This window comes from Mycolicibacterium sichuanense (assembly GCF_033741125.1).
Taxonomy (GTDB): Bacteria; Actinomycetota; Actinomycetes; order Mycobacteriales; family Mycobacteriaceae; genus Mycobacterium.
The window spans coordinates 1,374,930-1,419,161 of the sequence record NZ_JAWQPU010000001.1; the positions used below are offsets into that span (position 1 = coordinate 1,374,930).

Below are 44,232 nucleotides of genomic sequence, written 5' to 3' on the forward strand. Positions count from 1 at the left end.
CCAAACCTGGTGTGGCTGGCGTACACCCGCACGTTGTCCAGACTGCGCTTGTACTGCTCGCCGCCCACCGCGATCGGGTCGATGCGGCCGAAGACGCGGTGGACGACGTCGGGCCAGCGCACCTCGTCCAGCGTCGAGTCGATGCCGTAGCGCGAGCTCTGCCGGATGGTCGCGGCCACTTCGGCGGCGTAGACGAACATCTTGGTCGGGATGCAGCCGACGTTGAGGCAGGTGCCGCCGAACGTGCCCTGCTCGCAGATCGCGATCCGCATCCGGCCGTATCGGGCGTCGACGCCCGGGTCGGGAATGCTGTTACCCGAACCCGTCCCGATGATCGCCAGATCGAAGTGTTCCACGCGGCTAGCTCCGTCCGGGAGTCGTTGTGCTGCTTTGGGATCGAGAACTCAGATAGTGGTCCAGCCAGCGCCCCAGCTCGCGGTAGGCGGCCGCCCGCGGTTCGGCGAGTGAGAGGAACACGTCGTGCTTGGCGTCGGGGATCGGGGCGATGGTCTGGTGGTTGCCCACACAACCGGCCCAGCGGGCGATCTGCTTGACGTCGAGTACGGCGTCACCGCGCTGGATGGCCTCGGGATCACGCGAGCGGGGACCGCTCTCGGGAACGCTGCGGTCCGAGCGCAGCAGCAGGTTCGGCACACCGACGTCCAGCCCCCGGTGCAGCTTGGCCTGACCCCGCCGCACCGCGTTGATCCAACCCACGGTGATTGGGAATCCGCCGACCGGTTTCATCTCCAGGTCGTAGTCGAACTCGCCGGCGTAGTCCCGATGCAGGGTGGTGCCGTAACCACCCGGGGTGGGCTTGCGGATCACCTGCAGCTTGCGCAACCGCGCGAGCGCGACCAACGCCGCCGAGGTCGGCGCGGTGCGCAGGATCGCCGGACCGTGCAGATCGAAGAACGGGCTGTTGAGCACCAGCCCGCCGATGCGCGCCCCGTGCCCGCGCTCGCGCAGCCGATCCAGCCACAGCGACGCGATGAGTCCGCCGGCGGAGTGGCCGTAGACGCAGACCCGGACGGGTCCGTGCCGGCCCGCATCGGTGGAGATGACGTCGATGGCGCGGTTCAGCTCGGCGTCGTAGCGCTGCAGGCTGGTGGTGAAGTGCGGCGTCTGACCCTCTCGGCGGGAACGCCCGCACTTGTGCAGATCCAAGGCGTAGAACGTGAATCCGCGCTCGGCGAAGTGGTCGGCCAGCTCGGTGTTGAAGAAGTAGTCGGTGTAGCCGTGCAACGCCAACACGGCCTGCTCGCTCTCGGCCGCGTCGCCGCGGCGCACCAGCGTGGCCACCAGCTCGCCCTCGCCGTCCGGATCGGGGCCCAGCGGAAGGGTTTGCTGCCAGTAGCCGGGCAGCACGTCGGGTTCCCATGCGGGCTCCCGGCCAGGTTCCTCCGGTGTCACGGACCCACTGTATGCGGAGGGCATGCGGCCGGCTCGTGTGACCGGATGCACGCGGCTGGGTGTCGGCCCGTCGATTGGGCGCCTGGTCCAGGGGATAACCTGGTGGCACGGCAAGCCTGCAGCAGCGGGCGCGACCACGGAGGGTCAGAGAACTGGTGGCTGAGGTAGCTAAGACCGACGTCGTACTGGTGGGCGCGGGCATCATGAGCGCAACGCTGGGCACCCTGCTGAGGTTGATGGAGCCCAATTGGTCCATCACCCTCATCGAGCGACTCGACGGCGCCGCGGCCGAGAGCAGCGATCCGTGGAACAACGCCGGAACGGGCCACTCCGCACTGTGCGAGCTGAACTACACGCCGCAGCGCTCCGATGGCACCGTCGACATCGCCAAGGCCGTGACGGTCAACGAGCAGTTCCAGGTGTCGCGCCAGTTCTGGGCGCACGCCGTCGAGAACGGGGTGCTGCCCGACGTCCGCAGCTTCCTCAACCCCATCCCGCACGTGAGCTTCGTGCACGGCGCCAAGAACCTCGACTACCTCAAGCGCCGGCGCGAGACCCTGGTGCAGAACCCGCTGTTCGCCTCCATGGAGTACATCGACGACCAGGACGAGTTCGCTCGCCGGTTGCCGCTGATGGCCGCCAAGCGCGACTTCGCCGAGCCGGTGGCGCTGAACTGGACCCAGGACGGCACCGACGTCGACTTCGGGTCGCTGTCGCGGCAGCTGATCGGCTTCGGCACGCAGCGTGGGATGACCACGCTGTTCGGTCACGAGGTGCGCGACCTGAACAAGGAGTCCGACGGCACCTGGACGCTCAAGGTGACCAACCGCCGCACGGGCGCGAAGCGCAAGATCAACGCCAAGTTCGTCTTCGTCGGTGCGGGTGGCGGTGCGCTGCCGCTGCTGCAGAAGTCGGGCATCGAGGAGGCCAAGGGCTTCGGTGGCTTCCCCGTCGGCGGGCAGTGGCTGCGTTCGGGCAATCACGAGTTGGCTGCCGCACATCAGGCCAAGGTCTACGGCGCTCCGCCGCTAGGCGCGCCGCCAATGTCGGTGCCGCACTTGGACACCCGCGTCATCAACGGGCGGTCGTGGCTGTTGTTCGGTCCCTTCGCGGGTTGGTCGCCGAAGTTCCTCAAGCAGGGCAAGGTGACCGACCTGCCCCTGTCGGTCAAGCCCAACAACCTGGCGTCGATGCTGGGCGTGGGGCTCACCGAGATGAGCCTGGTCAAGTACCTCGTCGGTCAGCTCCTGCTCAGTGAGGCCGACCGGGTCGAGGCGTTGCGCGAATTCGCGCCGAGCGCAGCCGATTCCGACTGGGAGCTCGACATCGCCGGTCAGCGCGTGCAGGTCATCCGTCGCAAGGGCGCCGGTGGCGTGCTGGAGTTCGGGACGACGGTGCTCTCGGCCGCCGACGGCAGCATCGCCGGCCTGCTCGGCGCCTCGCCAGGTGCCTCGACGGCCGTGCCCGCGATGCTCGACGTCATGCAGCGGTGCTTCCCCGACCAGTTCCCGGGCTGGCAGCCCAAGCTCAAGGAGATGATCCCCTCGTTCGGCACCCAGTTGTCGAAGGAGCCCAAGCTCTTCGAGGAAGTCTGGGCTTGGGGCACGAAGGTGCTCAAGCTCGACCAGAAGGCCACCGACGTCCCCGCGGTTCCCGTATGACGGTGACGACGTGACGATCTCGCCGCGCCGCAGCTGGGCCAAGGATTTGGACGCCGCAACGCTGTATGAGTTGCTCAAGCTTCGGGTCGAGGTCTTCGTCGTCGAGCAGGCCACGCCGTATCCAGAGTTGGACGGCCGCGACCTGCTTGCCGAGACGCGGCACTTCTGGCTCGAGGACGCCGACGGTCGCGTCATCTCGACGCTGCGCCTGATGGAGGAACATCCCGCCGGCGAGAAGGTCTTTCGCATCGGACGCGTCTGCACCAAGCGCAGCGAGCGAGGGCACGGTCATACCGCCCGCCTCATGCAGGCTGCGCTGGCCGAGGTCGGCGACGACCCGTGCCGCATCGATGCGCAGACCTACCTCGAGGAGATGTACGCCAAGCACGGATTCGTGCGCGATGGCGAGGAATTCCTCGACGACGGCATTCCGCACATCCCGATGCTGCGGCGCAGCGGTCTCCACGGCGCGGGCTGAGCCCGATGCCACAGGGTCAACCGGTTGCCGTCCCCGTCGACGGACTGACTACGAGGGCGCGTCGCAACGCCCCGCTGCTCGCCGTGCACACCGGCCCTGGCAAGGGCAAGTCCACGGCCGCCTTCGGCATGGCGCTGCGGGCCTGGAACCAGGGTTTCGACGTGGCGGTCTTCCAGTTCGTCAAGAGTGCGAAGTGGAAGGTGGGGGAGGAGAACGCCTTTCGCGAGCTCGGCCGGTTGCATGACGAACACGGCATCGGGGGCCCCGTGCAGTGGCACAAGATGGGCTCGGGCTGGTCGTGGTCGCGCAAGCCGGGATCCGAGGTCGATCACGCGGCGGACGCCGCCGATGGCTGGGCTGAGATCTCCCGCCGGTTGGCCGAGCAGCGCCACGCCTTCTACGTGCTCGACGAGTTCACCTATCCGCTCAAGTGGGGTTGGGTCGACGTCGACGAAGTCGTCGAGACCCTGCTCTCCCGGCCGGGCACGCAGCACGTCGTGATCACCGGCCGTGACGCGCCCCCACGGTTGCTCGACGCCGCCGACCTAGTGACGGAGATGACCAAGGTGAAGCATCCGATGGACGCGGGTCGCAAGGGTCAGCGCGGAATCGAGTGGTGAGCACTCCCGGAGTCGTGATCGCCGCACCGACCTCCGGCAGCGGCAAGACGACCGTGGCGACCGGTCTGATGGGCGCCCTGCGGCGGACGGGCCGGGTCGTCGCGCCGTTCAAGGTCGGACCCGACTTCATCGACCCCGGCTACCACGCGCTGGCCTCGGGTCGGCCCGGGCGCAACCTGGATCCCGTCCTGGTCGGTGAACACCTGATCGGCCCCCTCTATCGACACGGCAGCGATGGCGCCGACATCGCGGTGGTGGAGGGCGTGATGGGCCTGTTCGACGGGCGCATCGACGCGCACGCCACCATCCCCGCCCGCGGCTCGACCGCGCATGTCGCGGGCCTGCTGGGGGCGCCGGTCGTGCTGGTCGTCGACGCGCGCGGCCAGAGTCAGAGCATCGGGGCCCTGCTGCACGGGTTTTCGACGTTCGATCGGTCGGTGCGCGTGACCGGCGTCATCCTCAACCGGGTCGGTTCGGCCCGGCACGAGGAGGTGCTCCGGCAGGCGTGCGACCACGCCGGGATTACGGTGCTCGGCGTGATTCCGCGGGCCGACGAATTGTCGGTGCCCTCACGCCATCTCGGGCTGGTGACCGCGACCGAGCACGGTCAGCTCGCCGTCGAGGCCGTCGACGCGATGGCCACCCTCGTCGCCCGGCACGTCGACGTGGCCGCCGTCGGCGCCATGGCCGCCTCCCACGTCGACGTGGAAGCCTGGACGCCGCGGCTCGCCGAACCGGTTTCGGGCGCGGTGACGGTCGCGCTGGCGGCGGGCCGGGCGTTCACGTTCGGCTACCCCGAGCACGCCGAGTTGCTTGCCGCCGCCGGCGCCGACGTCGTCGCGTTCGACCCGCTGACCGAGTCGCTGCCCGCCGCGACCGATGCCCTGGTGATACCCGGCGGGTTTCCCGAGCAGTTCACCGCGGAGTTGTCGGCCAACGCGGTCGTGCGCGGCCAGATCGCCGATCTGGCCGGCCGCGGGGCGCCGATCCACGCCGAATGCGCTGGGCTGACATACCTGGTCGACGATCTCGACGGCGCGCCGATGTGCGGTGTACTGGCTGGCTCGGCACGGTTCACCGAGCGGCTGACGCTGGGCTACCGGGATGCCGTGGCACTGGCCGACTCGCCGGTGCACGAAGCGGGGGCGCGGGTCGTAGGGCACGAATTCCATCGCACGGCAGTCGATTTCGCCGGAACGCCGCAGTCCGCCTGGGGCTTCCGCGACGGTGCGGGACGCGCCGTGACCGACGGTGTGGTCCGCGACGGTGTGCACGCGGCCTACCTCCACGCCCACGCGGCGGCGCACCCGGGGGCGGCGACGCGGTTCGTGGCGGCGGCGGCGGGTCGCCTCAGCGGTGGCTCCGCGGCGACCTCTAAGCTCGCCGGGTGGCGCGTAGGCGAGGAGCGGGAACTTCCGCGCACGCAAGGAGCAGGACATGACCTCTGACAACGCCTACCTGGTCGGCCTGCGCCTCGACGGTAGGAAGGTCGTCGTGGTCGGTGGAGGCAGTGTCGCGCAGCGGCGAATCCCGCTGCTGCTGGCCAACGGCGCCGACGTCCACGTGATCACGGTCGCGGCGACGCCAGCGGTGGAGGCGATGGACGAGATCACCCTCGAGCTGCGCGCGTTCCGCGACGGCGATCTCGACGGGGCCTGGTATGCAATCGCGGCCACCGACGATCCCGCGGTCAACGCCGCCGTGGTCGCCGAGGCCGAGAGCGCCCGCATCTTCTGCGTGCGGGCCGACGTCGCCCGCGACGGCACCGCGGTCACACCGGCCTCGTTCGAGTACGACGGTCTCAGCGTCGGGGTGCTCGCCGGCGGGGAGCACCGTCGCTCGGCGGCGATCAGGTCGGCGATCCGCGAGTCGATGCAGCAGGGCGTGATCGCCGCCGCTGGCGACGTTCGGGAACCGGGAGTCCAGCACGCTGGAGTCGCACTCGTCGGGGGCGGACCCGGTGACCCCGAGCTGATCACCGTCCGTGGCCGTAGGCTGCTCGCCCGCGCCGACGTCGTCGTCGCCGACCGTCTGGCCCCCCAGGAGCTGCTCGCCGAACTGCCGCCCCACGTCGAGGTCATCGACGCGGCCAAGATCCCCTACGGCCGGTCGATGGCGCAGGACGCTATCAACGAGGTGCTGATCGACCGCGCCACCGCGGGCAAGTTCGTCGTCCGGCTCAAGGGCGGGGATCCCTATGTGTTCGCCCGTGGCCACGAAGAGCTGCTGGCGTGCGTGGACGCCGGCATCCCGGTCACGGTGGTACCCGGTGTGACCAGCGCCATAGCGGTTCCTGCCCTTGCGGGCGTACCCGTCACCCACCGGGGCGTGACGCACGAGTTCGTGGTGGTCAGCGGTCATGTCAAGCCGGGGCACCCCGAATCGTTAGTGAATTGGGATGCGCTGGCGGCGCTGACCGGCACGATCGTGTTGCTGATGGCCGTCGAGCGGATCGAGCTGTTCGCGAAGGTTTTGTTGGAAGGCGGTCGACCAGCGGAAACGCCGGTCCTGGTGGTGCAGCACGGCACGACGGCCGCGCAGCGAACACTGCGCACCACGCTTGCCGAGGCGGCAGAACACATCCGTGCGGACGGCATTCGACCTCCCGCAATCATCGTGATCGGGGCGGTGGCGGCCTTCGCCAATTAAAGGGTTCCTAAGATTACTGTAAGGTAACCCGTCATGACGGCTCTCAACGACGCGGAGCGCGCCGCCATCGAACGTGATGCGGAAGGCGCCGGTGAGCGAGCGCTCCCCATGCCCATCACCCAGACCCAGATCGTGCGCAGCAGTTGGTACCCGGCGTGGTTGCCCTCGCGCCGTTTCATCGCGGCGGTCATCGCGATCGGCGGCATGCAGCTGCTGGCCACGATGGACAGCACCGTCGCGATCGTCGCGCTGCCGAAGATCCAGGACGAGCTCAACCTGTCCGACGCGGGCCGCAGCTGGGTCATCACGGCCTACGTCCTGACCTTCGGCGGCCTCATGCTGCTGGGCGGACGCCTCGGCGACACCATCGGCCGCAAGCGAACCTTCATCGTCGGCGTCGCGCTGTTCACCATCGCCTCGATCCTGTGCGGCGTGGCTTGGGACGAGACGACCCTGGTCATCGCCAGGCTGGCGCAGGGCGTCGGGTCCGCCATCGCCTCACCGACCGGGTTGGCGCTGATCGCCACCACGTTCCCAAAGGGCCCCGCCCGGAATACGGCCACGGCCGTGTTCGCCGCGATGACCGGCGTCGGATCGGTGATGGGTCTCGTCGTCGGCGGGTTCCTCACGGAGTTCTCCTGGCGCTGGGCGTTCCTGGTCAACGTGCCCGTCGGCCTGCTGATGATCTACCTCGCCCGCCGGACGCTGCGCGAGACGCACAAGGAGCGGATGAAGCTCGACGCCGCGGGTGCGATCCTGGCGACGCTGGCCTGCACCGCCGCCGTCTTCGGGTTCTCGATGGGGCCGGAGAAGGGGTGGACCTCGGCGTTGACCGTCACGTCCTGCGCGGCGGCGTTCGTCTTCTTCGGGGCGTTCCTCTACGTCGAGCGCACTGCGGTCAACCCCGTCGTGCCGTTCAGCCTGTTTCGCGAGCGCAACCGGGTCGCCACCTTCGCGGCGGTGTTCCTCGGCGGCGGCATCATGTTCACGCTGACCGTGCTGATCGGTTTGTACGTGCAGGACATCATGGGCTACAGCGCCCTGCACGCCGGCATCGGCTTCATCCCGTTCGTCATCGCACTCGGCGTCGGACTGGGCCTGTCGTCATATCTGGTGTCGATCTTCCCGCCCCGCCTGCTGGTGATCGGCGGCGGTGTCACGGTGCTCGCCGCGATGCTCTACGGCTCGACGCTCAACGGCGACATCCCGTACTTCCCGAATCTCGTCATCCCGATCACGGTGGGCGGCTTCGGCATCGGCATGATCGTCGTGCCACTGACCGTGTCGGCCATTGCGGGCGTCGGTTTCGACGAGATCGGCCCGGTCTCCGCGATCGCGCTGATGCTGCAGAACCTCGGCGGCCCCGTCGTGCTCGCGATCATCCAGGCCGTCATCACCTCGCGCACCCTGTACCTCGGCGGCACGACGGGTCCGGTGAAGAACATGAATGCCGCGCAGCTGCACGCGCTCGACCAGGGCTACACCTACGGGTTGCTGTGGGTCGCGGCGGTGGCCGTGATCGTCGGCGTGGTGGCCTTGTTCATCGGTTACACCGCGGAGCAGGTCGCTCAGGCGCAGGAAGTCAAGGAAGCGATCGACGCGGGCGAGATCTGATCGCCTACAGCTTCACCCAGGACGACACCGCGGCGGCGCTGAACATCAGCGCCGCCGCGGTCGTCGTGACGAACGCATCGATCAGAGCGGAATCCAGATCGGGCCGAGCCAGAAACCCCACCCGTTCTGCCCGCCATCCCATACGACGGGTGCGTCGGGCTGCCACGGCGGTGGTGGCGGTGGTGGCGGAGCCCAGGGCGGTGGCGCGATCGGCTGTTGCCATGCCGGTGGCGGAGGAACGGGCCCCGGCTGCCACCCCGCGGGTGGCGGGGGTCCGCCGGGCCCGCCCGGTCCGCCCGGCTGCCATCCGGGTCCGTCTGGGTGCCATCCGGGTCCATCTGGGTGGTTCCACCCAGGTCCGCCAGGGCCACCCGGTCCGCCAGGGTCACCGGGTCCGCCGGGTGGTCCGCCAGGCCCTTGGTCGCCGGGCCCACCGGGGCAACCCTGGCCGGGCGGGCAGGGCGGCGGCGCGGCGTGCGCCAACGCCGGGACCAACCCAAGGGCCGATCCGAACAGCGAAGCCGAGATGGCCGCACTGGCCGCCACCCTGCTCCATGGATTGAGCGTCGTCATGGCCAATCTTCCCTTCTCGTCGTTGCTATCACGCAACTTCTATCGCAACCCCGGCGCTCCGGGTTACCCCAGGCGCTGCCTTCCGACACGACTCCCAGTCGATCGCCACAAAATACACAGCGCACTCACCTGCATTTATTCGTGATTCAGGCACGTCGGCCTCGGTGCCCTGCCGTGCGCGACGCGGTGATGTCAGCACACTTCGGCTGGCAGTAGCTCATGGCTGTTCGGTTTGCCGCCTGAGCGACGGAGATGCCCGCCGCCCAGCGAGACGTCGGGATCAGTGTCCGCCGGCGCGGATGCCGCGACTGGCCACCGCGAGCGCCTCGACCACGGCCAGAACCTCCCCGCCCGGCGCGGGGCCGGTGACCGCCAGTGTGCGACGGCCCAACCAGTTCGGGTCGTCGACGCGTACGACCGCCACGCCGTCGGGCACCGACGGCGCAGCCAGTTCGGGGACCAGGCAGACGCCCAGCCCCGCGGCTACCATCCCAAGGCGGGCCGGCCACCCTCGCGTCCGGTGGGCCACGATGGGGTCGGCCAACGTCGGCCAGGCATGGAATTGCGGCTCGCCGAGGCCACCCTCGCCGACCACCCAGGGCTCACCGGCCAGGTCCCCGACCGTGACGGGGGACGTCGCCGCGGCGAGTCGATGGTCGGCGGGAACGGCGACGCACAGGTCCCCGTCGAACACCTGATGCACGCCGAGTCCGTCGAGGTCGTAGTCGGACAGGCCGGCGCCGACCCCGATCACCGCGACGGCGAGCCGGCCCGACCGCAGGTCGCGAAGCAGCGACGGCGTGGACGCCTCACCGAGTCGCACCGTGAGTCCGGGATGCTCGACGGCGAGCAATGCGATCGCCCTTGGCGCGAGAACCGCTGCCGCCGTGGGGAACACTCCGATCCGCACCTGGCCGGCCAGGCGGTCGCCGAGGCCGTCGAGATCGCGGCGCAGGGAGTCGACGTCGGCGAGGATGCGCCCGGCTTGGGCGACGACGGCGCAGCCCGCGGAGGTGAGGCTGGCCCCGCGCGCGTTGCGGACGAACAGGGCCATGCCGGCCGCGGCCTCCATGGCGGAGACCTGGCGCGATACGGCGGGTTGCGAATATCCCAGCGACCGCGCCGCCGCCGTGAACGACCCCAGGAGCGCAATCTCCCGGCAGACCCGCAACCCGGTGAGCGTCATCGCGTCCATCCGCGGCGCCGTAGACATGTCCAGAGCGTATGGCTGCGATCCAAGACCGTCATCTCCGACATGGATTGCCACAGCCCGGTGCGGCTGTTTACCCAGAGGAACCATCGGACGGCGAAGGAGACGAGGGATGTCGAAGACCTGGTTCATTGCCGGAGCATCGCGGGGAATGGGGCGCGAACTCGTGGAGCAACTCCTGGCCCGCGGGGATCACGTGGCGGCCACCGCTCGCAACACCGACCAGCTCCGCGATCTGGCCGGCCGTTACGGCGAACGGCTCTGGGTGCGAGCCCTCGACGTCACCGAAACCGCAGCGGTGCGCTCGGTGGTCGACGCCGCCTTCGCGTCGCATTCCCGCATCGACGTCGTGGTCTCCAATGCCGGCTTCGGCGTGTTCGGCGTCGCCGAGGACGTCACCGATCAGCAGATCACCGAGATGATCGACACCAACCTGACGGGCTCCGTCCAGCTCGCCAGGGCAGCCATCCCGCACCTGCGCGCGCAGGGTGGCGGCCACCTCGTCCAGATGTCGAGCATGGGGGGTCATCTCGCGTTCCCCGCGTTCTCCCTCTATCACCTCACCAAGTGGGGGATCGAGGGCTTCTACGAGGCGCTGGCGCAGGAAGTCGCCCCGTTCGGCATCCGGACCACGCTCGTCGAGCCCGGCGTCGTGCGCACCGGTTTCTTCGACGCCGCCGCCAGGGTCCCGCTCAGTGAGCCCTACCGTGGCGGTCCCGCCGATCGCGCGCCGCTGTCCGTCGACGACATGGTGGACAGCCAGGAGAAGACGGTCGCAGCCATCGTCCGGGCGGTCGACTCCGCCGATCCGCCCCGGCGGCTGGTGCTGGGTTCGGACGCCTGGGGACTGGTCACCGAGGCGTTGCAGGGCAGGCTGGCCGAGCTGACGGCGCAGCGCGAGAACGCCGCGACCGCCGACATCGGCTAGCCCGCTGGGGTCGATTCGGGTTTCGCCACTCGCGGTGCTGGGTACGGTGATCGGCAAATGCCCGGTACTCCAGGTTCCACCGAGCACCCGACAGCGCCGCTGGCGTCGTCCGTCCTCGGCATCGCAATCGTCGCCATCACCGGCATGCAACTCATGTCGACCCTCGACGGCACCATCGTCATCGTTGCGCTGCCCCGCATGCAGGCCGATCTCGATCTCTCCGACGCCGGCAAGAGCTGGGTCATCACCGCCTACGTACTGACCTTCGGAGGCCTGCTGCTGCTCGGCGGACGGGTCGGTGACGCGATCGGGCAGAAGCGCGCGTTCCTGTCCGGGGTCGGGGTCTTCACCATTGCCTCGCTGGTCTGCGGACTGGCCAACGACGAATACACGCTGATCGCCGCCAGGGCGCTGCAGGGCATCGGCGCCGCCGTCTCCGCGCCCACCGGCCTCGCGCTGATCGCCACCACCTACGCCGTCGGCCAAGCCAGGAACCAGGCCATGGCGGTGTCGGCGGGCATGCAGGCCATCGGGTCGGTGCTAGGCCTGGTGCTGGGCGGGCTGCTCACCGTCATCTCGTGGCGGCTGGCGTTCCTGATGAACGTCCCCATCGGCATCGTGATCGTCGTCATCGCGTGGCTGCGCATCGGGGAGACCCATCACGAACGTCTCAAGCTCGACGTCACGGGCGCACTGCTGGCCACGCTGGGCTGTACGTCGGCGGTCCTGGTGTTCACCCAGGGCCCGCCGCGCGGCTGGGTCGACCCGTGGGTGATCGGTGCGGCCGTCGCGTCGGTGGCCTTCTTCGTGTCGTTCCTGTTCGCCGAGCGCAGTGCCGAGAATCCCCTGGTGCCCTTCTCGATCTTCAACGAGCGCAACCGCGTGATGACGCTGTTGGCCTGGTTCCTCGGCGGCGGAGTGCTGCTCACCGTGACCGTGATGGTTGGCCTGCTGGCCCAGGACGTACTGGGGTATTCGGCGCTGCGCGCCGGGATCTGCTTCCTGCCGTTCGCGGTGGCCGTTGGCGTGGGCAACGTGCTTGCCACCAAGCTCGCACCGCTGATCGCGCCGCGCTGGCTGATCATCGGCGGCGGCCTGTTCGTGCTGGCGGCGATGCTCTACGGGTCCACGCTGGACCGCAGCATCCCGTACTTCCCGGATCTGTTCCTGCCGATCGTCATCGGGGGCTTCGGCATCGGCATCATCTCGGTGGTGCTGCCGCTCTGTGCGGTCGCCGGCGTCGGACCCCGCGAGATCGGCCCCGTATCGGCCATCACGCTGATGGTGCAGAACCTCGGTGGCCCGCTGGTCCTGGTCGTGATCATGGCCGTGCAGACCTCTCGCACCCTCTACCTGGGCGGCACCACCGGGCCGGTGAAGAACATGACGCCGGCCCAGCTCGACGCGCTCGGCTACGGCTACACCTACTCGCTGCTCTGGGTCGCCGGCGTCTCGATCCTGGTCGGCATCGCCGCGTTCTGGATCGGTTTCTCGGCCCGCGACATCGCCCGGGCGCAGCACACCAAGGAAGCGGTCGAGGCTGGCGAACTGTAGCGCCCGGTTGTCGGCGGCCGCCGCTAGCGTGACCACATGGCAGCCACGCTCACCCGTCAGCAGATCTCCGACGCCGTAGATCCGCTTGGCTGGCGACTGGTCCTCGGCGTCGCCGTCACCCACGTCGCGGTCCCGTCGCTGGCCGCCGCGGCCGACGCCGCATCGATCGCGGTCGCGGCCGCGGGCACCGATGGCGACGGCCACCTGAGCGCCGACCTGCACGCCGAGCGCGTGGTGCTGCGGCTGCACACCTCGACCGCCGGTGCCGTCACCGAGGCCGATCTGCGCATCGCGCGGCGGGTGACCGACGCCCTGACGGCTCGCGGGCTGCGGACGACCCCGGGCATCGGGGGCGTGGCACCGCAGCTGGTCGAGATCGCCATCGACGCCATGGACATCGCTCTTATCAGGCCGTTCTGGCAGGCCGTCACCGGCTACGTCGACGAGCCAGGGCCGTCCGACCTGCCCGCCGGCGCCCTGCTCGACCCGCTCCGGCGCGGCCCAGCCATCTGGTTCCAGCAGATGGACGCGCCCCGGCCTCAGCGCAACCGCATCCACCTCGACGTCGACGTCCCGCCCGAATGCGCGCGCTCACGCATCGCCGCGGCGTTGGCGGCCGGGGGCACGCTGCGCGCCGACGACGCCGCCCCCGCATTCTGGGTGCTGGCCGATCCCGAGGGCAACGAGGTGTGCGTCTGCACGTGGGAGGGTCGCGACTGATTAAGGTTGTCGCCTGTGATCACCCGCATGTCCGAACTCTTCCTGCGCACCCTGCGCGACGACCCAGCCGACGCCGAGGTTCCCAGCCACAAGCTGCTGATCAGGGCTGGTTACGTCCGCCCGATCGGTCCCGGTCTGTACAGCTGGTTGCCGCTGGGCCTGCGGGTCTTCCGCAAGATCGAGCAGATCATCCGGGAAGAGATGAATGCCATTGGCGGACAAGAGATCCTGCTTCCCGCGCTGCTGCCTCGGGCGCCGTACGAGACCACCAACCGGTGGACCGAGTATGGCGACACGCTGTTTCGGCTCAAGGACCGGCGCGGCAACGACTACCTCCTCGGGCCGACCCACGAGGAGATCTTCACCATGACCGTGAAGGGGGAGTATTCCTCCTACAAGGACTTCCCGCTGCGGCTGTACCAGATCCAGACCAAGTACCGCGACGAGGCGCGCCCCCGCGCCGGCATCCTGCGCGGGCGCGAATTCGTGATGAAGGACTCCTACAGCTTCGACGTCGACGACGACGGCCTCAAGCAGGCCTACCACGCCCATCGTGAGGCCTACCAGCGCATCTTCGCCCGCCTGGGGGTGCGCTACGTCATCGTCTCGGCGGTATCCGGCGCCATGGGCGGCAGCGCGTCCGAGGAGTTCCTCGCCGAGAGCGAGGTCGGCGAGGATACGTTCGTCCGGTGCCTGCAGTCCGGTTACGCGGCCAACGTCGAGGCCGTCGTCACCGCACAGCCCGAGGCGATTCCCTTCGACGGACTGCCTCCTGCCGTCGTGCACGACACCGGTGACACCCCGACGATCGCCACCCTCGTCGACTGGGCCAACGGCGCCGGTCTGCCCGAGTTCGCCGACCGTCCCGTCACCGCCGCGGACACGCTGAAGAACATCCTGCTCAAGGTGCGTGAGCCGGGAGGGGAGTGGGAGCTGCTGGCCGTCGGCGTGCCCGGTGACCGCGAAGTCGACGACAAGCGGCTCGGTGCGGCTCTCGAACCGGCCGAGTACGCCCTGCTCGACGATGCCGACTTCGCCAGGAATCCCTTCCTGGCAAAGGGGTACATCGGTCCGAAGGGCTTGCTGGCCAACGGCGTTCGCTATCTCGTCGACCCGCGAGTGGTCGACGGGACCGCGTGGATCACGGGGGCTGACGAGAAGGGCAAGCACGTCGTCGGGCTGGTCGCCGGCCGGGACTTCGTCCCCGACGGAACGATCGAGGCCGCCGAGGTGCGCGACGGCGACCCGTCGCCCGATGGTGCGGGTCCGCTGGTGTCGGCCCGTGGCATCGAGATCGGCCACATCTTCCAGCTCGGGCGCAAGTACGCCGAGGCGTTCAAGGCCGACGTGCTCGGCGAGGACGGCAAGCCGGTGCGGCTGACCATGGGCTCCTATGGCGTCGGCGTGTCCAGGATGGTCGCCGTGATCGCCGAGCAGAACCACGACGAGATCGGCCTGCGCTGGCCGGCCGCGGTCTCGCCGTTCGACGTGCACGTCGTCATCGCCAACAAGGATGACGAAGCCCGCACCGGCGCAACGGAATTGGCTGGCGAGCTGGACCGCCTCGGGATCGAGCCGGTGCTCGACGACCGCAAGATGTCGCCGGGGGTGAAGTTCAAGGACGCCGAACTGCTCGGCGTGCCCTGGCTCGTCGTGGTCGGCAGGGGCTGGGCCAACGGCGTCGTCGAGCTGCGCAACCGGTTCACCGGCGAGGTCGAGGAGATTGCGGTCGACGGCGCGGCGGCCACGATCGCCGCCAGGCTCGCCGGTTAGCTATTCCGAGCCGCCGGGGAATGCCACGGTGCTCGGCACGACGCCGAGCACCGAGCGCCACTTGGCGGCGGTCACCGCGGCCCGGGTCATCGCGGTGACGGCGAGCTGGCGGTCGTCGCTCGCCTTGGCCTGTTCGAGGACCGCCCGCCACGCGACCGCGCAGTCCTCCTCCATCCGCACGGCGAGCTTCTCCGCGGCGGTGGGAGTGGCGACGTCGAAGGGCATCCGATAGCCGACCGCGGGGACCGGCGCCGGCGCCTTGCGGGCCGCCAGCCGCGCGATGCCTTCCTCGCGCAGCTCACGATGTCCGGCCAGGGATTCGGACACCAGGTCGTTGAGGTCGGGTGTCGAGTGCGCCGACACCAATCCGTAGCCGTAGACGGCGGCATGCTCGGCGGCCACCGCGTCGAACAGAGCGGCGTCGGCGGGATCGGATGGCCGCTGTGGGTTCACCGACGTCGTGGGGTCCGGTGAGGTCATGCCGTCGGTCCCAGGTTCGCCAGGGCGACGGTGTAGGCGGCCGTGCACGCCGCGGCGATCGAGCCGAGGAGCCCGGCACGGTATCCCGACTGCTGGGTCGCCAGCAGCGAGGCACCGTCGGCGGACCGCCGCAGCGCGGCGGCGACGTCGGCGGCGGTGGTTGGTTTCGGCGGAGGTGCCGAGGTCGTGGGGGTCGCGCTCGTCGGGGATGAGCTCGTCGAGGTGACCGGGGTCTGACCGGAGATCCTGGTTATCTCGTCGGTGAGGGCGCTGGCGTGCGCGGCGCGCTGCTGGGCGATCGCGGTCAGGGCGGCCGACACCGTCGGTGCTGCCGTGGCGGCGGCCTTGCTCGCGAGACCGGCGTCGTCGTTGGCGCGTTGCAGTTGAGCCACCAGTGCGTCGACCTGTTCGACCGGGGGCGTCGAACCGCAGGCGGTGGTGACGGTGCCCCCGAGCAGCGCCATCGCTGCCGCGCCGACCAGAACGCGCCGTCGGCTGACGGTGGCTGGGGCGGTCGGCACAACGACATCCTGCCATCCCGCCCGCACGATGCCGCCGCGCCTCGATCCGGTCCGCGCTGCCGGACGTTTGCCCGTTGCCCCTCTGCGGCTGGCGTATCGTTGACACTCGGTTGCGCCCCACCCAGGGCGGAACCATGTCCGTACAACTCAAGACGAGGAGCTCACCGTGGCACCGGAGAATCCGCTACGGTCTGCGCGGTTGCCGTCTCCCCAGCAGGCGATCGAGCTGCTCGAAGGCGAGTTCGCGCGCGCCGGCTACGAGGTCGAGGACGTCACCATCGACGCCGCCTCGCGTCCGCCGCGCATCGTGGTCATCGCCGACGGCGACGAAGGACTCGACCTCGAAGCGCTGGCGTCCCTGTCCCGGTTGGCATCCGAGCTGCTGGACCAGCTCGACGATTCGGTCGACGAGGCCCCGTATCTGCTCGAGGTCACCTCGCGCGGGGTGGACCGGCCGCTGACCGCCGAGCGTCACTACCGACGCGCCAGGGGGCGCAAGGTCGAGGTGACGCTGCACGACGGCTCCCAGCTGTGCGGACGCGTCGGCGAACTCGTCGGCCGTACGCTCCAACTCGTGGTCGCCGATCGCCGCAAGGCGCCGACCATTCACGAACTCTCCATCGACGACGTTGCCAAAGCCGTTGTCCAGGTGGAGTTCTCACCACCGAATCCACTCGAACTCGAGTTGGCCGGGGTGTCTGGCAAGGAGGGTGAAGAGTGAACATCGACATGGGTGCGTTGCATGCCATCGAAGTGGACCGGGGAATCTCGGTCGACGAACTGCTGGAGACCATCAAGTCGGCGTTGCTGACCGCCTACCGTCACACCCAGGGCCACGAGGCCGACGCGCGCATCGACATCGACCGCAAGAGCGGCATCGTCAGGGTGCTGGCCCGCGAGACCGACGCCGACGGCAACGTGATCAGCGAATGGGACGACACGCCAGAGGGTTTCGGGCGGGTCGCCGCGACCACGGCGCGCCAGGTGATGCTGCAGCGCTTCCGCGATGCGGAGAACGAGCGGATGTACGGCGAGTTCGCGGCGCGTGAGGGTGACATCGTCGGCGGCGTCGTCCAGCGCGACGCCAGGGAGAACACCCGCGGCAACGTCGTGGTACGACTCGGCACCGAGGCCAAGGGCTCCGAGGGAGTGATCCGCCCGGCGGAGCAGGTTCCTGGCGAGTCCTACCAACACGGAGACCGGTTGCGCTGCTACGTGATCGGGGTCACTCGCGGTGCGCGGGAGCCGAAGATCGAGCTTTCCAGGACGCACCCCAATCTGGTGCGCAAGCTGTTCTCGCTGGAGGTGCCCGAGATCGCCGACAACTCCGTGGAGATCGTCGCGGTGGCCCGCGAGGCCGGGCACCGCTCGAAGATCGCCGTGCGGTCGCGGGTGTCGGGGTTGAACGCCAAGGGTGCCTGCATCGGCCCGATGGGGCAGCGGGTCCGCAACGTGATGAGCGAGCTGTCCGGTGAGAAGATCGACATCATCGACTTCGACGAGGATCCCGCCAGGTTCGTCGCCAACGCGCTCTCCCCGGCCAAGGTGGTATCGGTGACCGTCATCGACGAGGCGGCCAGGGCGGCCCGCGTCGTCGTGCCGGACTTTCAGCTGTCGCTGGCCATCGGCAAGGAGGGGCAGAACGCCCGGCTCGCCGCCCGCCTCACGGGTTGGCGCATCGACATCCGCAGCGACGCCGATCCCGTCCCGGACGCCGAGGCGCCCCGGGAGGCCTCTCGCTAGGGGTAGCGGACACGCGTTTCTTTCTGCGGTGATCGTGACGGTAGACTGAACCGTGATCCAGCGCGAGAGTTCGGCTTCCCGCGTGCGTCAGCACAGAAGTCCCAAGGGACCGGTGCGGACGTGTGTCGGATGCCGAAGGCGTGGGCTGGCCGTCGAGTTGCTTCGAGTGGCCGCGGTGCACGGTGATGATGGCGGAGACGTCGTCGTCGTCGACACAGCGGGTAACCTTCCTGGACGGGGTGCGTGGCTGCATTCCGACCAGGAGTGTCTACACGTGGCGATCAGGCGGCGGGCACTCGCTCGAGCGTTGCGCATCACCGGTTCGCCGGACACCTCCGCGGTGGTCGAGTACTTCACAGCTGGTGAAGCCTCGGTCCGCCCGGCAACAGAACAGGTAGCGAAGAACATGAGCACACCGTGAAGTCCCGATGACCATGCGTCATAGCTAAACCCGAGGCGCGGCCCACTGCTGTCGCCTCCTAGACAGGAGATTTAGTGGCAGGCAAGGCCCGCGTGCACGAGTTGGCTAAGGAACTCGGTGTCACCAGCAAGGAAGTACTCGCTCGGCTGAGCGAGCAAGGCGAATTCGTCAAATCAGCATCGTCGACCGTCGAGGCACCCGTCGCGCGCCGGCTCCGGGAAGCGCTGGGTGGCGGATCGAAGCCCGCACCCGCGAAGTCGCCCGCACCGTCTCCGGCGGCAGCTGCCGGCAATGGCTCCGGTGGTGGCTCCGGTGGTGGCTCCGGTGGTGGCTCCGCCAACGGCGGCACCAGCACGGCGCCCAAGCCGGGTGGCCCTCGGCCGTCCGCGCCGAAGCCGGCCCCCGCGCCCGAACCGCCGCCGGTGGTCGTGCCAGAAGTGGCCGCGCCAGCGCCGGTCCAGCCCGAGGTCCAGGCAGCTCCGCCCAGCACGGCGGCTCCCGCCGCGCCGGCTGCGCCAGCCAACCCGGCCAGCCCCGCCGGACCCACCCCGGGTCCGCGTCCGGGCCCGCCGAAGCCCGCCGCGCGCGCACCGCGCGTCGGCAACAACCCGTTCTCCACCCAGCAGCCGGTCGAACGGCCCGCTCCGCGTCCGCCGCAGGGTGCCGGCGGTCCGCCCCGTCCGGGCGGCCCCCCGCGTCCCGGTGGTGGACCTCGTCCCGGCGCGACGCCGGGCAACATGCCTCCCCGTCCGCCAGGTGCGCGGCCTGGTGCGGTCGGTCGTCCCGGTGGACCGCGTCCCGGCCCCGGTGGTCGGCCCGGCGGCGGTGGCCGTCCGGGTGGTCCCGGTGGCGCCGGCGGCGGCGGTAACTACCGTGGCGGCGGCGCCGGCGGTGCAGGTGCCCCGGGTGGTGCCCCCGCAGGTGGCTTCCGTGGACGCCCAGGTGGCGGCGGTGGCGGCGGCGGCCGTCCCGGTCAGCGCGGTGGCGCGGCGGGTGCGTTCGGTCGTCCCGGCGGCGCGGTCCGCAGGGGCCGCAAGTCGAAGCGGGCAAAACGCGCCGAGTACGAGAACATGCAGGCGCCGGTCGTCGGTGGCGTGCGGTTGCCGCACGGCAACGGCGAGACCATCCGGCTGGCCCGCGGCGCGTCGCTCGTCGACTTCGCCGACAAGATCAACGCCAACCCGGCCTCGCTGGTGCAGGCGCTGTTCAACCTCGGTGAGATGGTCACGGCCACCCAGTCGGTGGACGACTCGACGCTGGAGCTGCTCGGCAGCGAGATGAACTACGTCGTGCAGGTCGTGTCCCCGGAGGACGAGGACCGCGAACTGCTCGAGTCGTTCGACCTCACCTACGGCGAGGACGAGGGCGGCGAGGAGGACCTCGAGTTCCGGCCGCCGGTCGTCACCGTCATGGGTCACGTCGATCACGGCAAGACCCGCCTGCTGGACACCATCCGCAACGCCACCGTCCGCGAGGGCGAGGCCGGCGGCATCACCCAGCACATCGGTGCCTACCAGGTCGCCGTCGAGCACGACGGCAACGAGCGTCCGATCACCTTCATCGACACCCCCGGTCACGAGGCGTTCACCGCCATGCGTGCCCGCGGTGCGAAGGCCACCGACATCGCCATCCTGGTGGTGGCTGCCGACGACGGCGTCATGCCCCAGACGGTGGAGGCCATCAACCACGCGCAGGCGGCCGACGTGCCGATCGTCGTGGCGGTCAACAAGATCGACAAGGAGGGCGCCGACCCGGGCAAGATCCGGGCGCAGCTCACCGAGTACAACCTGGTGGCCGAGGACTTCGGTGGCGACACCATGTTCGTCGACATCTCCGCCAAGCAGGGCACCAACATCGACGCGTTGCTCGAAGCGGTGCTGTTGACCGCGGATGCCACGCTCGACCTGCGGGCCAACCCGGACATGGAGGCCCAGGGCGTGGCGATCGAGGCGCACCTGGACCGCGGTCGCGGCCCGGTGGCCACGGTGCTCATCCAGCGCGGCACGCTGCGCGTCGGCGATTCGATCGTGGCGGGCGACGCCTACGGTCGCGTCCGCCGCATGGTCGACGAGCACGGCGAGGACGTCGAAGAGGCGCTCCCGTCGCGTCCGGTCCAGGTCATCGGCTTCACGTCGGTGCCGGGTGCCGGTGACAACCTCCTGGTAGTCGACGAGGACCGGATCGCCCGTCAGATCGCCGACCGGCGCAGTGCGCGCAAGCGCAACGCGCTGGCCGCGCGGAGCCGCAAGCGCATCAGCCTGGACGATCTGGATGCCGCGCTGAAGGAGACCAGCCAGCTGAACCTGATCCTCAAGGGCGACAATTCCGGCACCGTGGAGGCGCTGGAGGAGGCCCTGCTGGGGATCGACATCGGCGACGAGGTCGAGCTGCGCGTCATCGACCGCGGTGTCGGTGGCGTCACCGAGACCAACGTCAACCTGGCATCGGCCTCGAACGCGATCATCATCGGCTTCAACGTCCGAGCGGAGGGCAAGGCCACCGAGCTGGCCAACCGCGAAGGCGTCGACATCCGGTACTACTCGGTGATCTACCAGGCCATCGACGAGATTCAGGCCGCGCTCAAGGGCATGCTCAAGCCGGTCTACGAGGAGAAGGAGCTCGGCCGCGCCGAGATCCGGGCGATCTTCCGGTCGTCGAAGGTCGGCAACATCGCCGGCTGCCTCGTCACCTCGGGCATCATCCGCCGCAACGCCAAGGCGCGCCTCATCCGCGACAACGTCGTGGTGGCCGAGACGGTCACCATCTCGTCGCTCAAGCGGGAGAAGGACGACGTGACCGAGGTCCGCGACGGTTATGAGTGCGGTCTGACGCTGACGTACAACGACATCAAGGAAGGCGATGTCATCGAGGCGTACGAGCTCGTGGAGAAGGCCCGCGCGTAATGGTCGACGTTGGACGTGCTCGCAAGCTCTCCAAGCGCATCGCCACCGTGGTGGCCTCGGCGATCGAGTTCGAGATCAAGGATCCCCCGTTGGCCTTCGTGACCGTCACGGACACGAAGGTGACGGGTGACCTGCACGACGCCACGATCTTCTACACGGTCCGCGGCGAGACGCTGCAGGACGAACCGGACTACGCCGGTGCGGCGGCCGCCCTGGAACGCGCGAAGGGAACATTGCGCACCAGGGTGGGCGCGGCCACCGGTGTGCGGTTCACGCCCACGTTGACGTTCGTCCTGGACAAGGTGCCCGACACCGCTGCCCACATGGAGGATCTGTTGGCGCGCGCCAGGCAGGCGGATGCCGACCTGGCGCGGATTCGGCAGGGTGCCACGCCGGCTGGCGAGGCGGACCCGTACCGTGTCTCTGGGGCGGAGGAAACCGGCGGGGAGCCAGACGACGAGCTCGACCGTGAGGACACCTATGACCGCGATCGACCCGAAGACTGAGGTATCTGGGTCATCGATGCGCGTCGATGGTCGAGGAGCTGCACAGCTGCTCGACGCGGCGGATTCGGTCAGCGTGGTGTGCCACGTCTTCCCCGATGCGGACACCATCGGCGCGGGGCTGGCATTGGCGCTCGTCCTCGAGGCGGCCGGCAAGCGAGTCGAGGTCGGCTTCGCGACGCCGTCGGTGCTGCCCGAATCGCTGCAGTCGCTGCCCGGTGGTCACCTCCTGGTCGACCCCGAGGACATGCGTGACGACAGCGACCTGGTCGTGACGGTCGACATTCCCAGCCTCGACCGGCTGGGAACGCTGCGGGCGCTGGCCGACGCGGGCCACGAGGTGCTCGTCATCGACCATCACGCGTCGAATCAGCTGTTCGGCACCGCCAACTACGTCGACCCATCGGCGGACTCGACGACGATGCTCGTCGCCGAGTTGCTAGACACCTGGGGCAAGCCGCTGGACGAGCCGGTGGCGCACTGCCTGTACGCGGGTCTGACCACGGACACCGGTTCGTTCCGCTGGGCCAGTGCCCGTGCGCACCGGTTGGCGGCGCGACTCCTCGAACTCGGGGTCGACAACGCATCGATCAGTCGCACGCTGCTGGACACTCACCCGTTCTCCTGGCTCTCGATGCTGTCGCGCGTGCTGTCTTCGGCGCAGCTGCTGCCCGCCGCCGTCGACGGCCGTGGTCTGGTGTACGCCGTCGTGACACATCGGGAATGGTGCGACGCGCGGCCCGAGGAAGTCGAGAGCATCGTCGACATCGTGCGCACCACCGCCCAGGCCGAGGTGTCCGCGGTGTTCAAGGAGATCGAGCCGCAACGGTGGTCGGTGTCGATGCGCGCGAAGTCGCAGGTCGATCTGGCCACCGTCGCCAGCGCCTTCGGTGGTGGCGGGCACCGGCTGGCGGCCGGTTACTCCGCGATCGGGCCGGCGGACGTCGTGGTGAAGGCGTTGACGGATGTACTCGGCTGATACCCCGGTCGTGACGGCCCCCGCCGCCGAGCACCTTGGCTGAAGCGGCCCAACCGGTTGCGGCGACGGGCCGCCGCATCGCGGGCCTGGCCCTGCCGGCACTGGGTGTGCTCGCCGCCGAACCGATCTATCTGCTGTTCGACCTCGCCGTCGTCGGACGTCTCGGCGCGCTGGCCCTGGCCAGTCTGGCGATCGGTGGGCTGATCCTGTCGCTGGTGTCCTCGCAGCTGACGTTCCTGTCCTACGGGACGACGGCGCGGGCCGCGCGGTTCTTCGGGCCCGGCGACCGGGCCGCCGCGGTCGGTGAGGGCGTGCAGGCCACCTGGCTCGCCGTCGGGCTGGGGACGCTGGTCGTGCTGATCGTCGAGGCCGCCGCGGTGCCGATCCTGGTGGTGATCGCCGATGGCGGTGAACTCGCCGATACCGCACTGCCGTGGCTGCGCCTGGCGATCCTCGGTGCACCTGCGATCCTGATCTCGTTGGCGGGCAACGGCTGGATGCGTGGCGTCCAGGACACCGCGCGACCGCTGCGGTACGTCGTCGCCGGCTTCGCGCTGTCCGCGGTGCTGTGTCCCACGCTGGTGTTCGGCTGGCTGGGCCTGCCCCGGCTGGGGTTGAGCGGATCGGCGGTGGCCAACCTGACCGGGCAGTGGATCGCGGCGTTGCTGTTCTGCCAGGCGCTGCTGGCCGAGCGCGTGTCGCTGCGGCTGAACCTGGCGGTGCTGCGCGCGCAGGTCGTGATGGGCCGCGACCTCGTCGTGCGCACGCTGGCGTTCCAGCTGTGCTTCGTCTCGGCCGCCGCGGTCGCCGCCCGATTCGGCGCGGCCGCGGTCGCCGCCCATCAGGTAGTGCTGCAGCTGTGGAGTTTCCTTGCACTGGTGCTGGATTCGCTGGCGATCGCGGCGCAGTCGCTCGTCGGCGCAGCCCTTGGCGCCGGCCAGCTGGCGCATGCCAGATCGGTCGCGTGGCGGGTGACGATCTTCTCGACCGTCGCGGCGGCGGTGCTCGCCGCGGTCTTCGCGGCCGGGTCGTCGGCGTTCCCGCGGCTGTTCACCTCGGACCACTCGGTGCTCGACGTCATCGGGGTGCCGTGGTGGTTCCTGGTGGCACAGTTGCCGATTGCCGGGGTGGTGTTCGCCCTCGACGGGGTGCTGCTCGGCGCGGGAGACGCGAAGTTCATGCGCAACGCGACGCTGGCGAGTGCCCTCGTCGGGTTCCTGCCGCTGATCTGGTTGTCGTTGATCCTGCGCTGGGGCCTGCTCGGCATCTGGGCCGGTCTGACCACGTTCATGGTGCTGCGGCTGGCGTTCGTGGGGTGGCGGGCGCTATCCGGCCGCTGGCTGATCCCCGGGACGAGTTGAAGCTCAGCCGCCGCGAGCCGAGATGAGCTGTGCCAAGTTCGCCAGGCCCTGTTCCTGGGCCTGCTGCAGGGCGGCCGGCAGGGGAGCGCGGATCTCGGCCATCACCTCGTGGTCGAGGAGCTCCTGGAGGCCCTGCTGCCGCGGGCTGCGGCCAGCTTGATTGTCGAGCTCGCGCAGGCCCGCGGGCGTCGAGTAGTCGTACAGTTCGCGCTCGACGTCGCGGGCCGGGTCGGCGTCGATGCCGCCGGGCTTCCAGTGCGAGTACACCCCGAACTTTGCGTCCGGGGTGCGCACCGCGACGATGTGGCTGGGCGCCGACGTGGGCACCTCACCGAGGCCGGTGGTCGGTCTGAGCATGGCCGGCATGCCCCGTGAGGACATCATCGTCGCCATCTCCTCGACGGAGATGTCGTCGGTGACGTGCGCGATCCAGGGGCGGCCGGGTGCCGTCGCGTGCTCGGCGATCGCGGCGAGGTCGGCGCGGCCCTGCAGGTGCGCGAACCGGGCGTCGCTGCGCCAGCCGTTGCCACCGGTTCCGATCGTCAGCAGCAGCGGGGCGAGGTCCGCGCTCGAGGTCAGCTGGGTGCGGACCGATCCGGGGTCGGGGGTGAGCCGACCCGACGGGTCCCGGACGTAGAGCGGTACCCGGATCGCCTCCTCGTAGATGGCGGCCCCCTTGCCGCGCATCCCGTGTGAACCGCCGTACTCGCCGTGGTCGGAGGTGAAGACGACGACGGTGTTGCGGTCGATCTCGGGACGCGACGCCAAGGTGTCCAGCACCCTGCCGATCTGGGTGTCGACCTGCTGCTGCAGCCACAGGTACACGTCGAGACCGCGAGCCCAGGGCTCTTCGACGTCCGGGCCGGTGAACGGCAGCCGGCCGGCCATCAGGGGTGCGATGAAGTCCACGTAGTCGATCTGCAGCTGCGGCTTGCCGCGGCGCGCCAGCTCCTCGGGTGTCTCGAAGTTGGCCGGCTTGGCGTCGAACACGCGCGGAACATCCTGCGGCAGAGGAACTTTGGGCCACCACATGATGTCGTGGGGATTGACCAGTGACACCGTCGTGCACCACGGACCGTCGGCGGCGTGCCCGTCGAACCACTCGACGAACTGGTCGGTGATCCCGGGATCCTTCTGCAGCCCCTGGTTGGGTGCGCCGTTGGGGGAGGGGTACGTGCCACCTCCGAACCCGTGGGCATCGAGGCCGTCGGGCGTCGTGTCGGCGGCGGCGCCGAGATGCCACTTGCCCCACCACCAGGTGCGGTAGCCCCGTTCGCGCAGCATCGTGCCCCACGTTGGAAACTGCGGGGCGAGGCTGGATTCGGTGGGCCCCTCGCCGGTGTAGAGGCACCCGGTCTGGTGGGAGTAGAGCCCCGTCGTCATCACTCCCCGCGACGGCGTGCACGCGTTCGACGCGGTGTAGTGCCCGCCGAAGGAGACGCTGGCGGCCCGCAGGCGGGCGAGGTTTGGCAGCAGCGCGTCCAGCTCGTGGGTTGCGGGGAACCACTGCGGGGCGCGCATCTGGTCGACGACGACCACCAGGATGTTGGGCCGGCCACCTGCCAGCAAGATCCCGCGTCTGGTCGTCGGCACCCCGTCATGTTAGTTGCCCTAGCCGACGGCGCCGTCAGGTCAGCGGCCGACCGCCGTGACGAGCAGGACCCCGCCCAGCAGCGTCGCGACGAGGAGCACCACCAATCCCGTGATGGGCCAACCGAACATCGTCCTGCGCGCCAGGGCCGACACCAGTACACCCACCCCTGCGACGAGGACCGCGGCGACGATGCCGCCCCACGCGACGGCGTAGGCCAGCCCGATCAGCGCGACGCTGCACCGATCCGACGAGCACGAATCGGTACCCATCGCCGCGAACATGGAAACGACGAAGGCCGCCGCACACGACAGCAGCAGCACGACGCTCAAGACGGGTGTCAGCACCAGGTCCAGCGTGCTGAATGGGCGCGGTGCGGCAACGGGCACGTCGCGCTCGGGCGGCGGAATGCTCATCGTTTCAACGGATCTGCGCGCGGCCGCGTTCGATCACCGTTGACCTGCTTGCCGCGACGTCGTCCCCCGAGGTGGCCTGCATCCAGCGTCGTGCCGACGCCGCCTCCAGCCACAGCCCGGCGCCGGTCTGCTGCTCGTCGATGCGGTGATAGGAGTCGAGTAGGGCGCGCACGGCCCTCTGGTCGTTGCCGACGATGGTCGCGGCGACGCGCCGGGCCGTCGCCAGCAGTTGGTCGTGGGGGACCACCTCGGTGACCAACCCGGCCCGCAGGGCGTCCTCGGCCGACAGGTAGTCCCCGGTCAGACTCATGCGCCGGGCCAGCCCCACGCCGACCTTCTGCGGCAGCCGCACGCTGAGCCCCCAGGTGGGCAACAGACCGACGCGGGCGTGAGTGTCGGCGAAGCGCGCGTTCTCGGAGGCGATCAGGATGTCGCAGTACAGCGCCAACTCGAGGCCACCGGTGACCGCGGCGCCGTTGATGGCGCCAATCACCGGTTTGGTCATGGCCGGCCACTTGGGCGAGATGTCGGGCAGTTCGGTGGTGTCTCCGAGTTCCTTGAGGTCCAGACCGGCGCAGAACACGGGATCGGCACCGGTGAGGATGACGACGTCGACGCCGTCATCGGTCTCCGTGTCGTGCAGGGCGGCGAAGAACCGTTGCCGTAGAGCGCTGGACAGTGCATTGCGGGCCTGCGGGCGGTTCAGGGTCAGCGTGCGGATGCGATCGGTGGTGTCGACCGCCAGGACGTCTGCTTCGGTGCTCGGCATCGCAACACCGTATCCACCTATGGTGAAGGCATGTGCCGGAACATCACCGAGTTGCGCGGCCTCGAACCCGCGGCGACCGACGAGGAGATCGAAGCCGCCGCGCGGCAATACGTGCGCAAGGTCAGCGGCGTCACCCGCCCGACCGCGGCCAACGCCGAGGCCTTCGAGGCCGCGGTCGCCGAGGTCACCGAAACCACCACGCGCCTGCTGAGGGCGCTCCCGCCGCGGCGGCAGCCGCCGAAGACGGTGCCGCCGCTGCGCCGCCCGGAGGTTCGGGCCAGGCTCTCGGCGACGTGAGCACCGCCCTCAAGGAGTGGAGCGCAGCGGTCCACGCCATGCTCGACGGTCGCCAGACCGTACTGCTGCGCAAGGGGGGCATCCACGAGAAGCGCTTCGACCTCGCCGCCGGTGAGTTCGTGTTCTTTCCAACCGTGGCGCACGGGCACGCCGAACGCGTCCGGCCCGAGCACCGCGACGTGCTCGCTGCCGCGGCACTCGACAGCACCGACGAGCGCATCGTCGTGCGTGCCGGGGCCAGGGTCGTCGCCGCGGTGGCGGTCAACCGCCCCGAGGGGCTCGCGGAGCTGGCCGACACGCACATTTGGACTGCCGAATCGGTGCGCACCGAGCGGCTGGACTTTCGACCGCGACACCAGCTGACGGTGCTGGTGGTGCAGGCCCGGCCGTTGGTCGAACCGATGGTGCTGCAACGAACTTCGGCGTTCGCGGGATGCAAGAGCTGGGTCGAGCTGCCGCTCTCGCCGGCCTGGGCCGACCCGGTGCACGATGATGCCGCCATCGCCGAGATCGCCAGGCGGGTGGCGGCCTCAGTCGGCTGACGGTGGTTGGGGCCCGGCCGGCAGCACCAGCCGGGACACGCCACCCGCGCCGTGGTGCACGGTGTGCCGGGCGGGCCTGGTGGTCGCGCCGGAGACCGGAGGCTCGTCGGTACCCAGATTGCGGGCGAACCGAGGATGCGACCCTCCGGCCACCAGCACCCGTAGCCGGTTGCCGGCACGGAACCGGTGGGCGACGGCGTCGAGTTCGAGCCGGACCACCCCGTGATCGGTGGTCAGCCGCACGAAGCCATCGCTGACGTTGGTCGAGTGGCCGTCCGGGGTGACCTCGCCGAGCCGGACGAACACGTCGTTGTTCGGGTTGTCGCAGGCGTGGCTGAGCTCCGCCACCGGGTTGCCGACGACGTAGAGGTCGGCCGGCAGCGGGTCGCTGGTGTAGTCGACGACGTCGGCGCGCAGGGCCAGGCGGGTGTCGTCGCGGTATCCGCCCTCGGGGGACAGCAGCCGGCCACCGATGGTGGGAGTGGGGTCGGTCGGGTCGAAGGTGAAGTGTGACGGCGCCCCATCGGCGCCGGGCTCGGTCTGCGAAAGCCGGTGTGCCGGTTGCAGATACCACACCAGCCGGGGCATCGTCGGGGGCCAGTCGCCGAGTTCGAGCCAGTCGCCGTGGTTGACGTAGGCGCGCACCGGGCTGCGGGGCGCGGCAGGTCGGCCGCCGAGATGGGTGTCGAGCCACGCCAGCGACTCGCGGAGCACGGCGGGCGCCCCCTTGGTCATGACCTCGGTGTGCGTCCACGGGCCGACGGTCAGGGCGGTGGTCACGCCGCGGCCGCGCAGGTGCTGGAACTGGGCGAGGGTCTGCTCGAGGAACAGGTCCTGCCACCCGCTGACGAGCAGTACCGGGACGTCGACCCGATCGAGCGCCTCGGTGAGCCTGAGCGGCGTCCAGAACGGGTCGGTGACGTCGGGGTGCTCGACCCATGACTCCCACCAGGGTGCTCCGGCGCCGAGCAATGCCCGGCCCGCCGCGCCCATCGGGATCTGGTTGGCGGTCTGGGCCACCCGCCGGCGGGCGCGGCCCTGTCGAAGCTGGCCGAGCAGTCGGTTGCCGTCCTCCTGACGGGCGACCATCTGGCTCCAGCCCAGGAAGTCGTTGAGGCTGAACGACCCGGTGCCCCAGGACGAGGCACTGAAGTCGTGGGGGCCGACGGTGATGATCGCCGCCGTCAGCTCGGGCGGCGGGTCCATCAGCATGGCCCACTGCGTGAACCCGAGATAGGACAGCCCGATCGTGGCGAACGAGCCGGTGAACCACGGCTGGTCCCGCAACCAGGCAGCGGTGTCGGCGCCGTCGGCCACCTCGTGGATCATCGGCGTGAACTCACCGCCGGATCCGAATGTGCCTCGCACGCTTTGGATCACGACGTGATAGCCCCGCGCCGCGTAGACGCTGCCGAATAGGCTGGAGAAGGGAAAGCCGCGGCCGTAGGGCGAGCGCACCAGCAGGGTGCCCGCCGGCGCGGTGGTGGCGGGCACGTAGTGGTCGGCCACCAGGTCGACGCCGTCGCGCATGCGGACGGGCAGCCCGCGGCGCACGGTGTAGTCCGTCGTCGGGGCCGGCAACTTCAAGATCCGGCTCAGGGCATGGGACGCGACGCGCTTGGCGCTCATGGAGGAAGCCACGCCCTGCACGTTACGCACACGCGGCGCGGGGGAGCGGCGTCAGAACTTGTAGTACGGCACCAGCTGCTGAGCGCGCTGGAGGTTGGTCTGCATGCAGTCGACGTCGTCGGCGCTGTAGACCGGGGCGTAGAACAGCGATTGCTGCAGCACGCCGTAGCTGGTGTCGAACGCGATCATGCAGCTGAACCAGAACCGGTTGTTGCGGTCCGACGGCTTGAGGATCCAGTACTGCGCGGCCCGATGGCCGGCGATGTCCATCTCGACGGCGTCGGCGGGCAGGGTCTGCTCGTAGGTTCGCCAGACGATCGCCTCGACGGCCATCTGATAGTTGCCGGCGTCGAAGTGGCACCGCAGGCCGTCCTCCGGCTCGGGCGGGGTGAAGCCGAGTCCGATGCCGTCGATGACGTCGATGGGGATGTCCTGGCACGGGTCGAACGGTCGCGGATCGGTGGTTTCGATCACTGGCCACTTGATGCTGCTGGACACCCCGGACAGAGGTGCGGACGTGGATCTCAGCTCCACCGACCCTGCCTCGGGAGCGGCCGCCGGCCCGGTCTGCCAGACGATGGCGACCGCCGTGATCAGGGCACACATGGCTGACAGCAGGCGCATCTTGCCGAACATGGCACCCCTCTTGCGCTCGTTGTCCATTGCCGGGAGTGTACAAGTGCCCGCCCGCCGTCCGGACCGAAAAGCAGAACATGTTCTAGTTGCCGGGCGCTGGGTCGATCGGGACGCACGTAGGCTGGTCGGTTGTGTCGTCGTCGAATGATTCCGGGCCGCCTCGAGACCACCGGCACCCCACGCTCTGGGCGATCAGTGACCTGCACATCGGTCATACCGGCAACAAGCCCGTCACCGAGTCGCTGCATCCGTCCTCGCCGGACGACTGGCTGATCGTCGCTGGCGACGTCGCCGAACGGACCGACGAGATCCGGTGGTCGCTGGATCTGCTGCGCAAGCGGTTCGCCAAGGTGATCTGGGTGCCCGGCAACCACGAGTTGTGGACCACCTCGAAGGACCCGATGCAGATCTTCGGGCAGGCCCGCTACGAGTACCTCGTCGACATGTGCGACGAGATGGGCATCGTCACCCCCGAGCATCCATTCCCGGTGTGGAACGACGAGGGCGGCCCCGCCACGATCGTCCCGATGTTCCTGCTCTACGACTACACCTTCCTGCCCGAGGGCACCGCGACCAAGGCCGAGGGTCTGGCCCTCGCTCGCGAGCGCAACGTCGTCGGCACCGACGAGTTCCTGCTGTCCGCCGAGCCGTACGCCACCCGTGATGCGTGGTCGCGCGACCGCGTCAAGCAGACCCGCGACAAGCTCGAGGATCTGGACTGGTTGACCCCGTCGATCCTGGTCAACCACTTCCCGCTGGTGCGCGAGCCCTGCGAGGCCATGTTCTACCCCGAGTTCGCCATGTGGTGCGGCACCACCGCCACCAAGGACTGGCACACCCGCTACAACGCGCTGTGCTCGGTCTACGGTCACCTGCACATCCCGCGCACCACGTGGTACGACGGCGTGCGCTTCGAGGAAGTGTCCGTCGGATATCCCCGAGAGTGGCGGCGCCGCAGGCCATATCGGTGGATGCGCCAGATCCTGCCCGATCCGAAGTACCCCCCGGGCTATCTCAACGACTTCGGCGGTCACTTCGAGATCACCCCGGAGATGCGGGTCAATGCCGAGAAGATGCAGGAGCGGATCAGGAGCAGGCGAGGATGACGGGACGGTTGCTGTCCGGGGTGCTGCCCGACGTCGTGGCCTCGGCCGAGCTGTACGGTGACGCTCCCGACCTGACCCCGCTGCCGGAGGAGGAGCCCTTCATCGCCCGCGCGGTGGCCAAGCGCCGCAACGAGTTCGTCTCCGCACGGTATTGCGCGCGCCTGGCGCTCGGCGAGCTCGGTCTGCCGCCGGCCCCGATCCTCAAGGGCGACAAGGGTGAACCGTGTTGGCCCGACGGGGTGGTCGGCAGCCTGGCACACTGTGACGGCTTCCGCGGCGCGGTCGTCGGCCGGGCGGACCAGGTGCGCTCGGTCGGCATCGATGCCGAACCCCACGCCGTGCTGCCCAGCGGCGTGCTCCCAGCCATCAGCCTGCCCATCGAACGGCACCAGATCGCGGCGCTTCCCGGCGGTGCCCACTGGGACCGAATTCTGTTCTGCGCCAAGGAAGCCACCTACAAGGCGTGGTTCCCGCTGACTCACCGGTGGCTTGGCTTCGAGGATGCCCACATCACCTTCACCGTGGACGGTTCCGGCACCACGGGCGGCTTCCGCTCGCAGATCCTGATCGATCCCGCCGCCGAATCCGGCCCGCCGCTGACGGCGCTGTCGGGTCGGTGGTCGGTCGCCAAGGACCTGGTGCTCGTGGCGATCGTGCTGTGACCCGCGAACCGGTCCAGCCCGGCCTGGTCATCGTGGACAAGGCTCCGGGGATGACGAGCCACGACGTCGTCGGCCGCTGCCGCAGGCTGTTCGGCACCCGAAAGGTGGGCCACGCGGGCACGCTGGACCCGATGGCCACCGGCGTGCTGGTGGTCGGCATCGAACGGGCCACCAAGATCCTCGGCCTGCTGACCGCGACCGAGAAGTCCTATTCGGCCACCATCCGGCTGGGCCGGACCACGTCTACCGAGGACGCCGAAGGCGAAGTGCTGCATACGACTTCGGCCAGTCACGTCACCGACGACGACGTCGAGCGCGCGGTGGCCGCGCTGCGCGGCGAGATCGACCAGATCCCGTCGGCCGTCAGCGCCATCAAGGTCGGCGGTCAGCGGGCCTACAGGCTGGCACGCGAGGGCAAGACCGTCGAGCTGGCCGCGCGACGGGTGCGCATCGAGCGCTTCGACGTGCTGGCGGTGCGACGCGCACCCGACGGTCTCGTCGACGTCGACGTCGAGGTGGACTGCTCGTCGGGCACCTACGTCCGAGCGCTGGCGCGCGACGTCGGAGCGGCCCTCGGCGTCGGGGGACACCTCACCGCACTGCGGCGCACCAGGGTCGGCCGCTACGGGCTGACCGAGGCGCACACCCTGGACCAGCTGGCCGACGCACCGCGGCTGAGCCTCACCCTCGACGAGGCCTGTCTGCTGGGCTTCCCGCGGCGTGAACTCACCGACTCCGAGGTGGAATCGGCCGCGAACGGTCGGGCCCTGGCGCCCTGCGGAATCGACGGGGTCTACGCCGCCACCGCATCGGACGGCCGGGTGATCGCGTTGCTGGCCGACGATGGCGCGCGGACCAGATCGATCGTCGTGATCCGCCCGTCGACGCTGTCCTAGCTGGCGGTTAGACCACCCAAATCGCTTCTGCCGCAGGGTGTCCCAGGTCGACGGTGCTCTCGCGCCGGTTGGCGGGCGCTCCCGCGGTCTCGACGGCGACGGAGATCATGCCGGCAAAGTCGCGCCGGGCCACCACCCGCACGCGCGAGTCCAGGCTGATTCCCACGCTGTCGAAGTACCGCAGCATCTCCGGGTCGGCGTCGGAGATGCGCGCCACGGTTCCGGCGTCACCGTTCTCGCACGCCGAGAGCTGGCGCGCCGGCGGCGTGGGCACCCGGCCGTCCGCGGCGGGGATCGGATCACCGTGCGGGTCGCGGGTCGGGTAGCCGAGCTTGGCGTCGATGCGGTCGAGCATGCGGTCGGACACGGCGTGCTCGAGGACCTCGGCCTCGTCGTGCACCTCGTCCCAGCCGTAACCGAGCTCGCGTACCAGGAACGTCTCCATCAGCCGGTGCCGGCGGACCATTGCCAGCGCCGCGGTGCGGCCCGCCGCCGTCAACGTCACCGCGCCGTACTTCTCGTGGTCGACGAGGCCTTGGTCGGCCAGCTTGCGAATCGATTCCGACGCCGTGCTGGCGGACACGCCGATGCGTTCGGCCAGCATCTTCGTGCTCACCTTGTCCACCGACCACTCCTGGGCGGTCCAGATGACCTTCAGGTAGTCCTGTGCGACGGCTGACAGGTCGCGCGGGCCGTCGTCGACGTTCATGAGGTCGAAGTTTAGGCAATCGCCCCGGCAACCGGGGAGCTAGCGCTACCCACGGTCGCGGCGCGTCGTAGGCTGGTCTCGTGCAGCGCTGGCGGGGCCAAGACGAGATCCCCACGGACTGGGGCAGATGCGTCCTCACCATCGGTGTGTTCGACGGCGTCCACCGCGGGCACGCCGAGCTGATCAACCACGCGGTCAAGGCGGGCCGGTCGCGGGACGTGCCGACCGTGCTGATGACGTTCGACCCCCACCCGATGGAGGTCGTCTTCCCGGGCAATCACCCCGCCCAGCTGACCACCCTGACCCGGCGCGCCGAACTCGTCGAGGAGATGGGCGTCGACGTCTTCCTCGTCATGCCGTTCACCTCGGACTTCATGAAGCTCACCCCGGAGCGCTACATCCACGAACTGCTCGTCGAGCGGCTGCACGTGGTCGAAGTCGTGGTGGGCGAGAACTTCACCTTCGGCAAGAAGGCGGGCGGAAACGTCACCATGCTGCGCAAGGCCGGTGAGCGCGCCGGCTTCGCCGTCGAGAGCATGTCGCTGGTCTCCGAACACCACCAGGGCGAGCGCAGTGACGAGACGGTCACGTTCTCGTCCACCTACATCAGGTCGTGCGTCGACGCCGGGGACGTCGTCGCCGCGGCCGAGGCGCTCGGACGGCCGCACCGCGTCGAGGGCGTCGTGGTGCGCGGTGACGGCCGCGGCCGTGGCCTTGGCTTCCCGACGGCCAACGTCGCGCCGCCGATGTACTCGGCCATCCCGGCCGACGGAGTCTATGCCGCCTGGTTCACCGTGCTCGGCCACGGACCGGTGATGGGCACGGTCATCCCGGGGGAGCGGTATCAGGCCGCCGTATCGGTCGGCACCAACCCGACGTTCTCGGGGCGTACCCGCACCGTGGAGGCGTTCGTGCTGGACACCCAGGCCGACCTCTACGGTCAGCACGTCGCGGTCGACTTCGTGGCGCGCATCCGCGGCCAGGAGAAGTTCGACTCGGTCGACGAGCTCGTCGTGGCCATGGAGCGCGACACCGGGCGGGCCAGGACCATCCTGTCGGCGCCCTGACTCGCCAGGCCGCCGGCCCTGCGACGATGCGGGCCACCGGCCGGGAGACGATTCGTTTCCCGCGCTGACCCGCTGTTACACTCTTTCGCGACCCAGCGCGCGCTGCAGTTCGCGGCGGCCGCGCCCCAGTCAATCCTCGCGAACCGATAGATGGAGTAGTCACATGTCGCTCACCACCGAGCAGAAAAAAGAGATCCTCGGCCAGTACGGCCTGCACGAGACCGACACCGGTTCGCCCGAGGCGCAGATCGCGATGCTGACCAAGCGCATTTCGGACCTGACCGAGCACCTCAAGATGCACAAGCACGACCACCACTCGCGCCGCGGCCTGCTGCTGCTCGTCGGCCGTCGTCGTCGCCTCCTGAAGTACATCGCCGCGGTCGACGTGGAGCGCTACCGCTCGCTGATCGAGCGCCTGGGCCTGCGCCGCTGACCCGATTGCGGTCCCGCACCGCTGGCATCGTTGCAGCGTTCTCGATGGTGTCCACGGCCCTAGGTCTGGCGGCGTGTTCCTCCGCGGCCGCCGCCGACCTGCAGGTCGGAGATTGTCTCGACGTCAGCGGGCCGCCGGATCGGCCAGAGACCGCCAAGGTGCGGTGCGGTTCTCCGGAATCCAACTTCAAGGTCGTCGGCATCGTGTCCACCTCGGACCTGTGCCCGTCGGACGTCGACTCCTACTATTCGATGCGTAGTTCGTTCAGCGGATCGGGGTCGACCATCTGCATGGACGTCGACTGGGTGGTCGGGGGATGCATGAGCATCGACCCAGAGCACGACCGGGATCCGCTGCGGGTCGACTGCAACGACGCGTCGGCACCCAACCGCCAGCGGGCCGCCCAGATCATGGCCGAGGTCGCCAACGTCGACCAATGCGCCACCGGAGTCGGCTACGCCTACGACGAACGCCAGTTCACGGTGTGCGTCGAGGACGTGTCGTGAGCCGCTGCCCGTCGGCCCGCCTGCGGGTCGGCTGAGTGCCGCGGTGTAACATGAAGGTGTTTTGAGCCCGTTCGGGCTCGAACATGCGGTGCGGTTCGCGCACATCCGCGTGCACCGTTCCAGTGCGTCACCTCAGGACCCGTCATCACACGGGCGGTCTTCGGTAGTGGCTGCCGGGCCAGCCTCCTCGTCATTGGAGGTGTCCGGCCGCTTCGATCGACGGCCGTCGGGATTACCCGGGTTCATGTGCGTGGCGCACGAAAAGAGTTGGTGCGAAACGGCACCACACGAGAACCAAAGAGGCCTGACACACGTATGTCTGCAACTGAAATAGAAGACGGCGTCTTCGAGAGCACCGCCGTCATCGACAATGGGAGCTTCGGCACCCGCACCATCCGGTTCGAGACCGGTCGGCTGGCCAAGCAGGCCGCCGGGTCGGTCGTCGCGTACCTCGACGACGACACCATGCTCCTGTCGGCCACCACGGCCAGCAAGAGCCCGAAGGATCACTTCGACTTCTTCCCGCTGACCATCGACGTCGAAGAGCGCATGTACGCCGCGGGACGCATCCCCGGCTCGTTCTTCCGTCGTGAGGGCCGTCCCTCCACCGACGCCATCCTGACCTGCCGTCTGATCGACCGGCCGCTGCGCCCGACGTTCGTCTCGGGTCTGCGCAACGAGATCCAGGTCGTCGTGACGGTCCTGAGCCTCGATCCCAAGGACCTGTACGACGTGCTGGCGATCAATGCCGCCTCGGCGTCGACCCAGATCTCCGGGCTGCCGTTCTCCGGCCCCGTCGGCGGCGTTCGCGTCGCCCTGATCGACGGTCAGTGGGTCGCCTTCCCGACCGTCGAGCAGCTCGAGGGTGCCGTGTTCGACATGGTCGTAGCCGGCCGTAAGACGGCCGACGACGTCGCGATCATGATGGTCGAGGCCGAAGCCACCGACAAGGTGATCGAGCTGATCGCCGGTGGCGCGGGCGCGCCGACCGAGGCCGTCGTGGCCGAGGGCCTGGAGGCCGCCAAGCCGTTCATCGCCGTGCTGTGTCAGGCGCAGCAGGAGCTGCACGACGCCGCGGGCAAGGAAACCGCCGACTACCCGGTCTTCCCGGACTACCAGGACGACGTCTTCTACGCCGTGTCCTCGGTGGCCACCGAGGAACTCGCCAAGGCGCTGCAGATCGCGGGCAAGGAAGAGCGCGACGCGCGCACCGACGAGATCAAGGTCGAGGTGCTGAACCGGCTGGCCGACACCTACGCCGGTCGTGAGAAGGAGATCGGCGCGGCGTTCCGCTCGCTGACCAAGAAGCTGGTCCGCCAGCGTATCCTGACCGACCACTTCCGCATCGACGGCCGCGGCATCACCGACATCCGCGCACTCTCGGCCGAGGTCGCCGTCATCCCGCGTGCGCACGGCAGCGCGCTGTTCGAGCGCGGCGAGACCCAGATCATGGGCGTCACCACGCTGGACATGGTGAAGATGGCCCAGCAGATCGACTCGCTCGGACCCGAGACGTCCAAGCGCTACATGCACCACTACAACTTCCCGCCGTACTCGACCGGTGAGACCGGCCGCGTCGGTTCGCCCAAGCGCCGCGAGATCGGCCACGGCGCGCTCGCCGAGCGTGCGCTGGTGCCGGTGCTGCCGAGCGTCGAGGAGTTCCCGTACGCCATCCGCCAGGTGTCCGAGGCACTGGGTTCCAACGGCTCGACGTCGATGGGTTCGGTGTGTGCGTCGACCCTGTCGCTGCTGAACGCCGGTGTGCCGCTCAAGGCGCCGGTGGCCGGCATCGCCATGGGCCTGGTGTCCGACGACGTCGAGGTCGAGGGCGGTGGCACCGAGCGTCGCTTCGTCACGCTGACCGACATCCTCGGTGCCGAGGACGCCTTCGGCGACATGGACTTCAAGTGTGCGGGCACGAAGGACTTCGTCACCGCCCTGCAGCTCGACACCAAGCTCGACGGCATCCCCTCGCAGGTGTTGGCGGGAGCCCTGGCCCAGGCCAAGGACGCCCGCATCACCATCCTCGAGGTGATGGCCGAGGCCATCGACGAGCCCGACGAGATGAGCCCGTACGCACCGCGGATCACCACGATCAAGGTGCCGATCGACAAGATCGGCGAGGTCATCGGGCCCAAGGGCAAGATGATCAACTCGATCACCGAGGAGACCGGCGCGTCGATTTCCATCGAGGACGACGGCACGGTGTTCGTCGGTGCCAGCAACGGCGAGGCGGCTCAGGCGGCGATCGACAAGATCAACGCCATCGCCAACCCGCAGCTGCCCAAGATCGGTGAGCGGTTCCTCGGCACGATCGTCAAGACCACCGACTTCGGTGCGTTCGTGTCGCTGCTGCCGGGTCGCGACGGCCTGGTGCACATCAGCAAGCTGGGCCGCGGCAAGCGCATCGCCAAGGTCGAAGACGTGGTGAAGGTCGGCGACAAGTTGCGCGTCGAGATCGCCGACATCGACAACCGCGGCAAGATCTCGCTGGTGCTGGTGGCCGAGGACGTGGCCACCGAGGCACCCGCTGACGCTCCGGACGCGACGACGGATTCGGGTACCGAAACCGCCGATGCCGCGACAGTCAGCAGCTAAGTTCGTTCGGCGCAGCACACTTCCGGGTGGGCTGCGCGTCGTCACGGAGTTCGTTCCGTCGGTGCGTTCGGCATCGGTGGGAGTGTGGGTGGGCGTCGGGTCACGCGACGAAGGTCAGAGCGTGGCCGGCGCCGCCCACTTCCTGGAACACCTTCTGTTCAAGTCGACGCCGACCCGGTCGGCGGTTCAGATCGCGCAGGCCGTGGATGCCGTGGGCGGTGAACTGAACGCGTTCACCGCCCGCGAGCACACCTGCTACTACGCCCACGTGCTTGACACCGATCTCGAGCTGGCGGTCGACCTGGTGGCCGACGTCGTACTGCGCGGTCGGTGTGCCAGCGACGACGTCGAAGTCGAACGCGACGTCGTGCTCGAGGAGATCGCCATGCGCGACGACGATCCCGAGGACACCCTCGGTGACGTCTTCCTCTCGGCGATGTTCGGTGACCATCCGGTGGGCCGTCCCGTCATCGGCAGCATCGAGTCGATCTCGACGATGACGCGGACCCAGCTGCACTCCTTCCACGTCCGTCGCTACACACCAGAGCGCATGGTGGTCGCGGTGGCGGGCAACGTCGACCACGACGAGGTCGTCGCTCTGGTCGAGGACTACTTCGGTCCGCGGCTGGTCGAGGGCAACCGACCGGTGGCGCCGCGCAAGGGCACCGGCCGGGTGCCGGGCAAGCCCAGTCTGCAGCTGGTGAACCGGGACGCCGAGCAGACGCACATGTTCCTCGGCGTCCGGACCCCCGGTCGGCACTGGAAGCACCGGTGGGCGCTGTCGGTGCTCAACGGTGCGCTTGGTGGCGGCCTGAGTTCGCGTCTCTTCCAACAGATTCGGGAGACCCGAGGGCTGGCCTACTCGGTCTACTCGACCGTCGATACGTTCTCCGATTCTGGGGCATTGTCGGTGTACGCGGCCTGCCTGCCCGAGCGGTTCGACGAGGTCACCCGGGTGGCCTCCGACGTGCTCGCCGAGGTGGCTCGAGACGGGATCACCGAGGCCGAGTGCCGAATCGCAAAGGGCTCGTTGCGGGGTGGGCTCGTCCTGGGCCTGGAGGACTCCGGCTCGCGGATGCATCGCATCGGCCGCAGTGAATTGAACTTCGGCGAGCATCGCACCATCGACCAGACGCTCGCGCTGATCGACGCCGTCACCCTCGATGAGGTCAACGCCGTGGCCAAGCAGCTGCTGAACCGGCCCTACGGCGCGGCCATCCTCGGCCCGCATCGCTCGAAGAAGTCACTGCCGCAAGCACTTCGCGGCATCGCGGGCTAGCCCTACAGATCCAGGACCAGGTCGCTGCTCGGCTGTGCCGTGCAGATCAGGACCGAGCCGGCGGCGGGTTCCTCCAAAGGCGGCGGCCGGTAGGTCGTGGTGCCGTCGAGCACGTCGGTGACGCACGTGTGGCACACCCCGCTGCGGCACGAGTAGCGGGTGGGGACGTCGCAGGCCTCGGCCAGCTCGAGCAGCGTGCCGTACTCCGGTGCCCATTCGACCGTCAATCCGCTGCGCGAGAACGTGATTCGCGGTCCGTTGCCGGGCGGGCCCGGTGGCTGATGCGGTGGCGGATGTGGTGCGGCGACGATGCCGGGGTTGATGGCCGGCAGCGCGCCGAATAGCTCGACGTGCACGTGGTCGGCGGCGATGCCGGCCGCGGTCAGGGCATCGCGCATCGCCGACATGAAGGACTGCGGCCCGCAGACGTAGGCATCGGTATCCGGTGTCAGGGCCGCCGAGCCGATGACGTCCGCGTTCAGCCGACCGCGGACGACGCCCGCCGCCCCGGGGTCACCCGCGGTGTAGTAGACGTGGCGGTGCGCGTTCGGCAGCTCCGTAAGCAACTCATCGGTCTCCGCGGCGAAGGCGTGGCTCCCGGCGTCGCGGGTGGTGTGAAACCAGTGGATCTCCCGCTCGCTGTGCGCGGCTGCCAGCGCGTGCAGCATCGCCAGGACCGGCGTCACGCCGATGCCTGCCGAGATCAGGGCGACGGGGGTCGCGGCGTCGGTGAGGTAGAAGTCCCCGCGCGGTGCGGCGGCGGCCAGGACCGCGCCGGGTGGCAGGTGGGCGTGCAGCCACCCGCTGACCCGGCCGTGGTCCTCCCGCTTGACGCTGATCCGGTAGCCGTCGGCCGCCGGGTCCGCCGACAGCGAGTAGCTGCGTACCGGGGCCGGGTCGCCGGCGCCGGCGACCTTGACCACCAGGTACTGGCCGGGGCGCGGCCTCGGCAGGGCGCCGCCGTCCTCGGCCTCGAGGTGGACCGACAGCACGTCGGTGCTCTCGATGGTGGTCGCGGTGACGCGGAGGTTGCGAAAACCGCTCCACCCCGGTTCGACCCCGACCGGCGGGGCGGCCGCGTCGGCATCGGCGGCGGCGAGCATCTCGCGGAAGGACTGCTGCCAGCCCGGGCTGAGCGCCGGGACGTCGACGACCTTGCGCAGCAGGTCGGAATCCTTGCCGGGCAGGTAGAGAAGGGCATCGACGTCGGCCACGCTGAGTTCGTGCCGGCCCCGCTGCGTGCGCTCGACGGCGTCCCCGGCGCGGACCTCGCCCTCGGTGATCACCCGCAGGTAGAAGCCCGGCCGGTGGTGGGCCACCAGGAGGTTGGGCATGTCGGGTTCGTCGAGGCGCATGCCGACGCGAAAGCAGGTGACCCGTGGCTGGGTGACCTCGAATTCGGCGTCGCCGATGCGGTATCGGTCGCCGATGCAGACGTCCTCGTCGGTCAGACCTGTGACGGTGAAGTTCTCCCCGAAATGACCGGGCTGCAAGTCTTCTCGGCCCAGGACTGTCCGCCAGTAGTCGTAGGACTCCGTCTGGTAGACCATCACCGCGCGCTGTTCGCCGCCGTGGCCGCCGAGGTCGCCCTGCCCGTCGCCGTCGACGTTCAGCCGCCGCACCATCCTGGGCCCGTCGACCGGGGCCTTGAAGATGCCCGTGTGCACGGTCTGGCCGCGCCATTGGATGTCCGCAGGCATTCCGACGTTCAGCGAAACCAGCACGGCCATGGCGTCCCCCGTCTCGTGAGTGCCCCTGGATTGTCCGGCCATCGGGCGGTCGGTTCAAGGGGCAGACGCACATCGCCCGGCCGACGCGAGGTCAGCCGGGCGATGGAGGGGATTCGCCGTCAGGCGAGGAGATCGGCCGGATCGCTGAAGGGCAGGCCCAGGTCGGAGGCGACCTGCTCGGACAGCAGTGCACCTTCATGGGTCGAAAGGCCCTTGGCCAGTGCGGGATCCGCAGCACAGGCGGCTTGCCAACCCTTGTCGGCGAGCTTGAGCACGTAGGGCATGGTGGCGTTGGTCAGCGCGTAGGTCGACGTGCGCGGCACCGCGCCCGGCATGTTGGCCACGCAGTAGAAGACGGTGTCGTGGACGGTGAACGTCGGGTCGTCGTGCGTGGTGGGCCGGGAGTCCTCGAAGCACCCGCCCTGATCGATGGCGATGTCCACCAGCACGGCGCCGGACTTCATCTGGGCGACGGTCGAATTGGTGACCAGCTTGGGAGCCTTGGCGCCCGGGACCAGCACGGCGCCGATGACCAGGTCGGCCTGCTTGACCGCGTCCTCCAGGTCGAGGCTCGACGAGTAGCGGGTCTCGATGTTGCCGCCGTACTCGGCGTCGATCTTGCGCAGGGTGTTGATGTTCAGATCGAAGACGGTGACCCGCGCGCCCATGCCCTTGGCCACGGCGGCGGCGTTGTCACCAGCCATTCCACCGCCGATCACGACGACGTTGGCCGGCGCGACACCGGGGACGCCACCCATCAGGACGCCGCGACCGCCGTGCGTGCGCATCAGGTGGTAGGCGCCGACCTGTGCGGCGAGCCGGCCGGCGACCTCGCTCATCGGCGCCAGCAGGGGCAGCGCGCCGTCGGCGGTTTGGACGGTCTCGTAGGCAATCGACGTGGTGCCCGATGCCATCAGCGCGTCGGTGCACGGCTTCGAGGCGGCAAGGTGCAGATAGGTGAAGAGCGTCTGGCCCTTGCGCATCCGGCCGTACTCGGCCTCGATGGGCTCCTTGACCTTGAGCAGCAGTTCGGCCTCGGCCCAGACCTCGTCCGCGGTGTCGATCACCTGGGCGCCCGCGGCCTTGAAGTCACTGTCGGAGATGGCGGAGCCCTCGCCGGCACCGGCCTGGACGAGCACCTCGTGACCGCGGCGGGTCAGTTCGGCGACACCGGCCGGCGTGATGGCCACCCGGTATTCGTTGTTCTTGATCTCGGTCGGGATTCCGACGCGCATGACGGCTCCTAAAGTCGTGTTCCGTTGCTGGAAATTGTGAAGATGATTCGGGCGATTGGCAATCAGTTCGATGGTTATTCGTTAACATGCCTCTATGTCAGAACGATCATCGAAGGTGGCCGTGCCCAGGCTCATGCCGCCGAAGGATGTTCGACCGGCCGACCTCGACGAGACCGACCGGCGCATCCTGACCGCGCTGCACGGTGACGCCCGGATCTCCAACAGCGCCCTCGCCGACCTCGTCGGCATCGCGCCATCGACGTGTCACGGCCGGGTGCGACGGCTCCAGGAGATCGGTGTCATCCGGGGCTTCTACGCCGACATCGATCCCGCCGCGATCGGCTTGTCGCTGCAGGCGATGATCTCGGTCAGCTTGCAGGCCAACGCCCGCGGCAAGATCGGCAGCTTCATCCAGAACATCCGCAAGCGTCCCCAGGTGATGGATGTCTACTTCCTGGCGGGTGCGGACGACTTCATCCTCCACGTCGCCGCCCGCGACACCGACGACCTGCGATCGTTCGTCGTGGAGAACCTCAATGCCGATACCGACGTGGCCGGCACGCAGACGTCCCTGATCTTCGAGCACCTGCGCGGAGCCTCACCGCTGTGACCGTCGACGCCGCGCTCGACGAGCTCTACGCTCTTGACCCGGCGGAGTTCACCGCGCGCCGCGGTGAACTGGTCGCCGCAGCGAAGCGGCGTGGGGATGCCGACGACGCGAGGTCCATCGCGGCGGTTCGACGGCCGACGACCGCGGCCTGGGTGGTCAACACGCTGGTGCGGGCCGATGACACTGCCAAGACGAGGCTGGCCGAGCTGGGGGAGCGGTTGCGGGCGGCGCACGCGGCCATGGACGGTGCCCGCATCCGCGAGTCCTCGGCGGCCCAACGCAAGCTCATCGACCAGCTGGTGCGGGCGGGGTTCGACGCCGTCGGAATGGCTCAGCCGTCGGCGGCGCTGCGCGACGACGTGGTGGGCACCTTGCAGGCGGCCGTCGCCGATCCCGACGTCGCTGCCCGGCTGGGCCGCCTGGAGAAGGCCGAAAGATGGTCGGGCTTCGGTGAATTCGGCACGGTGACCGCGGTCGGGCGGGCGCCCACGTCCACGGCGACGTCGGAGGTCGCACGCGCCGCCGCCGATCCTCGGGCGGTCGAGGCCGAGCTCGCGGCCGCGAGGGAACGCGCCGCGTCTGCTCGGCGCGATGCAGACGCAGCCCGGCAGGCGCACGCGGACGCCGTCGACGCCACCGCCGTACAGAAGGCGAAGCTGGCCAAGGCTAGACGCCGCTACGAGAAGCTGCTCGAGTCACTGGACGCCGCGGAGCAGGAGGTGAACGCCGCCGACGAGCGGTTCGCGGCGGCCGAGCAGGCCGAGCGAGCGGCGGCCGATCGGCGCGACGCGGCGCTGTCGGCGGCCACCCTCGCCGAGTCCGAACTCGAGGAACTCGTCGGACGTCAGGCGCCCTGACGGGGCGCCGGTCAGGCTGCGTTGGGCTGCTGTCCCTGTTCGTCCTCGGGTGGGGCGAGGAGGCGTTCGGGGTGGTGGTGGTAGTTGATGCGGGCTTGCCCGATGTCGAGTTGCGGGGGTGGGATCCATTCGGCGACCCCGTCTCTGAGTTGGACCGTCCAGCCGTTGTCGGCGAGGCGGTTGTCGGGGCCGCAGGCCAGGGTGAGTTCGTCGATGTTGGTGTGGGCGCCGGTGGCCCAGCCGTTGACGTGGTGGACCTGGGTGCCGTATCCGGGGACGGTGCAGCCGGGTTTGGTGCAGCCCCGGTCGCGGGCGTGTAGCACGATGCGTTGTCCGACCGAGGCCAGGCGTTTGGTGCGGCCCAGGTAGAGCGGTTGGTGGGTGTGCTGGTCGAAGACGGCCAGGTAGTGGATCGCGTGGGAGGCCATCCGGATCAGGTCGGCCATCGGCAGTACGGACCCACCCCCGGTGACTCCCGAGCCGGCGGCGGCTTCTAGGTCGTGCAGGGTGGTGGAGACGATGACGGTGACGGGTAGGCCGTTGTGCTGGCCGAGTTCGCC

At 69.4% G+C, this 44,232-nt stretch carries 44 protein-coding genes (1 of these 44 cut by a window edge); 29 read left to right on the forward strand and 15 right to left on the reverse strand.

Annotated features, from left to right (window positions below):
- On the reverse strand, window positions 1-356 hold the start of the coding sequence (gene mtr, locus SBI80_RS06650; RefSeq protein WP_318973576.1) for a mycothione reductase. Its footprint begins 1,036 nt before the window's first position; only the first 356 of its 1,392 coding nucleotides appear in the window; its start codon is at window positions 354-356; its stop codon lies beyond the left edge, outside the window.
- A gap of 4 nt (window positions 357-360) precedes the next feature.
- Window positions 361-1,437 carry an alpha/beta hydrolase gene (locus SBI80_RS06655; RefSeq protein WP_413232641.1) on the reverse strand — a complete coding sequence of 359 codons (1,077 nt, stop codon included), beginning with the start codon at window positions 1,435-1,437 and terminating at the stop codon, window positions 361-363.
- A 131-nt stretch (window positions 1,438-1,568) separates the two neighbouring features.
- Between SBI80_RS06655 and mqo the strand changes: the two genes are divergently transcribed.
- From mqo to SBI80_RS06685, 6 genes are all read left to right on the forward strand, one after another.
- Window positions 1,569-3,074, forward strand: coding sequence for a malate dehydrogenase (quinone) (gene mqo / locus SBI80_RS06660; RefSeq protein WP_318973578.1), 1,506 nt, complete (start codon window positions 1,569-1,571; stop codon window positions 3,072-3,074).
- 10 nt (window positions 3,075-3,084) lie between these two features.
- Window positions 3,085-3,552 (forward strand): GNAT family N-acetyltransferase, encoded by a 468-nt coding sequence (locus tag SBI80_RS06665; RefSeq protein WP_318973579.1) that lies wholly within the window; start codon window positions 3,085-3,087, stop codon window positions 3,550-3,552.
- 5 nt (window positions 3,553-3,557) lie between these two features.
- Window positions 3,558-4,172, forward strand: a complete 615-nt coding sequence (gene cobO / locus SBI80_RS06670; protein WP_318973580.1) for a cob(I)yrinic acid a,c-diamide adenosyltransferase — start codon at window positions 3,558-3,560, stop codon at window positions 4,170-4,172.
- Window positions 4,169-5,620, forward strand: coding sequence for a cobyrinic acid a,c-diamide synthase CobB (locus SBI80_RS06675; protein ID WP_318973581.1), 1,452 nt, complete (start codon window positions 4,169-4,171; stop codon window positions 5,618-5,620). The genes cobO and SBI80_RS06675 overlap by 4 nt, the downstream gene beginning before the upstream one ends.
- Window positions 5,610-6,821 carry a uroporphyrinogen-III C-methyltransferase gene (gene cobA / locus SBI80_RS06680; RefSeq protein ID WP_318973582.1) on the forward strand — a complete coding sequence of 404 codons (1,212 nt, stop codon included), beginning with the start codon at window positions 5,610-5,612 and terminating at the stop codon, window positions 6,819-6,821. The genes SBI80_RS06675 and cobA overlap by 11 nt, the downstream gene beginning before the upstream one ends.
- A gap of 108 nt (window positions 6,822-6,929) precedes the next feature.
- The gene (locus SBI80_RS06685) at window positions 6,930-8,435 is read left to right on the forward strand and encodes an MFS transporter (RefSeq protein WP_413232668.1); all 1,506 of its coding nucleotides are present in this window, start codon (window positions 6,930-6,932) and stop codon (window positions 8,433-8,435) included.
- Between the two features lie 4 nt (window positions 8,436-8,439).
- Here SBI80_RS06685 and SBI80_RS28220 read toward each other — a convergent pair whose 3' ends face one another.
- Window positions 8,440-8,763 (reverse strand): hypothetical protein, encoded by a 324-nt coding sequence (locus SBI80_RS28220; protein ID WP_413232642.1) that lies wholly within the window; start codon window positions 8,761-8,763, stop codon window positions 8,440-8,442.
- Between the two features lie 525 nt (window positions 8,764-9,288).
- A complete protein-coding gene (locus SBI80_RS06695; protein WP_318973585.1) occupies window positions 9,289-10,221 on the reverse strand; it encodes a LysR family transcriptional regulator in 933 nt (310 codons plus the stop codon).
- Window positions 10,222-10,330: 109 nt separating this feature from the next.
- Here SBI80_RS06695 and SBI80_RS06700 point away from each other — a divergent pair, with 109 nt between their 5' ends.
- From SBI80_RS06700 to SBI80_RS06715, 4 genes are read left to right on the forward strand one after another with little or no spacing between them, the layout of a single operon-like run.
- The gene (locus SBI80_RS06700; protein WP_318973586.1) at window positions 10,331-11,146 is read left to right on the forward strand and encodes an SDR family oxidoreductase; all 816 of its coding nucleotides are present in this window, start codon (window positions 10,331-10,333) and stop codon (window positions 11,144-11,146) included.
- A gap of 57 nt (window positions 11,147-11,203) precedes the next feature.
- Window positions 11,204-12,700, forward strand: a complete 1,497-nt coding sequence (locus tag SBI80_RS06705; protein WP_318973587.1) for an MFS transporter — start codon at window positions 11,204-11,206, stop codon at window positions 12,698-12,700.
- A gap of 36 nt (window positions 12,701-12,736) precedes the next feature.
- Window positions 12,737-13,420, forward strand: a complete 684-nt coding sequence (locus SBI80_RS06710) for a VOC family protein (protein WP_318973588.1) — start codon at window positions 12,737-12,739, stop codon at window positions 13,418-13,420.
- 15 nt (window positions 13,421-13,435) lie between these two features.
- On the forward strand, window positions 13,436-15,193 hold the full coding sequence (locus SBI80_RS06715; protein ID WP_318973589.1) for a proline--tRNA ligase: 1,758 nt from the start codon (window positions 13,436-13,438) through the stop codon (window positions 15,191-15,193).
- Here the strand turns inward: SBI80_RS06715 and SBI80_RS06720 are convergent, their stop codons facing one another.
- Both SBI80_RS06720 and SBI80_RS06725 read right to left on the reverse strand, forming a co-directional pair.
- Complete coding sequence (locus SBI80_RS06720; RefSeq protein ID WP_318973590.1) at window positions 15,194-15,673, reverse strand: ferritin-like domain-containing protein; 480 nt, start codon at window positions 15,671-15,673, stop codon at window positions 15,194-15,196.
- The gene (locus tag SBI80_RS06725; RefSeq protein WP_318973591.1) at window positions 15,670-16,194 is read right to left on the reverse strand and encodes a hypothetical protein; all 525 of its coding nucleotides are present in this window, start codon (window positions 16,192-16,194) and stop codon (window positions 15,670-15,672) included. Before SBI80_RS06725 ends, SBI80_RS06720 begins: the two co-directional genes overlap by 4 nt.
- 166 nt (window positions 16,195-16,360) lie before the next feature.
- Between SBI80_RS06725 and rimP the strand changes: the two genes are divergently transcribed.
- From rimP to SBI80_RS06760, 7 genes are all read left to right on the forward strand, one after another.
- The gene (gene rimP, locus SBI80_RS06730; protein WP_318973592.1) at window positions 16,361-16,915 is read left to right on the forward strand and encodes a ribosome maturation factor RimP; all 555 of its coding nucleotides are present in this window, start codon (window positions 16,361-16,363) and stop codon (window positions 16,913-16,915) included.
- Window positions 16,912-17,937 (forward strand): transcription termination factor NusA, encoded by a 1,026-nt coding sequence (gene nusA / locus SBI80_RS06735; protein ID WP_318973594.1) that lies wholly within the window; start codon window positions 16,912-16,914, stop codon window positions 17,935-17,937. Before rimP ends, nusA begins: the two co-directional genes overlap by 4 nt.
- Window positions 17,938-18,112: 175 nt before the next feature.
- Window positions 18,113-18,358: a DUF448 domain-containing protein gene (locus tag SBI80_RS06740; RefSeq protein ID WP_318973595.1), complete on the forward strand. Its 246-nt coding sequence runs from the start codon at window positions 18,113-18,115 to the stop codon at window positions 18,356-18,358.
- A 74-nt stretch (window positions 18,359-18,432) separates the two neighbouring features.
- On the forward strand, window positions 18,433-21,261 hold the full coding sequence (gene infB, locus SBI80_RS06745; RefSeq protein WP_318973596.1) for a translation initiation factor IF-2: 2,829 nt from the start codon (window positions 18,433-18,435) through the stop codon (window positions 21,259-21,261).
- Window positions 21,261-21,767, forward strand: a complete 507-nt coding sequence (gene rbfA, locus SBI80_RS06750) for a 30S ribosome-binding factor RbfA (RefSeq protein ID WP_318973597.1) — start codon at window positions 21,261-21,263, stop codon at window positions 21,765-21,767. The genes infB and rbfA overlap by 1 nt, the downstream gene beginning before the upstream one ends.
- The gene (locus SBI80_RS06755) at window positions 21,742-22,743 is read left to right on the forward strand and encodes a DHH family phosphoesterase (protein WP_318973598.1); all 1,002 of its coding nucleotides are present in this window, start codon (window positions 21,742-21,744) and stop codon (window positions 22,741-22,743) included. Before rbfA ends, SBI80_RS06755 begins: the two co-directional genes overlap by 26 nt.
- 35 nt (window positions 22,744-22,778) lie before the next feature.
- Window positions 22,779-24,104, forward strand: coding sequence for an MATE family efflux transporter (locus tag SBI80_RS06760; protein WP_318973599.1), 1,326 nt, complete (start codon window positions 22,779-22,781; stop codon window positions 24,102-24,104).
- Between the two features lie 3 nt (window positions 24,105-24,107).
- Here SBI80_RS06760 and SBI80_RS06765 read toward each other — a convergent pair whose 3' ends face one another.
- Genes SBI80_RS06765 through SBI80_RS06775 form a run of 3 tightly spaced genes read right to left on the reverse strand, consistent with a single transcriptional unit; the run spans window position 24,108 to window position 26,880 of the window.
- Window positions 24,108-25,697, reverse strand: coding sequence for a sulfatase-like hydrolase/transferase (locus SBI80_RS06765; RefSeq protein WP_318973600.1), 1,590 nt, complete (start codon window positions 25,695-25,697; stop codon window positions 24,108-24,110).
- 39 nt (window positions 25,698-25,736) lie between these two features.
- Window positions 25,737-26,111 carry a hypothetical protein gene (locus SBI80_RS06770; RefSeq protein WP_318973601.1) on the reverse strand — a complete coding sequence of 125 codons (375 nt, stop codon included), beginning with the start codon at window positions 26,109-26,111 and terminating at the stop codon, window positions 25,737-25,739.
- A gap of 4 nt (window positions 26,112-26,115) precedes the next feature.
- Window positions 26,116-26,880 carry an enoyl-CoA hydratase gene (locus SBI80_RS06775; RefSeq protein ID WP_318973602.1) on the reverse strand — a complete coding sequence of 255 codons (765 nt, stop codon included), beginning with the start codon at window positions 26,878-26,880 and terminating at the stop codon, window positions 26,116-26,118.
- A gap of 30 nt (window positions 26,881-26,910) precedes the next feature.
- Here SBI80_RS06775 and SBI80_RS06780 point away from each other — a divergent pair, with 30 nt between their 5' ends.
- Together SBI80_RS06780 and SBI80_RS06785 are read left to right on the forward strand one after the other, a co-directional pair.
- The gene (locus tag SBI80_RS06780) at window positions 26,911-27,177 is read left to right on the forward strand and encodes a DUF2277 domain-containing protein (RefSeq protein WP_318973603.1); all 267 of its coding nucleotides are present in this window, start codon (window positions 26,911-26,913) and stop codon (window positions 27,175-27,177) included.
- Window positions 27,174-27,719, forward strand: a complete 546-nt coding sequence (locus SBI80_RS06785) for a DUF1802 family protein (protein WP_318973604.1) — start codon at window positions 27,174-27,176, stop codon at window positions 27,717-27,719. Before SBI80_RS06780 ends, SBI80_RS06785 begins: the two co-directional genes overlap by 4 nt.
- Here SBI80_RS06785 and SBI80_RS06790 read toward each other — a convergent pair.
- Window positions 27,708-29,348, reverse strand: coding sequence for a CocE/NonD family hydrolase (locus SBI80_RS06790; RefSeq protein ID WP_318973736.1), 1,641 nt, complete (start codon window positions 29,346-29,348; stop codon window positions 27,708-27,710). The genes SBI80_RS06785 and SBI80_RS06790 overlap by 12 nt on opposite strands.
- Before the next feature lie 51 nt (window positions 29,349-29,399).
- Window positions 29,400-29,984, reverse strand: coding sequence for a DUF3558 domain-containing protein (locus SBI80_RS06795; RefSeq protein WP_318973737.1), 585 nt, complete (start codon window positions 29,982-29,984; stop codon window positions 29,400-29,402).
- Between the two features lie 131 nt (window positions 29,985-30,115).
- Here SBI80_RS06795 and SBI80_RS06800 point away from each other — a divergent pair, with 131 nt between their 5' ends.
- From SBI80_RS06800 to truB, 3 genes are read left to right on the forward strand one after another with little or no spacing between them, the layout of a single operon-like run.
- Entirely contained in the window at window positions 30,116-31,090 is a 975-nt protein-coding gene (locus tag SBI80_RS06800; RefSeq protein ID WP_318973605.1) for an ACP phosphodiesterase PptH, read from the forward strand.
- Window positions 31,087-31,752: a 4'-phosphopantetheinyl transferase PptT gene (gene pptT, locus SBI80_RS06805; protein ID WP_318973606.1), complete on the forward strand. Its 666-nt coding sequence runs from the start codon at window positions 31,087-31,089 to the stop codon at window positions 31,750-31,752. The genes SBI80_RS06800 and pptT overlap by 4 nt, the downstream gene beginning before the upstream one ends.
- Window positions 31,749-32,648, forward strand: coding sequence for a tRNA pseudouridine(55) synthase TruB (truB, locus tag SBI80_RS06810; RefSeq protein WP_318973607.1), 900 nt, complete (start codon window positions 31,749-31,751; stop codon window positions 32,646-32,648). The genes pptT and truB overlap by 4 nt, the downstream gene beginning before the upstream one ends.
- Window positions 32,649-32,655: 7 nt before the next feature.
- On the opposite strand, the gene mntR is transcribed toward truB, so the two are convergent.
- The gene (gene mntR, locus SBI80_RS06815; protein ID WP_318973608.1) at window positions 32,656-33,357 is read right to left on the reverse strand and encodes a manganese-binding transcriptional regulator MntR; all 702 of its coding nucleotides are present in this window, start codon (window positions 33,355-33,357) and stop codon (window positions 32,656-32,658) included.
- Window positions 33,358-33,437: 80 nt separating this feature from the next.
- Between mntR and SBI80_RS06820 the strand changes: the two genes are divergently transcribed.
- The 5 genes from SBI80_RS06820 (at window position 33,438) to SBI80_RS06840 (ending at window position 39,240) form a co-directional block, all read left to right on the forward strand.
- Entirely contained in the window at window positions 33,438-34,424 is a 987-nt protein-coding gene (locus SBI80_RS06820) for a bifunctional riboflavin kinase/FAD synthetase (protein ID WP_318973609.1), read from the forward strand.
- 163 nt (window positions 34,425-34,587) lie between these two features.
- Window positions 34,588-34,857, forward strand: a complete 270-nt coding sequence (gene rpsO, locus SBI80_RS06825; RefSeq protein ID WP_318973611.1) for a 30S ribosomal protein S15 — start codon at window positions 34,588-34,590, stop codon at window positions 34,855-34,857.
- A 44-nt stretch (window positions 34,858-34,901) separates the two neighbouring features.
- Window positions 34,902-35,363 carry an LppU family putative lipoprotein gene (gene lppU, locus SBI80_RS06830; RefSeq protein WP_318973613.1) on the forward strand — a complete coding sequence of 154 codons (462 nt, stop codon included), beginning with the start codon at window positions 34,902-34,904 and terminating at the stop codon, window positions 35,361-35,363.
- 315 nt (window positions 35,364-35,678) lie between these two features.
- A complete protein-coding gene (locus SBI80_RS06835) occupies window positions 35,679-37,961 on the forward strand; it encodes a polyribonucleotide nucleotidyltransferase (protein WP_318973614.1) in 2,283 nt (760 codons plus the stop codon).
- Complete coding sequence (locus tag SBI80_RS06840; protein WP_318973615.1) at window positions 37,939-39,240, forward strand: M16 family metallopeptidase; 1,302 nt, start codon at window positions 37,939-37,941, stop codon at window positions 39,238-39,240. Before SBI80_RS06835 ends, SBI80_RS06840 begins: the two co-directional genes overlap by 23 nt.
- A 2-nt stretch (window positions 39,241-39,242) precedes the next feature.
- On the opposite strand, the gene SBI80_RS06845 is transcribed toward SBI80_RS06840, so the two are convergent.
- Window positions 39,243-40,970: an MOSC domain-containing protein gene (locus tag SBI80_RS06845; RefSeq protein ID WP_318973616.1), complete on the reverse strand. Its 1,728-nt coding sequence runs from the start codon at window positions 40,968-40,970 to the stop codon at window positions 39,243-39,245.
- A gap of 119 nt (window positions 40,971-41,089) precedes the next feature.
- Entirely contained in the window at window positions 41,090-42,205 is a 1,116-nt protein-coding gene (gene ald / locus SBI80_RS06850) for an alanine dehydrogenase (RefSeq protein WP_318973617.1), read from the reverse strand.
- Between the two features lie 94 nt (window positions 42,206-42,299).
- Here ald and aldR point away from each other — a divergent pair, with 94 nt between their 5' ends.
- Both aldR and SBI80_RS06860 read left to right on the forward strand, forming a co-directional pair.
- Complete coding sequence (gene aldR / locus SBI80_RS06855) at window positions 42,300-42,815, forward strand: HTH-type transcriptional regulator AldR (RefSeq protein ID WP_318973618.1); 516 nt, start codon at window positions 42,300-42,302, stop codon at window positions 42,813-42,815.
- The gene (locus SBI80_RS06860; protein ID WP_318973619.1) at window positions 42,812-43,672 is read left to right on the forward strand and encodes a hypothetical protein; all 861 of its coding nucleotides are present in this window, start codon (window positions 42,812-42,814) and stop codon (window positions 43,670-43,672) included. The genes aldR and SBI80_RS06860 overlap by 4 nt, the downstream gene beginning before the upstream one ends.
- Before the next feature lie 11 nt (window positions 43,673-43,683).
- Here SBI80_RS06860 and SBI80_RS06865 read toward each other — a convergent pair.
- Window positions 43,684-44,232: HNH endonuclease signature motif containing protein (locus SBI80_RS06865; RefSeq protein ID WP_318973620.1), on the reverse strand; the 549-nt coding region annotated here is incomplete at its 5' end.

What these genes read in the sequence shown, in the direction of transcription:
- SBI80_RS06655 (WP_413232641.1), bottom strand. Translation starts at nt 1,437, where the DNA reads ATGCCCTCCGCATACAGTGGGTCCGTGACACCGGAGGAACCTGGCCGG.
- cobO (WP_318973580.1), top strand. Translation starts at nt 3,558, where the DNA reads ATGCCACAGGGTCAACCGGTTGCCGTCCCCGTCGACGGACTGACTACG.
- cobA (WP_318973582.1), top strand. Translation starts at nt 5,610, where the DNA reads ATGACCTCTGACAACGCCTACCTGGTCGGCCTGCGCCTCGACGGTAGG.
- SBI80_RS06685 (WP_413232668.1), top strand. Translation starts at nt 6,930, where the DNA reads ATGCCCATCACCCAGACCCAGATCGTGCGCAGCAGTTGGTACCCGGCG.
- SBI80_RS28220 (WP_413232642.1), bottom strand. Translation starts at nt 8,763, where the DNA reads ATGGCACCCAGACGGACCCGGATGGCAGCCGGGCGGACCGGGCGGGCC.
- SBI80_RS06695 (WP_318973585.1), bottom strand. Translation starts at nt 10,221, where the DNA reads ATGTCTACGGCGCCGCGGATGGACGCGATGACGCTCACCGGGTTGCGG.
- SBI80_RS06700 (WP_318973586.1), top strand. Translation starts at nt 10,331, where the DNA reads ATGTCGAAGACCTGGTTCATTGCCGGAGCATCGCGGGGAATGGGGCGC.
- SBI80_RS06705 (WP_318973587.1), top strand. Translation starts at nt 11,204, where the DNA reads ATGCCCGGTACTCCAGGTTCCACCGAGCACCCGACAGCGCCGCTGGCG.
- SBI80_RS06710 (WP_318973588.1), top strand. Translation starts at nt 12,737, where the DNA reads ATGGCAGCCACGCTCACCCGTCAGCAGATCTCCGACGCCGTAGATCCG.
- SBI80_RS06720 (WP_318973590.1), bottom strand. Translation starts at nt 15,673, where the DNA reads ATGACCTCACCGGACCCCACGACGTCGGTGAACCCACAGCGGCCATCC.
- rbfA (WP_318973597.1), top strand. Translation starts at nt 21,261, where the DNA reads ATGGTCGACGTTGGACGTGCTCGCAAGCTCTCCAAGCGCATCGCCACC.
- SBI80_RS06755 (WP_318973598.1), top strand. Translation starts at nt 21,742, where the DNA reads ATGACCGCGATCGACCCGAAGACTGAGGTATCTGGGTCATCGATGCGC.
- SBI80_RS06770 (WP_318973601.1), bottom strand. Translation starts at nt 26,111, where the DNA reads ATGAGCATTCCGCCGCCCGAGCGCGACGTGCCCGTTGCCGCACCGCGC.
- SBI80_RS06775 (WP_318973602.1), bottom strand. Translation starts at nt 26,880, where the DNA reads ATGCCGAGCACCGAAGCAGACGTCCTGGCGGTCGACACCACCGATCGC.
- SBI80_RS06780 (WP_318973603.1), top strand. Translation starts at nt 26,911, where the DNA reads ATGTGCCGGAACATCACCGAGTTGCGCGGCCTCGAACCCGCGGCGACC.
- SBI80_RS06790 (WP_318973736.1), bottom strand. Translation starts at nt 29,348, where the DNA reads ATGAGCGCCAAGCGCGTCGCGTCCCATGCCCTGAGCCGGATCTTGAAG.
- SBI80_RS06795 (WP_318973737.1), bottom strand. Translation starts at nt 29,984, where the DNA reads ATGTTCGGCAAGATGCGCCTGCTGTCAGCCATGTGTGCCCTGATCACG.
- pptT (WP_318973606.1), top strand. Translation starts at nt 31,087, where the DNA reads ATGACGGGACGGTTGCTGTCCGGGGTGCTGCCCGACGTCGTGGCCTCG.
- mntR (WP_318973608.1), bottom strand. Translation starts at nt 33,357, where the DNA reads ATGAACGTCGACGACGGCCCGCGCGACCTGTCAGCCGTCGCACAGGAC.
- rpsO (WP_318973611.1), top strand. Translation starts at nt 34,588, where the DNA reads ATGTCGCTCACCACCGAGCAGAAAAAAGAGATCCTCGGCCAGTACGGC.
- lppU (WP_318973613.1), top strand. Translation starts at nt 34,902, where the DNA reads ATGGTGTCCACGGCCCTAGGTCTGGCGGCGTGTTCCTCCGCGGCCGCC.
- SBI80_RS06835 (WP_318973614.1), top strand. Translation starts at nt 35,679, where the DNA reads ATGTCTGCAACTGAAATAGAAGACGGCGTCTTCGAGAGCACCGCCGTC.
- SBI80_RS06840 (WP_318973615.1), top strand. Translation starts at nt 37,939, where the DNA reads ATGCCGCGACAGTCAGCAGCTAAGTTCGTTCGGCGCAGCACACTTCCG.
- SBI80_RS06845 (WP_318973616.1), bottom strand. Translation starts at nt 40,970, where the DNA reads ATGGCCGTGCTGGTTTCGCTGAACGTCGGAATGCCTGCGGACATCCAA.
- ald (WP_318973617.1), bottom strand. Translation starts at nt 42,205, where the DNA reads ATGCGCGTCGGAATCCCGACCGAGATCAAGAACAACGAATACCGGGTG.
- aldR (WP_318973618.1), top strand. Translation starts at nt 42,300, where the DNA reads ATGTCAGAACGATCATCGAAGGTGGCCGTGCCCAGGCTCATGCCGCCG.